At 51.3% G+C, this 57,671-nt stretch carries 46 protein-coding genes (2 of these 46 only partly in view); 26 read left to right on the top strand and 20 right to left on the bottom strand.

The window, feature by feature from the left end; translation table 11 throughout:
- Positions 1-282: the 3' portion of a sugar phosphate isomerase/epimerase family protein gene (locus tag ACO08I_RS02330; protein ID WP_421948351.1), read on the top strand. Its footprint begins 642 nt before the window's first position; 282 of the gene's 924 nt are visible here — the last part of the coding sequence; its start codon lies off the left edge, out of view; it ends in the stop codon at positions 280-282.
- Between the two features lie 7 nt (positions 283-289).
- Positions 290-1,672 carry a tagaturonate reductase gene (locus ACO08I_RS02325; protein WP_421948350.1) on the top strand — a complete coding sequence of 461 codons (1,383 nt, stop codon included), beginning with the start codon at positions 290-292 and terminating at the stop codon, positions 1,670-1,672.
- Here the strand turns inward: ACO08I_RS02325 and ACO08I_RS02320 are convergent.
- The 3 genes from ACO08I_RS02320 to ACO08I_RS02310 form a co-directional block, all read right to left on the bottom strand.
- Positions 1,669-2,640: a class I SAM-dependent methyltransferase gene (locus tag ACO08I_RS02320; RefSeq protein WP_421948349.1), complete on the bottom strand. Its 972-nt coding sequence runs from the start codon at positions 2,638-2,640 to the stop codon at positions 1,669-1,671. The genes ACO08I_RS02325 and ACO08I_RS02320 overlap by 4 nt on opposite strands.
- Entirely contained in the window at positions 2,640-4,295 is a 1,656-nt protein-coding gene (locus ACO08I_RS02315) for a SulP family inorganic anion transporter (protein ID WP_421948348.1), read from the bottom strand. The genes ACO08I_RS02320 and ACO08I_RS02315 overlap by 1 nt, the downstream gene beginning before the upstream one ends.
- A gap of 143 nt (positions 4,296-4,438) precedes the next feature.
- Complete coding sequence (locus ACO08I_RS02310) at positions 4,439-4,996, bottom strand: hypothetical protein (protein ID WP_421948347.1); 558 nt, start codon at positions 4,994-4,996, stop codon at positions 4,439-4,441.
- 180 nt (positions 4,997-5,176) lie between these two features.
- Between ACO08I_RS02310 and ACO08I_RS02305 the strand changes: the two genes are divergently transcribed.
- The 4 genes from ACO08I_RS02305 (at position 5,177) to ACO08I_RS02290 (ending at position 11,579) form a co-directional block, all read left to right on the top strand.
- Positions 5,177-5,530, top strand: a complete 354-nt coding sequence (locus ACO08I_RS02305) for a hypothetical protein (RefSeq protein WP_421948346.1) — start codon at positions 5,177-5,179, stop codon at positions 5,528-5,530.
- 255 nt (positions 5,531-5,785) lie between these two features.
- Positions 5,786-6,874 carry an efflux RND transporter periplasmic adaptor subunit gene (locus ACO08I_RS02300; protein ID WP_421948345.1) on the top strand — a complete coding sequence of 363 codons (1,089 nt, stop codon included), beginning with the start codon at positions 5,786-5,788 and terminating at the stop codon, positions 6,872-6,874.
- A 27-nt stretch (positions 6,875-6,901) separates the two neighbouring features.
- Positions 6,902-10,150 carry an efflux RND transporter permease subunit gene (locus ACO08I_RS02295; protein WP_282784959.1) on the top strand — a complete coding sequence of 1,083 codons (3,249 nt, stop codon included), beginning with the start codon at positions 6,902-6,904 and terminating at the stop codon, positions 10,148-10,150.
- A complete protein-coding gene (locus tag ACO08I_RS02290; RefSeq protein ID WP_421948344.1) occupies positions 10,140-11,579 on the top strand; it encodes a TolC family protein in 1,440 nt (479 codons plus the stop codon). The genes ACO08I_RS02295 and ACO08I_RS02290 overlap by 11 nt, the downstream gene beginning before the upstream one ends.
- Before the next feature lie 303 nt (positions 11,580-11,882).
- Here the strand turns inward: ACO08I_RS02290 and ACO08I_RS02285 are convergent, their stop codons facing one another.
- Complete coding sequence (locus ACO08I_RS02285; protein WP_152605207.1) at positions 11,883-12,644, bottom strand: sulfite exporter TauE/SafE family protein; 762 nt, start codon at positions 12,642-12,644, stop codon at positions 11,883-11,885.
- Between the two features lie 87 nt (positions 12,645-12,731).
- The gene (locus ACO08I_RS02280) at positions 12,732-13,718 is read right to left on the bottom strand and encodes a pyruvate dehydrogenase complex E1 component subunit beta (protein ID WP_421948343.1); all 987 of its coding nucleotides are present in this window, start codon (positions 13,716-13,718) and stop codon (positions 12,732-12,734) included.
- A 303-nt stretch (positions 13,719-14,021) separates the two neighbouring features.
- Here ACO08I_RS02280 and ACO08I_RS02275 point away from each other — a divergent pair, with 303 nt between their 5' ends.
- Genes ACO08I_RS02275 through mnmD form a run of 3 tightly spaced genes read left to right on the top strand, consistent with a single transcriptional unit; the run spans position 14,022 to position 15,241 of the window.
- Entirely contained in the window at positions 14,022-14,180 is a 159-nt protein-coding gene (locus ACO08I_RS02275; RefSeq protein WP_160213902.1) for a hypothetical protein, read from the top strand.
- A complete protein-coding gene (gene ytxJ / locus ACO08I_RS02270; RefSeq protein WP_202965287.1) occupies positions 14,181-14,528 on the top strand; it encodes a bacillithiol system redox-active protein YtxJ in 348 nt (115 codons plus the stop codon).
- A 35-nt stretch (positions 14,529-14,563) separates the two neighbouring features.
- Positions 14,564-15,241 carry a tRNA (5-methylaminomethyl-2-thiouridine)(34)-methyltransferase MnmD gene (gene mnmD, locus ACO08I_RS02265; RefSeq protein ID WP_421948342.1) on the top strand — a complete coding sequence of 226 codons (678 nt, stop codon included), beginning with the start codon at positions 14,564-14,566 and terminating at the stop codon, positions 15,239-15,241.
- On the opposite strand, the gene ACO08I_RS02260 is transcribed toward mnmD, so the two are convergent.
- Positions 15,228-15,800, bottom strand: a complete 573-nt coding sequence (locus ACO08I_RS02260) for a hypothetical protein (RefSeq protein WP_044226573.1) — start codon at positions 15,798-15,800, stop codon at positions 15,228-15,230. The two genes, mnmD and ACO08I_RS02260, sit on opposite strands and share 14 nt — an antisense overlap.
- Before the next feature lie 212 nt (positions 15,801-16,012).
- Between ACO08I_RS02260 and ribD the strand changes: the two genes are divergently transcribed.
- Together ribD and ACO08I_RS02250 are read left to right on the top strand one after the other, a co-directional pair.
- A complete protein-coding gene (gene ribD, locus ACO08I_RS02255; RefSeq protein WP_421948341.1) occupies positions 16,013-17,071 on the top strand; it encodes a bifunctional diaminohydroxyphosphoribosylaminopyrimidine deaminase/5-amino-6-(5-phosphoribosylamino)uracil reductase RibD in 1,059 nt (352 codons plus the stop codon).
- 99 nt (positions 17,072-17,170) lie between these two features.
- Positions 17,171-17,728, top strand: coding sequence for a thioredoxin family protein (locus ACO08I_RS02250; protein WP_282784950.1), 558 nt, complete (start codon positions 17,171-17,173; stop codon positions 17,726-17,728).
- A 21-nt stretch (positions 17,729-17,749) separates the two neighbouring features.
- On the opposite strand, the gene ACO08I_RS02245 is transcribed toward ACO08I_RS02250, so the two are convergent.
- Positions 17,750-19,297, bottom strand: coding sequence for a helicase HerA-like domain-containing protein (locus tag ACO08I_RS02245; RefSeq protein ID WP_421948340.1), 1,548 nt, complete (start codon positions 19,295-19,297; stop codon positions 17,750-17,752).
- A 5-nt stretch (positions 19,298-19,302) separates the two neighbouring features.
- Complete coding sequence (locus ACO08I_RS02240; RefSeq protein ID WP_421948339.1) at positions 19,303-20,187, bottom strand: DNA/RNA non-specific endonuclease; 885 nt, start codon at positions 20,185-20,187, stop codon at positions 19,303-19,305.
- A gap of 70 nt (positions 20,188-20,257) precedes the next feature.
- On the opposite strand from ACO08I_RS02240, the gene ACO08I_RS02235 reads away from it, so the two are divergent.
- Positions 20,258-21,778 (top strand): PAS domain-containing sensor histidine kinase, encoded by a 1,521-nt coding sequence (locus tag ACO08I_RS02235; protein WP_421948338.1) that lies wholly within the window; start codon positions 20,258-20,260, stop codon positions 21,776-21,778.
- Here ACO08I_RS02235 and ACO08I_RS02230 read toward each other — a convergent pair.
- The 5 genes from ACO08I_RS02230 to ACO08I_RS02210 all read right to left on the bottom strand — a co-directional run bounded on the left by ACO08I_RS02230 (position 21,726) and on the right by ACO08I_RS02210 (position 33,598).
- Positions 21,726-23,258 carry a S8 family serine peptidase gene (locus ACO08I_RS02230; protein WP_421948337.1) on the bottom strand — a complete coding sequence of 511 codons (1,533 nt, stop codon included), beginning with the start codon at positions 23,256-23,258 and terminating at the stop codon, positions 21,726-21,728. The two genes, ACO08I_RS02235 and ACO08I_RS02230, sit on opposite strands and share 53 nt — an antisense overlap.
- A 1,066-nt stretch (positions 23,259-24,324) precedes the next feature.
- Entirely contained in the window at positions 24,325-27,459 is a 3,135-nt protein-coding gene (locus tag ACO08I_RS02225; RefSeq protein WP_421949745.1) for a gliding motility-associated C-terminal domain-containing protein, read from the bottom strand.
- The gene (locus tag ACO08I_RS02220; protein ID WP_421948336.1) at positions 27,459-28,817 is read right to left on the bottom strand and encodes a T9SS type A sorting domain-containing protein; all 1,359 of its coding nucleotides are present in this window, start codon (positions 28,815-28,817) and stop codon (positions 27,459-27,461) included. The genes ACO08I_RS02225 and ACO08I_RS02220 overlap by 1 nt, the downstream gene beginning before the upstream one ends.
- Before the next feature lie 357 nt (positions 28,818-29,174).
- The gene (locus ACO08I_RS02215; RefSeq protein WP_421948335.1) at positions 29,175-29,564 is read right to left on the bottom strand and encodes a hypothetical protein; all 390 of its coding nucleotides are present in this window, start codon (positions 29,562-29,564) and stop codon (positions 29,175-29,177) included.
- Positions 29,564-33,598, bottom strand: a complete 4,035-nt coding sequence (locus ACO08I_RS02210; RefSeq protein WP_421948334.1) for a hypothetical protein — start codon at positions 33,596-33,598, stop codon at positions 29,564-29,566. Before ACO08I_RS02210 ends, ACO08I_RS02215 begins: the two co-directional genes overlap by 1 nt.
- A 761-nt stretch (positions 33,599-34,359) precedes the next feature.
- Between ACO08I_RS02210 and ACO08I_RS02205 the strand changes: the two genes are divergently transcribed.
- From ACO08I_RS02205 to ACO08I_RS02175, 7 genes are all read left to right on the top strand, one after another.
- On the top strand, positions 34,360-34,758 hold the full coding sequence (locus tag ACO08I_RS02205) for a DoxX family protein (RefSeq protein WP_421948333.1): 399 nt from the start codon (positions 34,360-34,362) through the stop codon (positions 34,756-34,758).
- Between the two features lie 10 nt (positions 34,759-34,768).
- Positions 34,769-35,857 carry an FAD:protein FMN transferase gene (locus tag ACO08I_RS02200; protein WP_421948332.1) on the top strand — a complete coding sequence of 363 codons (1,089 nt, stop codon included), beginning with the start codon at positions 34,769-34,771 and terminating at the stop codon, positions 35,855-35,857.
- Between the two features lie 8 nt (positions 35,858-35,865).
- A complete protein-coding gene (locus ACO08I_RS02195; RefSeq protein ID WP_421948331.1) occupies positions 35,866-36,678 on the top strand; it encodes an exonuclease domain-containing protein in 813 nt (270 codons plus the stop codon).
- Positions 36,665-37,528 (top strand): MbnP family protein, encoded by an 864-nt coding sequence (locus tag ACO08I_RS02190; protein ID WP_421948330.1) that lies wholly within the window; start codon positions 36,665-36,667, stop codon positions 37,526-37,528. The genes ACO08I_RS02195 and ACO08I_RS02190 overlap by 14 nt, the downstream gene beginning before the upstream one ends.
- A gap of 72 nt (positions 37,529-37,600) precedes the next feature.
- Entirely contained in the window at positions 37,601-38,380 is a 780-nt protein-coding gene (locus ACO08I_RS02185; RefSeq protein WP_421948329.1) for an MbnP family protein, read from the top strand.
- Positions 38,381-39,442 carry a cytochrome-c peroxidase gene (locus ACO08I_RS02180; RefSeq protein WP_421948328.1) on the top strand — a complete coding sequence of 354 codons (1,062 nt, stop codon included), beginning with the start codon at positions 38,381-38,383 and terminating at the stop codon, positions 39,440-39,442. It abuts the gene before it with no gap.
- Complete coding sequence (locus ACO08I_RS02175; protein ID WP_282781874.1) at positions 39,439-40,578, top strand: cytochrome-c peroxidase; 1,140 nt, start codon at positions 39,439-39,441, stop codon at positions 40,576-40,578. The genes ACO08I_RS02180 and ACO08I_RS02175 overlap by 4 nt, the downstream gene beginning before the upstream one ends.
- A gap of 333 nt (positions 40,579-40,911) precedes the next feature.
- Here ACO08I_RS02175 and ACO08I_RS02170 read toward each other — a convergent pair whose 3' ends face one another.
- The 3 genes from ACO08I_RS02170 to hemE form a co-directional block, all read right to left on the bottom strand.
- Complete coding sequence (locus ACO08I_RS02170; protein ID WP_421948327.1) at positions 40,912-41,244, bottom strand: cupin domain-containing protein; 333 nt, start codon at positions 41,242-41,244, stop codon at positions 40,912-40,914.
- Positions 41,231-42,109: an acetyl-CoA carboxylase, carboxyltransferase subunit beta gene (gene accD / locus ACO08I_RS02165; RefSeq protein WP_044226521.1), complete on the bottom strand. Its 879-nt coding sequence runs from the start codon at positions 42,107-42,109 to the stop codon at positions 41,231-41,233. Before accD ends, ACO08I_RS02170 begins: the two co-directional genes overlap by 14 nt.
- Positions 42,110-42,336: 227 nt before the next feature.
- Positions 42,337-43,368: a uroporphyrinogen decarboxylase gene (gene hemE, locus ACO08I_RS02160; RefSeq protein ID WP_421948326.1), complete on the bottom strand. Its 1,032-nt coding sequence runs from the start codon at positions 43,366-43,368 to the stop codon at positions 42,337-42,339.
- Positions 43,369-43,453: 85 nt separating this feature from the next.
- Between hemE and ACO08I_RS02155 the strand changes: the two genes are divergently transcribed.
- The 4 genes from ACO08I_RS02155 to ACO08I_RS02140 all read left to right on the top strand — a co-directional run bounded on the left by ACO08I_RS02155 (position 43,454) and on the right by ACO08I_RS02140 (position 49,670).
- Complete coding sequence (locus tag ACO08I_RS02155) at positions 43,454-44,884, top strand: dicarboxylate/amino acid:cation symporter (protein ID WP_421949744.1); 1,431 nt, start codon at positions 43,454-43,456, stop codon at positions 44,882-44,884.
- A gap of 12 nt (positions 44,885-44,896) precedes the next feature.
- The gene (locus ACO08I_RS02150) at positions 44,897-45,424 is read left to right on the top strand and encodes a hypothetical protein (protein ID WP_282781880.1); all 528 of its coding nucleotides are present in this window, start codon (positions 44,897-44,899) and stop codon (positions 45,422-45,424) included.
- A 112-nt stretch (positions 45,425-45,536) separates the two neighbouring features.
- Positions 45,537-46,880, top strand: a complete 1,344-nt coding sequence (locus ACO08I_RS02145; protein WP_421948325.1) for a TlpA disulfide reductase family protein — start codon at positions 45,537-45,539, stop codon at positions 46,878-46,880.
- 108 nt (positions 46,881-46,988) lie between these two features.
- The gene (locus ACO08I_RS02140) at positions 46,989-49,670 is read left to right on the top strand and encodes an SDR family NAD(P)-dependent oxidoreductase (protein ID WP_282781884.1); all 2,682 of its coding nucleotides are present in this window, start codon (positions 46,989-46,991) and stop codon (positions 49,668-49,670) included.
- A gap of 68 nt (positions 49,671-49,738) precedes the next feature.
- On the opposite strand, the gene ACO08I_RS02135 is transcribed toward ACO08I_RS02140, so the two are convergent.
- From ACO08I_RS02135 to lipB, 4 genes are all read right to left on the bottom strand, one after another.
- Positions 49,739-52,309 (bottom strand): VPS10 domain-containing protein, encoded by a 2,571-nt coding sequence (locus ACO08I_RS02135; protein ID WP_421948324.1) that lies wholly within the window; start codon positions 52,307-52,309, stop codon positions 49,739-49,741.
- A gap of 103 nt (positions 52,310-52,412) precedes the next feature.
- Positions 52,413-52,949, bottom strand: coding sequence for an acyl-CoA thioesterase (locus tag ACO08I_RS02130; RefSeq protein WP_282781888.1), 537 nt, complete (start codon positions 52,947-52,949; stop codon positions 52,413-52,415).
- Between the two features lie 4 nt (positions 52,950-52,953).
- Positions 52,954-53,376, bottom strand: a complete 423-nt coding sequence (locus tag ACO08I_RS02125) for a hypothetical protein (protein WP_238578331.1) — start codon at positions 53,374-53,376, stop codon at positions 52,954-52,956.
- Positions 53,377-53,415: 39 nt separating this feature from the next.
- Positions 53,416-54,168: a lipoyl(octanoyl) transferase LipB gene (lipB, locus tag ACO08I_RS02120; protein WP_421948323.1), complete on the bottom strand. Its 753-nt coding sequence runs from the start codon at positions 54,166-54,168 to the stop codon at positions 53,416-53,418.
- Between the two features lie 192 nt (positions 54,169-54,360).
- On the opposite strand from lipB, the gene ACO08I_RS02115 reads away from it, so the two are divergent.
- From ACO08I_RS02115 to ACO08I_RS02105, 3 genes are all read left to right on the top strand, one after another.
- Positions 54,361-55,704 carry a serine hydrolase domain-containing protein gene (locus ACO08I_RS02115; protein ID WP_421948322.1) on the top strand — a complete coding sequence of 448 codons (1,344 nt, stop codon included), beginning with the start codon at positions 54,361-54,363 and terminating at the stop codon, positions 55,702-55,704.
- 54 nt (positions 55,705-55,758) lie between these two features.
- Positions 55,759-56,835: a redoxin family protein gene (locus ACO08I_RS02110; protein WP_421948321.1), complete on the top strand. Its 1,077-nt coding sequence runs from the start codon at positions 55,759-55,761 to the stop codon at positions 56,833-56,835.
- 95 nt (positions 56,836-56,930) lie between these two features.
- Positions 56,931-57,671, top strand: partial view of a PD40 domain-containing protein gene (locus ACO08I_RS02105; RefSeq protein WP_044226501.1) — the 5' portion only. 375 nt of this gene lie beyond the right edge of the window; only the first 741 of its 1,116 coding nucleotides appear in the window; it begins with the start codon at positions 56,931-56,933; the stop codon falls past the right edge of the window.

The raw sequence follows: 57,671 nt of genomic DNA, 5'->3' as shown, positions 1-57,671 counted from the left end.
TGGGTAGTAACCGGTGGTGCGGATCCAATAGAATATTTGGAGAAATACCCCGGCCGCTTTAAGCTGTCTCACGTCAAAGACCGGATGAAGGATGTGCCTGCTGAAGAGCGCGCGGCTTCCTGCGTCCTTGGCAACGGCACTATCGATTATCCAAAAATTTTGGATGTCGCTGAGAAGCAAGGCATGGCTTATTACATCGTAGAACAGGAACGCTACGATGAGTGTGCACCGATAGATTGCGCCAAAGCGGATGCAGACTACCTGAAGGCAATAAAAATCTAAACGCTGAATGAAGCTATTGAGCAGAACTGTGGTGGGCCGGGAAGCGGCCCACCCTATTCGTGTCCTTCAATTTGGAGGCGGTAATTTTCTGCGCGCTTTCGCAGACTACCTCATTCAAATCCTGAACGAGGAGACGGCTTTTGATGGTGGTGTAGCTTTGGTGAAACCTACGGCTCGTGGTGACTACGCAAGCCTCCGGCAACAAGACGGGCTCTTTCATGTACTGACCCAAGGCATACAAGAAGGGCAACCGGTCCGGGAGATCAAACGGGTGGAATGCATACAGCAAATCATACACCCGTACCAAAACTGGGCAGCTTATATGTCTTCTGCTACCCTGCCTGAAGTTCGCTTCGTGCTTTCCAACACTACTGAAGCCGGCATTACCTTCCGCGAAGAACCTATGCCCACAGGTGCTCCAGCTAAAGAATTCCCCGGCAAACTCACCCAATGGCTGTTCCATCGCTTCCAGCACTTCGAAGGCGCAGAGGACAAAGGATTGATCTTCCTGCCCTGCGAATTAATTGAGCAAAACGGACAGGAACTAAAGCATTGTATCCTGAAGTACGCCAGGCACTGGAACCTTGGCGAGCCCTTTGAGTCCTGGATTGTAACCCACAACATTTTCTGCAATACCCTCGTGGACCGGATCGTCCCGGGCGCACCGGCTAATGCAGCAGATATCTGGGCGGAAACCGGATGGGAAGACCGCGAATTGGTCACCGCCGAGCCCTACCTCCTTTGGGCTATAGAAGCTCCTGAGCAGGTGAAGCGGGAACTCCCCTTTGACCACACCCGGCAAAATGTTGTCTTCACGGATGATTTGGACCGCTTCCGCACGCTCAAAGTCAGGTTGCTGAACGGCGCGCATACCGCTATGGTGCCTATAGGCCTGACAAACGGTGTACAGACTGTGCGTGAATTTGTAGAGCATCCACAATGGGGCGCCTGGCTTACCGATTTGCTTCAACAAGAAATCGCCCCTACCCTGCCGTTTGGCATTCAGGAAACAAAGAATTACATTGTGGCCATCCTTGACCGCTTCCGAAACCCCTATATTCATCACAAATTATCAGACATCGCGCTGAACAGCACTTCCAAATTCAGGGTCAGATTACTGCCAACTGCCATAGCCTATCATCAAAAAATGAATACATTGCCTGAGCATATTGCCCAGTCGCTGGCAGCGCTTATCCTGTTGTACAAAGGCGATATTGCGGGTTTGCCCAGAGACAGCGAAGAGACCGTCAACTTCTTTGAGGCGTGCTGGGCATTGGAAACACCGGATTTTATAGTGAATAAAGTATTGTCTAACAAAGGTTTATGGGGAGAGGATATCCGGTTCTTATCAGCAAGCGTACACCAATATTTACGGTCGATGCAGGACTAATTTTTCCGGTAAACGCCGTAGATAAAGTCGCTTTTATGGTCTTCCAGATAGGCATCTTCCGCAGCAAAAATTCGTTGCAGTACCCGTTCTGATTCCGGATGAGTATCAACAAAATGGTGCGCAATATCCTTTAGCACAAGCATCAGCAGGTTGCCCCCGTAAGGGCGTTCTTCCACCACCTCAAAATGCCGGTGCAGAGCCGGGATAATTGATTCTGAATCAACGCACTCTGAAGGGTCTGCCAGGATCATCCGCCAAAGCCCCGGTCCGGAAACCCACCGCTTAAGTATATCAGTTTTGAAGCGGCGGCGGTAAGCCTCCGGGATGAGCTGCAGCGCTTCATTGATCGCCCGGATTTGAGCCTTAGGATACTGCAACCGGTTGGGGCCTGCGTACTCGTTTATCAAAACGAGCCCGCCCTGCTTTAAGGTGGTTGGCACTTTGGTCTGTAAGAGGTCTTCTACTGCTTCAAAGTGATGAAGTGAGGCGTGAAAGAACACCACATCGTAGGTTTCCTCAGGCCAATCCATTTTATACAGGTCCACTTCCCGGAATTCCATATTGGCAAGCCCAAGCTCCCGGGCTTTGGCTGCTGCCGCCTTTAGCAAATTGCCGGCAATGTCCACACAAACCACCTGACTGAAGTGCGGGCTTTGAGCAAATACCATTTCGTGGCTGCAAATCCCTGATCCTATAGAAAGCATGCGCAGCCCTGTCTTCCCGTTTAGGTGCTGCTGCATAAAATAAGGCTCATAGGGCAATTCCGGCTGCCCTGTAATAAGGCTATTCCAGCGTTGCCGGACGGCAGGGACAATCCACCAATTGGCCGCCTGCAGCCCTAAATCATCAAAGGCACTGCGCGTACGGTCCTGGGCTGCCCAGGAAAACTTGGAAGCTAAAAAGGCCAGCCCCCGCTGATGTAGCTTGGAGTAGGCTTCTGAAAAATCGTCGGTAGTGATATACGGCATTAAGAAAGCGTCATTTCGGCTTTCAGGGTATTTACACACTCTTGAAAGCTGTTGAAAAACTGATCTTCTTCGAGGACATCCGGAAGGAGCTGTACCCGCGCAAAACTCTCTTTGATCAGGTCATTAGCTCCTGTGATATAAACAGTAATCCCGCGCTTTTGCCAATCGGTGATAACATCTTCCAGTGTGACCATCCCGCTTTGGTCCATAAATGGCACCCTTTCCATCCTTATGATGACTGCATCCACCCCTTTTATGTCGTGGCAGTGTTCGCGGTACCGGTTGGCAAACCCAAAAAACATCGGGCCGTCGAAAGACTGCACATAAATCCGCTCAGCAAGCTCCTCCGGCATCGCCTGACTTTCACCCATAAAATCCTGAAGCGTTTTTGACTCCTGTGAGGAAGTCAGGGAGCGGCTCATTTTATTCATAAAGAAAATTGAAGAAGCCACAAACCCTATTGCAACGGCATTGAGCAGGTTATCGAAGAGGGTCACGAGAAGGACAATGGCCCAGGTCGCTGCATCCGATTTCGGAATCCGGAAGAACATTTTGATTCCCTTGGTGTCTATGATACTCGCTCCAACAGTGACCAATATACCGCCCAGTACACTCATAGGAATATAGCGCACGTAATCCGCAGTAGTAAGCACAATCAACAGCAATATAACCCCCTTTAGCAGGCCCGATCGCTTGGTTTGGGCACCGGCATTAATATTGGTGACTGTGCCCATTGTGGCGCCAGCCCCGGGCAATCCTCCGAATGCAGCAGACAGGAAGTTTCCTGCCCCCTGCCCGATTATTGTCCAGCGGCTGTTGTGCTTGGTTTTGGTCAGGTTGTCCGCGACCACTGAAGTCAGCAGGGAGTCAATGACGCCCAGCCCACCCAGCATGACCGCCGGCGTGATGATGTACTGCAGGTCTCCAACTTCCAGTTCCAGCAGCCGGTTGAGCTGAAGAGCGGGCAGTTGGGTCGGTATTTCACCAATAACGGGCACATCCAATTTTAGCCCAAGAGCTAAAACCGTACAGGCAATAAGCGACACCAGTATGGAAGGTACCCGCCGGGTAAGCTTGGGAAAAAGGTAAACGATAGCGATGGAAAGCAGGCCCAGCCCAATGGCCTGTGTATTCACCATCTCTACCCCACCCAGACTGGTCATAATAGTTAAAAATCCGCCCGGATTATCCAGGCCAAGGATGGGGAAGATCTGCGCCGCAATGATGATCAACCCGATACCCGCCATAAACCCCGATAAGACCGGATAAGGCATGAACTTCACAAAGCGGCCAAAATCGAAAATACCAAACAGCAACTCCAGCAGGGCAGCAAGGAGAAAAGTCGCAATAATGAGCGGTACAGCGTTGCTCAAATCGCCACCGGATTGCACCAGGCCGGTAGTAACCACTGTGGCAGCCACCACAGTCATAGGACCGGTCGGATCGGAGATCAGCGTGTTCGTGCCTCCAAAAATACCGGCAACAATAGCCAGGATAATGGCGGTGTACAAGCCTGCTTCCGGACCAAGCCCGGACTGCACACCGAAGGCCAGTGCCATAGGCAATGCGATGATGGCAGCCAGGAATGCTCCCGATAGGTCACCTTTAAGGGAAGGGGCAGGCGGCCGTTTTCTAAACAAAGGTCTGAATGGCATGCTGGTCTGAAGTGTTTTATTGATGGCAGTTCCTGCACTTCAATATGCACCGGTAAAAGTAGACCATTGCACCAGAAAGACCAAATGCCACGAAAAAATCGCTGCCTAATTGCTTTTCTAAGCTTAAAAGCGGGGCTCCTTTTTTAGAATCGTTTTCCTACGCCTAAGCCAAACGTGAAGGTGGTAAAAGCGTCAGCTCGCATATCGTAGAATATAGTAGGATACAGGTCCCAGTGGTGCTCGAGCTCCAGTTCGTATTCCACACCGATCCGGAATAACATAAACTGTTCGGTAATGTCAAACTCCAGTCCCGGGCCGATAACAAAAACAATCCCGGAATTAAGGTGATATAACAAATCTAAAGTTGTCACAATTGGAAAACGGCGCTCTGTGAATTCATTGTTTTCCCGTTCCACGATGAAAGTCTCCAGTTCAATATCGTTGTGCAAGCCCACTCCCCAACGGTTATTGAACCAATACTCCAAATCCACACCGTAGGAAGGAATGGCAATCCTGCCGCCATCCGAAAGGCCCGGAATAAAAGTATGGCTGATAAATGAGGCAAACCGGAAATGGGGCTCATCAGAATACGCCCTGGGCTCGGTATGGAGCGCCGTATTGGCTTCATGGTGCTGTGCCTGAACGTTTTGGGCAAGCAAAACAGTTACTGCTACTGCAAGCATAATTCGTGTTACCGTCATGTCTAATTGCTTTTTGACAAAGCAAAGGAAAACAGCCTTAAGGTTAAGTGAAATGAATCACATGGAGCGCAAAAGGCGACTAAAGGATGGCGGGATTTTGGGCAAAAAGGTAAAAAACTCAATAATCGAATTGTTTTTTGTCACAAATTGATCTAGCTTTGTCGCGTTAAAATATTTCAAATGAATCTGTTTCATTTTTGTTTCCTGGTCTTGCTTAGCCTGTCCCAGTCTCTTGGGGCAGACACCAAGCCTGTTGCCACAGTTGCAGGAATACAGATTGCCGCCTCGGCAGACGATGAATATGCAGCTACAGCTTCTGCCTCCGATTGGCTCGCTGTAGTTCCCTTCTTTTCGGAGTCTGTAGAGGAAAAAGACGAAGAAACGCATACCGGCGATGTCGCTGATGTCGCTATCTTCTCTCTGAGCAAACGTGAACCTTCATCAGCGTTCACCAATTTATTGCTCTCCGAAAGCACCTTAGCTTTTTCCCTCTCCACTCCCCTTTTCATTCTATTTCAGGTATTTCGAAATTAGGCCGATCAACGGCTATGGCCCACATTGTGCAGGTGCTCCCAAGGCTCCGGTATGGTTTGATGCGTGCATTTGCCCATTAAGCCAGGAGCTTTTATGGCCTATTTCAAACATTGTTTGAAATGGAAACAGACAGGCGTACCTGCTATCGATCTGTCGCTGTAGTCAACATACCCGCTTTTGCTTAGAAAATTGAGCCGCCCTCCGGATGGAAGATGCGGGTGGCGATGTATTTCCACAATTATAAGTTTGAAAATCATGAATACAAAGATTGTTTTCCTGTGCCTGCTTGTTACGGTAATAGCCCTAAGCAGCTGTGAACATGAAACGCATAAGAAACACGAGATAGGGACACTCGAAGTGACTAACCCTATGAAAAAGGACACCCTCTACTACAAAAACTACGTCAGCCAGATTCATGCTTATCAGCATATAGAACTCCGGGCCCTGGAGAAGGGGTACCTTCAGAAAATCCTAGTTGATGAAGGGCAGTACGTGCAAAAGGGGCAACTGCTCTTTCAGATTCAGCCCACTATTTATCAGGCCGAGATGCAAAAGGCGCAGGCAGAAGTTGGAAGGGCAGCCATTGAGTTTCAAAATACAAAGGTGCTGGCCGATAGCAATATCGTTTCTAAAAATGAATTGGCGCTGGCAAACGCCAATCTTCAAAGAGCCCGGGCTGACTCCGCTCTTATGCAGGCTCATCTCAACTTTACCGAGGTTCGTGCGCCCTTTAGTGGCATTATCGGGCAGTTTGAAGATGTGCGCCTGGGCAGTTTGCTGGATGAAGGTGAATTACTGACTACACTTTCTGACAACAGCAAAATGTGGGTCTACTTCAACGTTCCCGAAGCAACCTACCTCGATTATATGAAGCAGGTCAAATCCTCCACTCCCGCTTCACTAAAACTGAAACTGGCCAACAACGAACTGTTCGAACACGAAGGCATGGTTACCGCGATTGAATCTGACTTCAATAATGCAACCGGTACTATCCCATTCCGGGCGACCTTCCAAAATCCGGACAGATTGCTGCGGCACGGGCAAACCGGAAATATCCTGTGGTCGGTGGAGCTCAGTGAAGTCGTTATTATCCCGCAGAAAGCCACCTTTGAAATTCTGGATAAAAAGTACGTCTTCCTGGTCAGTCAGGATGGTCATGTCAGCTCACAGGAAATCAAGGTCGGTGCGGAATTAAATCACCTTTATGTCGTGAAAGATGGCCTGAGCCTGGACGATCAGATCCTTATTGAAGGGTTGCGGAAAGTGCAGAACGGTGACCATATCGAGTACGAAAAGAAAGCTGCTGCAAAGGTATTTGCTGAACTGGAGCTGCACGCGGAGTAAATAAACTGAGGTCAAAAGTATACAACCATGTTTCAAAATATATTGAAGAGGCCCGTATTGGCCATTGTATTATCGGTAACGATAGTTTTTGTGGGGCTGCTCTCGATTTTCCAGCTCCCCATTTCACAATTCCCATCTATTGCGCCTACAACAGTCAATATCTTTGTCGCCTATCCGGGGTCAAGTGCGGATGTGCTGACCAAGTCCACGCTTATCCCACTGGAGACGGCAATTAATGGTGTACAAGGCATGCGGTACATCGCCTCGGATGCGACGAGCGCTGGTGAGGGGACCATCCGCATCGTATTTGAGCCCGGCACCGACCCCAATCAGGCGGTAGTCCGTGTCAAAACACGGGTAGACCAGGTGATGCCTAACCTGCCGCCCCTGGTACAGCGGGAAGGGGTTATCATCACCCCTATTCAGCCCAGTATGTTGCTGTATGTCAACCTCTACAGCGACAAAGGCAGCAACATTGACGAAAAATTCCTGTACAATTATGCCTATACCAAGGTCATCCCGGAACTTCAGCGGATAAAAGGGATTGCCCGGGCCAATATTCTGGGCTCCCGGAAATACGCCATGCGGGTGTGGCTCAAACCCGACCGGATGCGCGCCTACAAAATATCAGCAGAGGAAGTCCTGAAAGCCATGGAGGAACAAAGCCTGATTGCCCGGCCTGGCCGGCTGGGACGCAGTTCGGGCAAAGCAGCGCAATCGCTGGAATATGTGCTCACTTACCCTGGCCGCTACAACACCCCTGAACAGTACGAAGAGATCATCGTCAAAAGTACGGAAGAGGGTGAGCAGATAAAACTTAAAAACATTGCTGAGGTAGAACTGGGCAGTGAGTTTTTTGATATCTACTCCAACCTGGACGGCAAGCCCTCTTCTTCCATCGTACTTAAGCAGACACTGGGGAGCAACGGTAGCGATGTAATTGAAGAGGTCAAAGCCAAAATAGCTGAACTGGAAAAGGAGTTCCCTGCCGGTATCAAATACCAGTATAGCTATGATGTATCCAGGTTTTTGGACGCCTCTATCGAGCAGGTCATACATACCATACGCGATGCTTTCTTCTTGGTAGCACTTGTGGTATTTATTTTTCTGGGCGACTGGCGCTCCACCCTCATTCCTATTCTTGCTGTGCCGGTCTCCCTCATTGGGGCCTTCTTCTTTATCAACCTTGCGGGCATGTCCGTTAACCTTATTACACTTTTTGCCCTTGTCCTGGCCATTGGGGTGGTCGTGGATGATGCCATCGTGGTAGTGGAGGCCGTGCATGCTAAAATGGAGGAAGACCCTTCGCTCTCTCCTTACAAGGCTACACAAAAAGCAATGGGGGAACTAACCGGCGCCATTATTGCTATCACCCTCGTTATGGCATCGGTATTCCTGCCGATTGTCTTTATGACGGGGCCGGTAGGGGTTTTCTACCGGCAATTCGCCATCACGATGGCAAGCTCTATCGTAATCTCTGGTCTTGTGGCCCTTACCTTAACGCCCGTCCTCTGTGCCATTATCCTCAAAAACAACCATGGCAAGCGAAAGAATTCACTGTTTGACCGCTTTATCAATGGCTTCAACCGTTTGTTTGACAAAGGTACAGGCTTCTACGTCCGCGTGCTCAACAAGGTAGTCGCCAGGCGGTTGGTCACCTTTGGCGTGCTGGCCCTGTTCATTGCCGGTATTGTTTATGAAAACAAAATCCTCCCTGCCGGCTTTGTCCCCAATGAGGATCAGGGGACTATCTATGCGATTATACAAACCCCTCCGGGCTCCACACTGGAAATAACCAATGAGGTGGCCCGTAAACTTCAGGCTATTGCTGAAGAAGTTGACGGAATTGAATCCGTAACCTCACTGGCTGGGTACGAAATCATGACGGAAGGCCGGGGCTCCAACGCCGGCACCTGCCTTATCAACCTCGAACCCTGGTCAAAGCGGGACAAGAACGTCCATGAAATTATGGAGGAACTCGAAGAGGAGACAAAGGACCTCGGCGCTATTATCGAGTACTTTGAGCCACCGGCAGTACCTGGATTTGGCTCCTCCGGGGGCTTTTCCTTCCGCTTGCTGGACAAAACCAACTCCACTGATTATCAGGAGTTTGATGAGATCAATCAAAACTTCCTCAAAGCGTTGAAAGAGCGGGAGGAACTCTCTGGTTTATTCACCTTTTATGCGGCCAATTATCCGCAGTATGAACTGGAGATCGACAATCAGGCAGCTATGCAGAAGGGCGTGTCTATTGGCGCTGCTATGGAAAACCTTAATATTCTGATTGGCAGTACCTACGAGCAGGGATTTATCCGGTTTGGGCGTTTCTTCAAAGTCTATACGCAGGCTGCACCGGAATACCGCCGCTACCCCTCCGATATGGAGGAATGGTTTGTGAAAAATGAAGCCGGAGAAATGGTCCCCTACTCTGCTTTCATGAAGCTCAAAAAAACCCAGGGCCCCAACGAGATCACACGCTACAACCTTTACAACTCCGCTGCAATCAGGGGGCTGCCCTCTGCCGGATTTACCACAGGTGACGCCATTAAAGCCATCTCAGAAGTGGCCGAGCAAACCCTGCCCCGGGGTTATGATATTGCATGGGAAGGATTATCCTATGATGAAGCCAGCCGGGGGAATGAAGCTTTGTATATCTTTCTGGTGGTCATTTTCTTCGTCTACCTGGTCCTGGCAGCGCAGTACGAGAGCTTTGTGCTTCCGCTTGCCGTCCTGCTTTCCCTGCCTGTTGGAATCTTTGGCACCTTTTTTATGCTCAAAGCGATGGGGCTGGCCAATGACGTCTACGCACAGATCGGTATGATCATGCTCGTAGGCCTGTTGGGCAAAAACGCCGTACTGATAGTAGAATTTGCAGTACAGAAGCACAACGAAGGCGCTTCCATTTTTGATGCTGCTGTGGAAGGAGCTAAAGCTCGCTTCCGCCCCATTCTCATGACCTCTTTTGCCTTTATCGCCGGATTGATACCACTCGTGCTTGCGCATGGTGCTGGCGCGGTAGGCAACCGCACTATTGGTGCTGCCTCCCTTGGAGGAATGTTCTTCGGTACCATCTTTGGGGTCCTGATAATCCCGGGGCTTTACTTCGCTTTTGCCAAACTGGTGGAAGGAAGAGATCTGATCCGCGACGAGGCGCACTCTTCTCTTTCAGAGGAGTACATGGAGGCGCATTCTCAGGCTTCGCTTTTGAAGAAGCTGACCAAACTGGATGTCTTGCTGAAGGCACGGAACCGAAAAAACAATAAAAATGACAACTAACAATATCTTTTACAGAATCGCCACATTTTTGGTGCTGGCCAGCATTGCATGGAGTTGCAATGTACCAGAAAAGGTACTTCTGCCAGTGAGCCAAACGCTTCCTGATCAATACGAGCCGTTGCTTGCTACAGATAGCACGAATATTGCCACCATAAGTTGGCGGGCTTACTTTGACGACCCCAATCTGATTGCTCTTATTGACTCGGCATTGCAAAACAATCAGGAACTGAATATCCTGCTACAGGAAATTCAGGTCAGTCAGAATGAGGTACTGGAAAGAGAAGGGGAATACCTTCCTTTTGTCCGCCTTGGAGCCGGCATAGGTGCGGAAAAACCCGGGCGTTATACCAGAGCCGGCGCGGTGGAAGAGCAATTGGATATTGAGCCTGAAAAAGCATTCCCGGAACCGCTCGGTGACTTTCAGCTGGGCGCTGTGGCTACATGGGAAGTGGATATTTGGCGAAAGCTGCGCAACGCAAAGGATGCAGCTCAATTGCGCTACCTTGCTGCTACTGAAGGGCGTAATTTCCTGGTTACCAATCTCGTTGCGGAGATATCGGAGACCTATTATGAACTACTAGCCCTGGATAATCTGCTCAAAATCATTAACGACAACCTGTTACTACAGCAGGATGCACTTAGTAAGGTGAAGCTCCAAAAGGAAAACGCCCGCGCCACCCAGCTTGCTGTTAACCGGTTCGAAGCACAGCTACTCAATACCCGGAACTTGCAGTACGCTATTAAGCAGCAGATAACGGAAGCTGAAAACCGGATTAACTTTCTGGCAGGGCGTTACCCTTCTGAGGTGGCCAGGAACCCCCGGTCCTTTATGGATATGCCGCTCGACAGTATTCAGGCAGGTGTCCCCGCTGAGTTACTGGCAAACCGGCCGGATATCCGTCAGGCAGAATATGAGCTGGCGGCAGCAAATCTGGATATTGATGTAGCCCGGGCCGACTTCTACCCCAGATTGGACATTACTGCCGGGCTCGGCTTTCAGGCTTTCAATCCCAAGTTTCTGGCCAGCCCGGAGTCTGTCGTTTTTAACCTGGCTGGAGACCTCATGGCGCCTCTGATTAACAAGAAAGCCATTCAGGCGAGGTACAATATGGCAACGGCGAAACAGATTCAAGCCGTTTATGCCTATGAACAAACCGTCCTGTCGGCCTACACCGACTTGCTGAATCAGCTTAACAAGCTTAACAATTATTCCAAAAGTTTCGATACCAAAACGGCTGAAGTGGACATTCTGAACAAATCAGTAAGCATTGCGAACAGCTTGTACCGCAATGCCCGTGCTGACTATGTGGAAGTACTCCTTACTCAGGAGGAAGTATTGGATGCTAAAATGGAATTGATGGAGACAAGACTGGAACAGCTGCAGGCTAAAGTGGCTATTTACCGCACTTTGGGCGGTGGCTGGCGTTAAATGAACTGCTTGTCTTAAAGAACAGCCTTAACCAAATCACGGAGTGCGTCATTCCCGGTAAAGGGAGTGACGCCTCTTTTTTTAGGCGTTAGCAGTCAATACCGGGAAGTCTAAAATGATTTTAAATCTTAACGCGTTCCTTAAGGTAAGCATGGACACGCGGCAAATTCAACTTTACAAACTGCTGTACTTTCTTGGAGCGGGTCAGCAGGACCGCAAGGATGATACTTGTAATCATGGGATTATTCAAAGGATGTTCATGGAAACAACTATAGAACGCCGACGACACCCGAAATGTTGCTACTACCACCCCAGCAAAAGCTTTAAGGAAATTATAAAAGTCATCACGATTACAAAGTAGCGAAAAGCCAGCTCCGGGATTCGCTTGACAATTAAGATGCCAACAAACACGCCCAGCACAATGGCAGGCAGCGCCAAAAGGTTGGCCCGAAAACTGTGCCAGGTGATGGTGCCCCACACGAAAACATGAAAGGGGAACTTGAAAAGATTGATGATCATAAAGAACCAGGCCGTAGTGCCGATGTAGTTGTTCTTAGGTATCCGGGTGGACAGCAGGTAAACAGCCATCACCGGCCCGGCGGCATTCCCAATCATGGTGGTGAACCCGCCCAGCCCGCCGAATACACCCGCAACGTATTTATTGCTGGCCATGAAAGAGGAAAAACTCGTACGTTCCTGCAAAATCAGCAGCACCAGGCTCCCGATGATAATAACGGCGATCATATCTGTAAATACCGCATCATTTACGTAGTAGCCTACCCCGATTGCAATAAGGACGCCCACTACGGCCATGGGCAACAACCGTTTGATATAGTGCCACTCGGCATGCCGGTTGTAGTAGCTGACCGCAAATACATCGGCCATGGAAAGCATGGGGAGGACGAGCCCCACAGAGGCTTTACCTCCGAAAGCAGCCGCCATCATGGGCACAATAAACATACCCAGCCCTTTAATGCCTGCTTTGGCCATACCAATCAGCAAAGCGGCAATAAATAGCACCATCCACTGATCGGAATCGAACTGCTGCCAGATCTCACTCATCATTTTCACTTTGGAATATACCTTAAACAACAAGCCGGTCGCTTCCCGTCAGGGAAAACAACCGGCTTGGTTTTTTCGTGCCGCGAGGGCTTATGCGTTGATGTAAAGGACTTCTTTGGCGGCCTTTACGATCTTATCGGCATTAGGCAGATAGGCTTCTACCAGTGTGGGCGCGTAAGGCAGAGAGGTGTCTGCTGCGTTCACCCGGGTCACCGGTGCGTCGAGGTAGTCGAAGGCATACTTTTGGATTTCGTAGGCGATTTCTGCTGAAACACCGGCAAATGGCCAGCTTTCGTCAATCACGACCAGGCGGTTGGTCTTTTTAACGGACTCCACAATCGTAGCGTGATCAAGCGGGCGGATGGTCCGCAGGTCAATCACTTCCGCAGAAATGCCTTCCCCTTCCAGTGCTTTGGCGGCTTCGAGTGTGGGCAGCAGCATTTTGTTGAAAGTCACCAGCGTAATATCGTAACCTTCACGGTGCACTCTGGCCTTGCCGATCGGGATGAGATACTCTTCCTCCGGCACTTCGCCTTCGTAACCATATAGCATCTCAGATTCCATCATACATACCGGATCGTTATCACGGATAGCAGACTTCAACAGCCCCTTGGCATCAGCAGGGTCAACACAGGAAATGACTTTCAGCCCTGGGACATTGGCCATCCAGCTCTCGAAAGTTTGGGAGTGCTGCTGCGCCAACTGACCGGCACTGCCTGATGGGCCACGGAAAACGATGGGGCATTTGAACTGACCGGCAGACTGAGAAAGGGTCTTGGCGGCGTTATTCACAATCTGATCGAAAGCCAGGACTGCAAAGTTCCAGGTCATGAATTCAACGATGGGGCGCAGCCCGTTCATAGCTGCACCAACGCCAATACCTGCAAAACCCAGTTCGGCAATCGGCGTATCAATAACCCGCTTAGGGCCAAACTCGTCCAACATGCCTTTACTGACTTTATAGGCACCATTATATTCGGCTACCTCCTCTCCCATCAGGAAGACAGTCTCGTCTCTGCGCATCTCTTCAGACATCGCTTCGTTGAGTGCGTCACGTAATGCCAGTGTTTTTGCCATTTTTATGTTTTAATTGAGTGATTTTGTGTGTTGTTAATCCGGGCTAATGTTCAGGCATCATCCCATCGGTCCGGCAAAAATAAGCAATCTGACGAAACTGCAAAAAACAGCTGCAACATCTCAGAATTACCCCACTTTAACAATTATACCGCAGGCTTGTTCTCTTAAAGAATCGGATAACCTGACACAGGTAAGGCTAATAAGCTAAGAAATTCTTAATTTTGCGGGCGTTGGAATAATAGCAATCTTTGCTTTTCCGTTCCATCCCATGAATATTAAAAATCAATCGGAAAACAAGAAGCCATGAAAAAAATCGTCAAAAACACCGCCTTTGCAATTGTTGCCATTTCGGCTCTATCTTCCTGTAACCGCGGATACGGATGCCCAAATAATTTTTCCTTGAACGATGCCCTCTCTACGGTTGTTGATACGGTTATTACCGTTATCAACTACATAGGATAAATGAGCAAAATCAATTGGTTGCAATTGCAATCCCGCAGCCAGATCGAGGAAATTATTGAGCATTCAAAGTCTGTCCCCTGCCTGATCTTTAAGCACAGCACGCGCTGTTCGATAAGTTCGCTTGCGCAAAACCGCCTGAGCAAAGGCTGGTCTTTGGCTGATAATGATGTTCTGCCCTATCATCTCGATCTGATCGCCCACCGAGATTTGTCCAATGCCGTAGCGGAGCAATTCGGCGTCAGGCATGAGTCCCCACAGGTCCTTTTAATAAAGGATGGCAGGTGTGTCTACGATGCCTCCCATCTGGGCATTAGCGCTACCGATATTGCATCACAGGTTGGAGCCTGATTCGACTTTGAGTATTAAAATTGCGTTGCAAGGCTATGGAAGAGTTATCAATTATTAAGACACAGGACGGCTCCGACTCTATCTTTTCCGAACGGTTCGGCGTTTCTTACCACTCCAGGTACGGGGCTATACAGGAATCCCGCCACGTTTTTTTGCAATCCGGGTTATACCCCAGGCTGCAGGCGCTGAAACAGGTCGCCGTGCTGGAAGCCGGGTTGGGAACCGGTCTTAATGCCCTGCTAACCTGCCTTGAGGCGGAAAAAGTGCAAAAGCATATTCGTTACGTAGCGCTGGAAGCCTTTCCACTCAGCACAGCTCAGGCAGACACCCTAAACTACGCAGGCCATCTCGGAGAAGCCGCCGCCACTATACTCCACCAAATCCATCATTCTGAATGGGGCCAACCAGTGGACATCAGTCCTTGGTTTACATTCGAAAAGCGCCGGATCGCTTTTGAGAATTTTGAAGAAGCCGCCGCCTTTGACGTTGTCTACTTCGACGCCTTTGCACCCAATGCCCAACCGGAGCTCTGGGAAGCAGAAGTGCTGGGGCGCATGTACCGCGCACTTAGGGAAGATGGCGTTTTTGTGACATATTGCGCTAAGGGAGCCGTCAAACGCTGCCTGAAAAGCCTTGGGTTCACTATCGAAGCACTGCCCGGCCCTCCGGGTAAGCGGGAAATGACAAGAGGGCTAAAAGTTACTCCGGCGTAGCATCATCGGTACGTTCCCGGTTACGTTTGGGCTTTATGATATTTATCTTGCCCTCTTCGCCGTATAATTCCTTTGATTTTTTGTTGTAAGCCAGTGCAGCTTCTTCGGCCGTATCGAACATGCCAATATGTACCGATTTCCGGTTGATGGAAATGACCGCCCGGAACCGGTTATTCTCCTGATAGACGCCGGTGTAGCCGGCTTTGCTGCTTGTCTTGCGCTTACGGCTGGCCACACTCCTGGAACGGTATTGAATATTGGCCAGCCTGCAATCGAGCTTATTGCCATTTTTGGTGCCTACCAGATTAGATGTGGAGGTTTTTTCGTGAACCAGAAATCGCTCCGCGATGAGTTTATGGAGGTAAATGGTTTCCGTTTTATACTTCCCGTCTGCCTTTTTCCAGGTTTTCTGGAAGACCGCGCAACCACTTGAGTGCTTTCTCAGGTTATTGATGAAGTTGACCTTAACCAGGTAAGTGTCCGTGGTCAGGTATTCATAGACTTGAGCATCAACTAACACCGAGTCATCTGAGTTTTTCAGTTTGACTTTGTACAGCAAAACAGATGGTTTTTTGGCCTACAAGTGCACGTCATTTTGGGAAAAATGCGAGCGTGCAAATATAGTTTTAGTAATCAGGGAGTTTCCAAAAGGTTTGAGACCAACCTTTACGTCCTCTAAAATAAAGCAATTCTCCAAAAACTAAAAAGCCAAAGCCGGATTAATTCCTCTAAATACAGGATATCCTTACTTTTGGCGAAAAATCAGCCTTCATGGACCACCGCGATGAGCATTTTATGCAGCGTTGCTTTGATTTGGCCCGGCTTGGAGCGGGCTCCACCTCCCCTAATCCAATGGTTGGGGCGGTAATCGTGCATGAGGGGCGGATTATCGGAGAAGGCTATCACCGGGCATACGGCGAAGCTCATGCCGAAGTCAATGCCGTTAAAAGCGTCGCACCGGCTGACCGGTCTTTACTCCGGGAATCGACCCTCTATGTTTCTCTCGAACCCTGCAATATCCACCGCAATACCCCCCCCTGTACCCTGCTGATCCTGCAGGAAGGTATCCCAAGGGTGGTCGTGTCAAGTGTAGACCAAACCCCCGGTGTCAATGGCAGCGGGCTGGACCGGTTGCGCAAAGCAGGCGTAGAAGTGAAGACCGGTGTGCTTCAGGAACAGGGAGAGCGCCTCAGTCAGGCGCGGAATACTTTCGTTACGGAGTACCGCCCCTACATACAGCTCAAGTATGCCCAATCTGTCAATGGTATCTTTGCACCGGAGGACAATAAGCAGCTTTGGCTGACCCACCCCTACACCAAACGCCTCGTCCACAAATGGCGCAGTGAGGCTTCCGCCATCCTTGTAGGTGCCAATACGGCATTAGCGGACAACCCGCAGCTCAGTAACCGGTTGTACTACGGGCGCTCGCCTGTGCGGGTGCTAATCGATCGGAAAGGTAATCTCCCCTCCAACCTCCGCATTTTTACCGATGGCGCCCCTACCCTGCTCTTCCGGGCGCAGGGCCTGCCTGAAATAGCGAATTTGCCAGAAACGGTGCAATGTATTGAGATACCGGGAACAGCAGCCTCCATCCCCTTTCTGTTGCGTCAACTCCATGATCTGAAACTGAGTACACTTATGGTGGAAGGAGGTATTCAGACCCTGCAAGCCTTTATTGATCAGGGGCTGTGGGATGAAGCCCTCGTTCTGACGGCGGTATCCTATTTGTCATCAGGGCGGCGGGCACCGAACCTGCCCATCGGGCCCGTTTCCACTTATCAGCTTGGAAGTGATAAGGTAAGCCTGTTTTATCGCCCGCCAATTCGTTAAACTTCCTTTAAAGGCCCGGGCTGTCGACATAAGAACCGGGCAATTTTTGTTTGTTTGTTGTGAAGTTTATCACGGGTAAACGCCAAATTATTGACATCTATGAGTAAGTATCGGAGCATTATTGTCTTCTTCCTGGCCTTCGCTGCCATGAGTTTTGCACCGCAGCAGGCTGCTGCACCGGGCGATAAGGTCAGGTGGATGCGCTGGGAGGAGGCTGTTTCGCATCTTGAACAGCAAGACAAAAAGGTCCTGCTGCATATTTATACCGATTGGTGCACCTGGTGCAAAAGAATGGATACCATCACATTCAATGCTGCTCCGATTGCGTCTTATATCAACGACCAATTCTATCCGGTGCGCCTCAATGCGGAGCGCAAAGCAAGTATTGAGTATAAAGACAATACCTATGAGTTCGTGGAAAATGGCAAACGGGGCTACCATCAGTTCGCGGCGGAGCTGTTGCGTGGCCGAATGAGCTTTCCCTCTGTGGTATTCATGGATGAGCAGGGGGAAGTCATTCAATCTATTGTTGGCTACAAATCTCCGGAAGAATTCGAGCGTATCCTCACCTACTTTGCAGAGGACTACTACAAGGAAACCCCATGGTCGGCCTTTAAACGCGACTACGCGCCTAAGCTGATCAAAAAGGAGGATTAACTACGATATTCTAATCCGGCGCTACCGGCGCTTTTTAACCCCCAATACCCCAAGTATCCCTCGTGTTAGTTCCCTTGCAACCGTCCGCCCAATCTGCCGCGTAGTCGGGCTGTTCAGGATTTTCTCAAACATGCTTTTCTGCGCCCGGCGCGTGGAAGTGCCTGCGGCTTTCTTTTGCTGCGATTTCAGCTCTTCCTGCCGCTCTTCTGTCTGGGCGGCTTTGATTTTCGCGGTCAGGATTTCATGGGCAGACTCCCGGTCTATTTCCTCGTTATACTTATCAGCAATTCGTGATTTCCGGATGATGCTGTCGATTTCTTTTTCGGTCAGTACATCCATCCGGGACTGTGGTGCACGCAGCAGGGTGTGTGCCAATGGCGTAGGGATGCCCTTTTCGTTCAGAGCAGTGACCAGGGCTTCTCCAATCCCCAGCTTGGTCACAACCTCTGCCACATCGTAGTAATCTGACTCCGGATAATTCTGAGCGGCAAGCTTGATGGCTTTGCGGTCCTTTGCGGTAAAGGCGCGCAGGGCATGCTGTACTTTCAAGCCCAGCTGTCCGAGTACGTCATCCGGAATATCAGCAGGGTTTTGGGTAACAAAGAACAAACCAACACCTTTGGAGCGGATAAGCTTGACCATGACCTCGATTTGGTCCAGGAGCGCATCTGATGCTTCCTCAAAGACCAGGTGGGCTTCATCAATGAAAAGCACAAGCTTCGGGCGGTCCATATCCCCTTCTTCCGGGAAAGTAGCATAGATTTCTGCCAGGATCTGCAGCATAAAGGTGGAGAACAGCTTCGGGCGGTCCTGTATGTCTGTCAGGCGGAGCACAGAGACCATGCCTTTGCCTTCTTCATCGATGCGGCAAAGGTCTTCCACATCAAAGGAGCGCTCTCCGAAGAACCGGTCTGCCCCCTGCTGTTCCAACTCCACGATGCGCCGCATAATCGCACCAACGGAGGCCGTGGAAATCAGCCCGTAGAGGGACTCCATTTCATCCTTGCCCTCGTTGGTGGAATACTGAAGCAGCTTTTTAAAATCTTCCAGGTCCACCAGCGGCATTTGGTTGTCATCGCAGTATTTGAAAAGGACAGCGGTGATGCCACTTTGGGTGTCGTTCAGCCCCAGGATTTTAGAGAATAACACGGGGCCAAACTCATGTACCGTAGCCCGCAGGCGCAGCCCTTTTTCTTCTGAAAGCGAGAGGAATTCCACCGGGCTCTGACCGGGCTCAAATGGGAATCCGATCTGCGCATGGCGATCGTCAATTTTGGGGTGCCCGCCGCTGGGTACGGCAATGCCTGACAAGTCGCCCTTGATGTCCATGAGCAATGAAGGTACACCTTCAGCCGATAGCTGTTCCGCAATAATCTGCAGGGTTTTGGTCTTGCCTGAGCCCGTAGCGCCCGCAATCAGGCCGTGCCGGTTGAGGGTTTCCAGAGGTACGCGGACCAGAGCGTTGGTCAGGCATTCCCCATCCAGCATGGCACCGCCCAGGGTGATGCTCGCCCCCTCAAAAGTGTAGCCTTCTTCTATAACTTGTCGGAATTGATCTTGCTTTGACATATTGCTTATCGGTTGTTCCAGTTTTCGATTCGTTTTCTGAATTTGTCTTTGTCCAGCGGCCACAGGTCAATGTCCGCTTTGGCTTCCAGTTCTGTTTCCACCTCCTCCGGCAGGAAACCGGCAAAGAAGTCCAGCCCGGTCATCGCCTCCACTTCATCTACCGTTGCCACAAATTTATACAATGGCTCGTAGGAAATGGTATTCGGGAGCACAAATCCGATAGCTTTAAGCTGTGGCTCCTCAAGATCAAGCAGCACTTTGAAGTATCCGCCGGGGATGGTGACCTCGTTGTTGCCAATAACGCCCTTCGGCTCCATGTCCAGTAAGGGGCCCGTCACCACGTACAATTCGCCTGCATCTTTGGCCCACTCCCGGGTCAGTTCCTCGAGCTCCCGCCATATACCGCCATTGAACTGACGGGCCTGAGGAGAAATATTGCTCATCAGAAAGGTTTCAGACATAGCCAGCTTGCTGTAAGCCCGGTCCGCTGCCGGTATCAAGTGTCCGCGGTCATAACCGGAATGCCGGTAGTCATTGGGGTGAGCAGAGCCGGTAGCGATGGCAGGGTCAGGCCGGAAGTCGTCTGTGCGTTCCACGTAGGGTTCGCGAAGGGTAGCGCCGGAAAGCTTGTAGGCCACCCACTCCGCCTGTTCGTGCGCCTCATTGTAAGATAAGGCATAAGTGGTTTGCTCCACCACGACTCCCCTACCGCCTTTTGGCAAAAAGTAGGATAGCTCAGGGTCCGCAGAGCTGGTTTCAAAATGCTCTCCGGTGAATAAGTTGAAGATAAAGAACAGCCCGGCAATCAGCGCACTGAAAATCCCTACCTTAGCCACCATGCCGGTGCTACCCTTGCCACGGCGCTGATGATTGCTCCTGAACTTTGCCATGTTTTGTTTTTTATTCCAAAAGTAGTAGTTTCAGGAATTATTATGTCCTGGTTCCCTGAAAAATGTCCTAATGCCGCTGATTAACATTTTAAAACGCTCAAGCGATCTTGTCGCGAGCTTTGACAAACGCTACCGGATTATTCATTGGAACAACAGCATAGAAGAGCATACCGGTATTTCCAGAGCAGAGGCTTTAGGAAAGTCGATTTACGATATCCTGCCGGGGCTGAAGGAACATTTGGGCTCCATAATAGAAAAGCAGGTTTTCGAAGAAAAAACAGAGGTAGAATACCTGCATGATTTAAAACTTCAGCTGATTAATGGGGTCATGCTTCATGCTTCCGCAGCCGTTTTCCCCTATCATTACATTGGTCAGACCTCTGCCTCGGAAATAACAGGTGGTGTCCTGCTTCTTTATCCTTTTGAAAAAAGTGCGCCTTACCCACCGAAACTTTCTAAGCTGCTCCTGTCGATCCCCTACTATTCCAGTGAAGCCATAATCATCACTGAAGCCAGCCCTTTGGATGTACCCAAGGGCCCCTCTATTGTTTATGTCAACCGGGCCTTTACAGAAATGACGGGTTATGAAGAGTACGAAGTACTGGGCAAGACTCCAAGAATGCTGCAGGGTCCCAAAACAGACCGTGCCGAGCTCGATCGTATCAAAAAAGCGCTTAAGGAAAAAGTAGCCGTACAGGCAGAACTCCAAAATTACCATAAAGACGGCTCTTGCTATTGGGTTGGGATCAATATCGTGCCCGTAAAAAATGAGGCAGGCTGGACCACTCATTTCATTGGGGTGCAGCGGGATATTACCGATAAAATTGAATCCCGCCGAAACCTGGAAAAAACCGTCGAGGAGCGGACCCACCGCTTGCGTCAGGCAGTGGAGGACCTCGAAGCCTTTGCCTACAGTGCTTCCCACGATTTAAAACAGCCCCTGCGCTCTGTGACTTCCCATCTTGGGCTGCTCAAACGGAAAGCTAAAGGAAAAATCGATGCCGAACTGCTGACCTATATTGACGAAGCAGTGGACGGCGCCCGCCGGATGTACGGGCTGTTGGAAGGCGTACTGCAATATTCACGGATTACTGCCGTAGAGGATGAGTACGAAATGGTAGACCTTCAACAGCTGTTTGCCCGAAAGATCAAAGAGCTGCAACAGGCCTACCCTCAGCAGCGCGTCGAGGTGGAACTTCCGGAACAGCCCTTACCGGTTGTGGAAGGCTATGAGGTCCATTTGGAACAGGTCGTGCAAAACCTGCTTAGCAATGCAGTAAAATACTGTGATGCGGCTGTCGCCAAAATTCAGATAGCGGCAGGTACGGCAGAGGGAAAGCACTGCATTTCCATTACCGACAACGGCCCCGGTATCCCGGAAGAGGACCGGCGGAAAATATTCAACCTCTTTAGCCGCAACCACGAGCTTGTGGAAGGCACTGGCATCGGGCTCGCCATCTGCAAAAGGATTCTGCAACGGCACGGCGGCACCATTGCTATCGCACCTTACGAAAAAGAAAAAGGCGCCACATTCACCTTCACCCTCCCGAAGCCGAAAGCACCTGTTCCACAGCCTTCGCAGGCTGAATAAGCTTACCGGTCTGATCCGTCTGCTGAGTGGATTTTCCCGTTTTGTTTAGGATTTGATACGCCTGATCTGTGGTCAGCCCGGGCTTGAAGCTTTTCATTAACCCGATCAGCCCCGCTACGTAAGGCGTTGCCATGGAAGTCCCGTTATACGTGTCGTACTGATTGCCGGGAATGGTGGAGTAAATACCTACACCGGGTGCAGCAATACCGCGTTTCAGATCGGTTACGTAGTTGGAAAATACCGCTTTGCGGAGCTCATTGTCCACTGCGCTTACGCTAATCACGCCGTCCACCGCTGCCGGCACGTAATTTTTAGCATTCCGGTTAGCATTGCCAGCTGCCGCCACAACGATGGCCCCCTTGTCATTGGCATACTTCACGGCTTTGCGGTAAGCCCGTTCCTTGCTTTGATTGGACAAGCCGCCCAAAGACATGGAAATAACGTCCGCCCCGGCATCCGCAGCCTTGATCATGCCATTGATGATGCTTTTTTGTGTCCCCATCCCGGAGGCATTCAGCACCTTAATGCTCGTCACCTGTACGTAGGAAGCGCCCGGCGAAAAGGAAGCAATGCCGATGCCGTTGTTGGTCACAGCCGCTGCAATGCCTGCACAGTGGGTGCCGTGCCCTCTTGGGTCATTATCGTCCGTTGAATTCAGTGATTTGTAATTCGCGGATAAGTCTTCATGATTGGCATCAACCCCCGTATCCAAAATGGCGATGAGCGCGGTTTTTGCAGGTTTGCCAGATTGCTGCCGCAAAAGCCGGTACAAGTCATTGACCGCCATCGCCTCAAACCCCCACAATTCCGAAATGCCAGGGTCGTTGACGCCGAATTTTTTATTCACCCCCGGCAGCTTCTCACCCGTTACCGGGCTGATGCTGATGCGCTCGTTAGGTTCCACCCAGTCTACCTCAGGCACCGCGCGCAGGTCATTCAGGATGTCCTCCAGGTCGGCCAGATGGCTTTCCGGTATATTGACGACCAGGTAGTCATCCAGTTCTGTGAGATCAGCTTCGCCAACCTCAAAAGCAGTGGCAAAAGTCAAATCGTACTTATAAGCCGGCGTGCTCAGCACATCCTGATCTGCCCCTTCCGCCAGTTCCAGCAGCAACTCCCCATCCGGGTCATAGCTTACCGGCGCGGCTTCCAGTGTGCGCAGGCTACCGCTCATCTGAGCCGGCACAAACCATGCCAGGAAGACCGTAGAAGCCAGTGCTGCCCCCATGAACCAAAGCCGCTTGTGGGTAGCCAATTGAAAAACAGTACCCAACAGCCCCAGTACCAGCAAGTCCCGGAACAACACCCACAGCTTTACCCCGAACTTCACATCAGCGGTAAAGACCACCAGCGCATAACTGAGAAAGAGGCCAAAGAAAATCCGCTGCAGCCAGCGCTCCCGCTCTTCGTCCGAGCGGTATAAAAACCAGAGGGCAAGGCTTGCAGTCGTAGCAATATATAAGGTTGGGTACAACATCATTTCGGCTTTGAGTCAAATTATGAACGAACGATCTAAGCTACCTATTTTCTGTGTGGTGGGCAAAAGAATCCGACGAAAGGGGGTGATGGGCAGGTGGAAGGCCCAATCTTGGCTGAGGGTGGCACGGAGGATGCGGAGCTGAGGTTGAGGTTGAGGCTAAGGTTGAGGTTGAGCGCCCAAGCGCCGCCCGCAACGCAGCGACAGCTTACTGTCGCCTCCAGGCCCCACGAGCCATGTTCGCCAGGATGAAGACCGGCACCGCTCGCCCAACGCCGGGGGCACTCCCCGACCGCCGAAGTCTCGACGAAGGAGGTCCTTCCCCCGGCGTTCTAACTCAAGCACGCCCGGCGAAAGGACCGACTTCCCATAATTTATCCAGACGGACAGGTCCATACGGATGTATACTGGCGTTTTAAACTACATCGGACAGCGAGTGCGCCGGGCGAGGCTGCTACTCCGACCGGCAACGCCCGCAACCAGAACACCCCCCGCCCGAGAAAGCCAAAGGCGACGGCGGGAAAACACCACAATACCAAAATCTTTGCAAGGTTGAGGTTGGTCCCGGCGCAGCCCCAGCGAGGATGAGTTTGAGCACCAGCCTGCGTCCTCCAAAGGCAACGGCCGCTTTGCGACCGCCCCTCGGCGACCCACCGACCGGCACCGCTCAATATCCAAGACTGAACCAACGGCACTGCTCGCCTCCAGGCAGGAGACCGTCTACGGTCGGGCAAAGAAGCCATTGCCTGGTCCTCAACCTCAACCTAGCCTCGGCTGCCCAAAGACCAACCTCATCCTCGCATCGCCCGGGAAAGGCTAAGGTTAAGTTTTCCGACTACCCATAATTTGCCCGTATGGGCGGGCCAGTCCATTCGGACAGGTCCATACGGATGCATATTGGCGCCAAAGCTGCGTCGGACGGAGAAGCACCAGCCTGCGTCCTCCAAAGGCAACGGCCGCTTTGCGGTCGCCTCCCGGCGACCTACCGACCGGCACCGCTCGCCACTTTTACATTTCCGAAGGCCCGTATGGGTTGCATTTCGCGTTTTACAGTTTTACATTTCCTCCCCTACTGCACCAACAAAACCTCCCCCCCAATCTCCACCTCCCGCCCATCCAGCAACAGCAGGCGCAGGCGGCAAAGGTAAACGCCCGAAGGCGCCGCCTCCCCCTTATGCGTGCCGTCCCAGCCTCCTGAGCCGGGAGCAAAGTTTTGCGCCTCATAGACCAGCCCGCCCCAGCGGTTGTAGGCCTGCATCAGGAGGACCTCTGCGACGCCCGTGCCGGCATAGACCGTCAGCAGGTCATTGCGGCCATCGCCGTTGGGCGAAAAGGCATTGGGCAGGTAGGCCGGCGCAGCCGCATCCACGAAAATGGTGGTACGGGCAGTGGCGGTGCACCCCAGGCTGTCCGTCAGGGTGGCGGTGTAGGCCGTGGTGACCGGCGGCTGAGCCAGGGGCACCGGGCAATCGGTGCAGGACAAGCCCGTGGGCGGGTCCCAGGCGATGTCAAAGCTAGTGGCATTTGTAGCAGCCGACAGCCGCACTTCCTGCCCCAGGCGGATGCTCGTATCGGCGGGCAGGATCAACTGCAGGGACGTGGCTGCCGGCAGGGCCGCCTGACGGGCGCGGGCGCAGCCGCTGCCATCGGCTACCGTAATCGTATAAGGCTGTGCAGACAGGTTGGAAAAGACCGGGCCGGGCTGTACCGGGCCATCATTGAGCTGATAGCTGTAAGGCGGCGCACCGCCCCAGATGCTGTCCACCCGCAACTGACCGGCCCCGGGCTCCGGGCAGCCGGTATAGCCCAACGTAAAGGTGAAGTCTATACTGTTTTCCGAAAGGCTCAGGCTGTCGGAAGCGGTGCAGCCATTGGCATCGGTGAGGGTGACGGCGTAGGTGCCGGGGGCCGTGGTGCTCAGTGCAGGCCCTGCGGTGCCATCACTCCAAATGAAGGTGCCGCTGCCATTGCCCGTAAGCGTTGCGCTGCCGCCGTTGCAGAGGCTGCCCGACTGACTGATGGACAAAGCCGGCTCCGGATGAAGGCCCAGTTCCAGCACCACCACACTGTCGCAAGGCTGCCCGTCGCTGATCGTATCCCGGTAGGTGCCGGGCACGGTGAGCAACTGCCCGCCGAAGGCGTAGGCCCCACCGGGGCAGATATCCGCCTGAAGGCTCCCCTCCCGCCGCTCGTAGCGCAGCTCCAGGCAGTGGGTGCTGTCGCAGCCGTACTGGGAGAGGTAGGTGAGGCAGAGGGCGGTGTCGGTGGTGAGGGTTTGGCCTTGCCATTCCAGGGCATCGCCCGGGCAAAGCGCGAAGGCTTCAGCAAAGCGGAAGGTATCCCGAAAGACGAGGCTGGTGCAGTGTATGGAATCACAGCCAAATGAAGAAATGCTATTGTCGCAGCGCACAGTATCTGTGGTGTATACCTGCCCCTCATAGGCCAGCTCGCCTCCGGCACAGGCCGTAAGCGTATCAAAAGTGAAAAGCGTGTCCGCACCGGCGAGTGTATAGGCAGTGGCCGCCAGGCAGCCCAGGCTGTCCTCTACCTGCAAGGTATAAGTGCCTGCGCCTACGTTTTCGAGTACCGGCCCGGAAAAAGCCCCCTCCCATTCGTAGGTATAGGGCGCGGTACCACCCATGGCGCTGCCTTCCAGCAAGCCGCTTTCACCGCAGACGAAGTCCGAAGCGGCATTAATCTGCGCCCAAAGGCTATCGTTTTCCGGGACCAGAAGCGTATCTGCCGAGGTGCAGCCCCGGGCATCGCTCAGGGTGTAGGCATAGGCGCCCGTGGCAAGGCCCGCCCGTGATGCGCCGCTGCCGCCGTCCGACCACGCGTAGGCGTAAGGGGCCTCCCCATTGGAAGCGGACAGGGCAAGCATGCCATCGCTCTGCCCAAAGCAGGCCGGGGAAACCTCAGCATCTACCTCCAGGAAGTCATCGTCCAGCTGTAGGTAGACATAAGAGGGGCTGCCCCGGTAGATGGAGGCATGCACGATGATTTCGACCGTACGGGGCCCGTAGGTGGGCGCAGGGGCTTCGTTATAGTACGCCAGGGCGCTCAGGGCGGCCTCCAGCGCTGCGAAAGTTGCCCCGTTGCTCTGCAGGGTGAGCACGGTGCCCCCATTGCCAGCTACGGTAACCGGTGCCGCCGGGCTGCCCTGCAGGTACTCCTGACCGGAGTCCAATATACCGGACAACCGCAACGTGATAGAATCTATAGGGATTTGCCCGTACACCTGCAGGTCCGTATCTGACAACGGGATGGGGCCACGGCAGGAAGGCGCCGGCGCAAAGTCCAGCCCGGCGCTGCTGCTGTCGTCAATGTCCAGGTCTGCGTAGAGGTCACAGGGGGGCGTGATGACTTCCTCAGGCAGGGCGGTGCCTGTGATGAAATAGCCTATGGTGCAGACCGGGCTGAGGGAATAGTCATTAAAGTCCAGCACATGCAGCACTGACGGGCCAAAATCATCCCCAATGTGCTCAAAAGCATAAGTGACGATGCTGTCGCAGGCAAAAGGGTAAGTTGACATCGACTCTATGCGCCCCACACTGTCCGGGAAGCTGTGCAGCAGCTCGCTCTGCTCCGGGTCGGTGCGGTTGATGCGGACCAGGTCATTCTCCGTAGTCGTCATATATAGCTCCCCTTCCCGCAGCGTCATGCTCCGGGCCTGCCCGACAAAAGGAGGGAACGGGCCAATATCCCACTCCGTGCCGTCCATTGGGCTGTAAGCCTTTAGAGCATGGTCGCCGCTGTAGACAATGGAGTCCAGGCCGGATGCCAGGGCGTGGATGGAGGAGTCAACTCCCCAGTCTACATTTGTCCCTCCGAGAGGCTGTAATTCCCAATCGCCACCTAAAGCATACATGAAAGTGAAAGTCTCTGAGTAAGTAAGAAAAGGAAATAGTTTATACCCAGTGGAAAATGCATAAATATTGGTATTTTGATTAGGAGTTGCCGCTGAGGTGATTTGTGCTGTAGTAGTTACAACAGGTAACTCATTGCAAACCTCCAAGTCCATATAAAACAATTGAGTGTTAAATGACTGCGTCTGAGCAAGCGAGCCCCCCCTATAAGTAAACACCCTAAACTCCGGCACCTGCCCTGCCCCATTGCTCAGGGCAGTGAGCAGCAGGAGGCAGGGCAGCAGGGCTTTGCGAGGGTATTGAAAAAGCAAACGAAACCGGTACGAGAGGAGGTACATCAAGGCTGGTACATGATTTTTTCAGTGTAATAATTGCCCAGCTCATCAGTGACGATGACCTGATAAAGCCCGGGCGTAAGGCCAAGGGCAGCAGTGCTGACCTGAACAGGGGTATACCCCCGGATAAATTCATGGCGCTCCGTATGCACCACCTGCCCCAGCAAATTTACTAAATTGACCTGAGCATTCCCGGCATAGGAAGCCGTAAGTTTGATGGTCAACTGCTGGCTGAAGGGGTTCGGGAAAACGGAGGGGTGAATAATCGAGCTGCCATTAGCCGACTCCGGGCAGGACGCATCAGTTGATAACACATTAAATTCCAGCCCGAATTCTTCAGCCTGCAGCTGAAAAGGCCCGGCAGGATATTCGCAGCCATTCTCACTGATCACCGTCGCTGTGTAGGTGCCGGCCGCTGCGCCCTGCAATGGATTGCCAGTACTGCCATTGCTCCAGCTTACAGTATAATTGACCTGAGGAGGGAGTAGTTGAGTAATCTCCAACTCAATCTGCCCATTGCTGCTTGCCGGGCAGGAAGGAGGGCTTAGCGTAGCGGTGATTTGAGGCTGAGGTTCATTTTCAATATTAAAAGAGAAATTAAGTTCACACCCGCCCGCATCTGTTATGAAAAATTCCTCATAGGGACCGGGGGCAAGGTTATTTAGTGCAAACTGGCCGGGCCCTTGTCCCAAAGGCTGCGTGCCCAGCTGATATGTATAAGGAGGTTGCCCGCCTGATACACTAATAGCAATGCTGCCAGTAGCCTGCCCATCGCAAGCGGCAGTCTGACTGGTGGTTGTGGCCTGTAAATCCTGCAAGCCCTCTACTTCCACCATAGGTGAAGAAAACCGGCACCCTGCTTCGCTGATGGCGACCATATAGTAGCTGCCGGCAGCAGCATCCTCTAATGTCAGCCCCTCATCAGGCAGCAAATCGCCTGCTTCATTGTACCACTCGTAGCTGATGTAGGTATCTGGCCCGATAATTTCTTCAAGGGTTATCTGCCCGGGGCAGGTAGGTGATGCGGGGGTGGTGTTGAATTGGAAGGTGGGGCCGGGGCAGGCCTCTAATACCACACTATACGTAAAAGAACAAGCATAAGCATTATAAACCTCAAGCGTATACTCGCCTGCCAGCACAATATCGTCAGGCTCTTTTGCTGTGGAGGTATAGCCATTAGGGCTCGACCACTCATAGGTGAATGGCCCGGCATTGCCCTCAGCCGTGACTGAAAAAGGCTGCTGTGGGGTGCCTTCGCAGAAGCAATCGCCTGGTTCGAGATTGAGATCAATCCCTATCTGTGCCTGCAGCGCACTGAGCAGGGTTACAAAGAGGACGGTAGTAATCGTGTATTTCATCATACTCGTTTTTGGGCAAAAGAATGGCTGTGACGCACCAAAACAACTTGGCGGGCCGCTCCCTTGCGGTAGGTTGAAATGTTTATGTTTTGGGCAACGCTGGCTTTAAATGGCTAACGCTGCGAAACTCTTTATCTGTTTTTCGACTTTGAGACCGTACAGCTGAAGTATTACTTGGACTGTTGGCTCTGATAAGCTGCCATAGTAGTACCTGCGACTTGATTTCATATGTATAATCGGTTTTGTGTAACTTGCGTCACCTGAAACATTATATAGTTTGTATCCGTTTTTGTACACAAAAGGAGCTCAGGAAACAGTTAGCTTTTATTTTGACATACTTTTACTCTCTGGCTTGACTAATTATTCTTCTTCTGACTTATCGATTATATCAAAAAGTAAAGAATAATACTCTTGATCCTTTTTTACATAATCAAGAAAATGCTCCCTTTCCTTTAATGTCCATTCTTTTAAGATTCCTTTTAACTCTATTCTTAGATTATCTGTACCTTCTTGCAAAAGATATATTGCAGGAATCCATGAGTGTTTGATTGAACCAACAACAGTTTCCAGTCGAGCATCTGCATTTAAAATTTGCTCAAACAGTTTTAATTTTATTGCATGGTTAGTATTTGCCCTTCTTGCCATTAATGCATACAAATGCATTTTTGCAAATCGCTTGGGATTTTCAAATTCCTGTAAAAGTAGCTGATCGCTAATTTCAGACTGTTTAGTGTTTGGATCTAATAACATTAGAGATTTAATAATTGATCAATTAAATCCTGAGTTGATGGATCAAAGGATCCCCCAGGTGGTAAAATTCTGTTCGCAATTAAGTCAACTTCTTCAACAAAATTATCCTTTAAAATTTGAACAGCATTAGGTTGACCTGCATCAATCATCGCCTCTATTTCAATTTTATATGCATTAAACTCTGAAGTTACTCTCCAGTTTGGATCAGCTAATTGTGGCAAACCTAAATATCCTTGAGCTTGATCATCTAAGAAATGCCTATACTCGTGTCTCATTGCAGTTATTGATGCATCTGGTTCCATATGAATTCTACCAGCTTGACCTGGTCTCAACCCAGGTTCATATGCTAAGTCATCTGGTGTTGTCCATTTAAAACTTCCTCCTGCTGATTCAACGTCACTTATAATTTGATCCCATTCGTCAGCGTGAGAAATTCTGCCTGGACCCCAAACGTCTTTTACAGGATCTGAAATAGAATTAAATGTATTTCTTAAATCATCCCATTCGTCAACTTGACTTGGGTTGGCTTTAAAATAAGCTTCACTACCAGGATATCTATCTAAATCATCACTTAGTCTATTTAAAGTTGGCATATCTGTTCGAAGAGAATTAACAACAGCATCATCTGCGCCCTTAAGTATATCCCACGCTTCAACCCCATTACTACTATTAACAAAAAAGTCAATTAGATCATCCGAGGCAGACACAGCGCCACTTGAAAAACTTGCCACCACATCGTGGGTGATGTCTTTAAAAAGAAGAGTGATATCGTCATCCGCCAAATTTTCCCGTGCTGCTTTTCTCCAGACTTTGTAAAAATTGTCATTGCCTTCTTCCGCAATCTTTAGCAAAATCCCTTTATGTTCACTTGAGGCCAGGGAAAGGGTATATATCCAATTCCAGCAGCGGGAAGCCTCAGTAGGGGACATACCAACTGCTCTCATTTTTTCTAACTCCTTTACCGCGTCAATTGCCTTAAGAGCGGATGCATTGCCAGTGACCACCTTGAATAAAGCGACAAAGGTGTTTACCTTCTTACCCTGTGCTGTAAGTAGTATTTTGTCCCCTATCCGAAAAGCCGCTACAAAGGATAAGCCTACCGATGCAGCTGATATTGCAGCTTCCCCGTAGTTTTCTTCTGCCGAATACCAGATGAAGTTAATACCGTCAGCTAAATCTCCAAGGCCAGGAATAAGCCCTACTACATCTAAGGCGGTATGCCCATTCTCAATCAATACTTCTACTAAAGCGCTCAGGAAATCAAGCATTTCAGGCCGGTCTGGATCATCATAAGAAGACCATGACCCATCACAATTGTACCTGTAATAATTATACCCATCACCGCTAGGATCGGCAATGCCATACAGGTATGAAATTTCATCATCTCCTTGCCCCTTCACAGAGAACAGCCATCCGTCAGACATGCCACTTGGGTGCAAATGGGGATTTAAGTTGACCGAAAGCGGATCATTGAAAGAGGCATGAGAAATATCACTCTGGCATAAGTATATACCATAGGGGCCTTGTTCGCCTTCCTGAAAAATGTAAGGCTGTACCCCAGTAAACTCCGAAACAAGCGCTCCACTACCGATAGCAGCATTATCTATATCTACCGGGTCAAATGAATAGCTTTTAAAAGTGACGCTAATATGAGCTTCCGGGCAATCTAAACGCTGACGAGTACCAAAGCTCGCTTTCACTGGGCTGGTTCCCAAATTAGCTGTTTCAAATTCATACACCCCTCCGGGGTCAAGCTGGTTTTTATAACCAATAAACCTGTAATCCCCCTGGCACTTTTTACCTTTTGCGACAAACCGCCCCCGGACTCCATTTGGCTCGTTTAAAGTAAAGGCGACTAAAGCCTCATTGTCAATCTGTGTTTCAAATTTTTTGGACAAGCCAAAGCTTAATCTAGCCCCAGAAGGCACCCACACTGGCAAGCCCGAAGGGGAAACCCCGACTACAGGGTTACTATGATTGCAAGGCCCAGGCGGTATGGGCAAAAGGACATCCGTAGAAGGCAGCAATGCAGGCAAGAGATTATCGACCTGTGCGGAGTTATCCGGGATACTGTCAAAACTTACCAAAGTAGTCTCATTGAACAGAATGTCTACCATCTGCTCACTTTTAGAAGCGTAGCCATAAAGATCAGAATCGTTGGCCACTGTGCCCAGAAGACTGCTCATGTACGCCTCATAGCTTTCCGTCTGCACGTCCTCACCACTATTGACACGGATAAGCAAACAATCTTCTTCTCCCGGAAAGTCAATAAAATGTAACCATACACCTGCATCCGCACTCTCAAAAGCGGTAGCATTTGACTCGAAGAAAGCCCCTCCCTCACAAACGTTACTTTCCTTAGTAATTAGCCCTTGCAAGTTATCACCACATACTTCTACCTCTGCTAAAAACTGATCTAAGGTACAGGCGATATCAGTTACCGTTTCTCCAACACCGCTGAAGGAAAACGCGATACCGTCTGTGCGGTCATCAACATATGTATCGCAGTTACTGCTCCGCAAGCCAACCACATCCTCATCTACCGTGACGCCTATACAAATGAAGCCCTCCTGTTTCAAAGCATCTGCTTGCGAAGCCGGGTCGCTAGCGTCGCCAATGGTGATGGTGCCCCTAGCAATACAACCGTCTGCTCCAGTCACTTCTACAGTGTACTCCCCAGCAGCGTCAACCAGGACATCGGAACTGTTCGCCGCGGCAATGAGTACCCCATTGAGGTACCAGCGGTAGGTATCCTCGTCATTGGGCGCAACACTCAGGGTCGTAGACTGCCCATCACATACGATAAGGTCGGAGGCGGTGATTTCCACTGAACTGTACGTTACCTCCACTAAGGCATCGTCCTGCCCAACAAACTCTCCTTCTGAGGTAGTGACGTATACAAAATAGGCAGTACTGCTTGTTGGTGTCGCCACAGGCATTGCCGAGCGAGGGTCATCCAAGCCATCTGCTGGCACCCATGCATAACAATACTCCACCCCATCCACTGGGTGAGGCTCAGGCAGACAACCTGTGCCCAGCTGAACGCTCTTTCCATCGCAAATGATGTGGTCCGGCCCGGCGACACTAGTACACGGCGGCTCCACCACCACCCCAAAGCTCATCACTTCCTCACCATTTCCATCCGTGAGCTGGAACGTGTATGTACCAGCTACAGCCTCTGCGCTTGGCGACAGCTCGAAGCACACATTGTCAGTACTTCCTGCCGGGAAGGTCAGCGGCATAGTTGTGAAATCACTAAAGTGCGGGGAGCCATCCCCATCAATACTAAGCGCTAACGCCATATCCTCTGCTGGCGCGCTGTCAGGCGACAGGCATAGCATGAATGGGGTGCCGGGCTTGGCCTCTATGCCGCCTGTTATTGGGTTGCCATCATTATCTGTAAGAGACAAACTGGGCATTGGAGCTTCTTGCAGGGCTTCGACCATGAAATTATCCAGCCGGGCAAATACATCGGGGAGATTCACCCCACCATGCTCCGCAACCACCCAGTAGTTGCCATCAGCCGCTACAGCAAACGTATTGCTTTCCATGGTTGCACCAGGATCATTATAGTCAATATCAGCAAGCGGAATACTCTGTGATATGACTGTAACTTGTTGGAGGTTCGACGCCGGTGCATACGCAAAATTAACCGCCTGCCCGGCTCTGTTCACCTTCCCATTTAGGGATACCCGGTAGTCCACACCTGCCAGGAGGGAAACGCGCATGGCAATCCGGTCCTGAGCACTAAAGCTGCTTGTGAACGCGCAAAGGTCATTGAAATTTCCAGAAGCACCATTATTCCCCAAAGTAAATCCCACGGCATTAAAACCCTGCACGCCGCTCAAATTCGGGTTGAATGAAGGGTTTGAGAAGTCAACAATCCGCACCGTATCCCAGCTTTGAGCGGAGGTGAGGAAGGGCACCATAAGTAAGGCAGCCAACAGGACCAGTTGCCCCAGCCGCTTACTGAAAAACGTATCGGGAAATACCGTGAAGGATGTACAGGAATGAGTAGCACGATGTTTTTGCATCTTAAATCTAAATTTTGATGCCCGAACAGAGATTACACACCCGGGCAAAGGGGTTATTTCTCCCGGCGGTACTCGTTGCCGGAAGCTGTGAAAACGAATATTATGTCAGGTATGCACCAACTTGTGCATACAGGGACACATGAACAGCCCAGCCCTTACGGAGGACCGTATCTGGACCTTGTATATCGGGATTGCCGCAAAGGCGCCCTATCTAACCTACCACCTGACAAATCCCACATTGGTGCAAACCAATTCCAAGACAAACCAATCAAGTTTAAAGATTAGAGCCAGTTGAAACACAGGCACTTTCAAACGCTATGGCCAAAGCAGCAATCTGCTGCCTGTGAAACAGACAACCTTACCTCATTTGAAAGACCAAACGTTCATACACCTTTCATCAGGCATAGCATGGTGCCAGACTGATAAAGGGAGTAATGCCTTTCCCATAAATTGTTCCCCAGATTGAAAATGTGCAATACTTAAGCGCTTGCGCGAACATGTCTTTTTTGTACAGGATGCAGAAGCATCAACTGCTTCTGTGATTTTATGTAGCTTACTAACAATGGTAAATTTACCCCCCCCCCCCCGGAGATTCCAAAATTTTTGAGTATTTTTTTAAAAAAAAACATTGCACTCTCTCTTAACTTCTGTAGACGCCAGAAAAGCCCAAAGAAAAGAAGCCCCGGGCATTTTCCCGCTACACACTCCATTATTAATCCCAGCTTGACTACCTTTGCCGCCAACGCAAACCTGACCTGTTTATGACGCACACCCGGTATCACGACGTTGTTCTATTGCTCCTCCGCCTTATGTTTGGGCTCAGCATGGCCTATGCGCACGGCTGGCCTAAGCTGCAAAGGCTTACAGGGGGCGAAGAAGTGAAGTTCCTCGATTTCCTGGGCCTGGGGCCGGAAATTTCACTTGGGCTGGCGGTTTTTGCCGAACTGTTCTGCGCACTGTTGCTTGCCGTGGGGCTATTCACCCGGCTGGCGACCCTACCGCTGATCATTACCATGTTTGTGGCGGTCTTTGTGGCGCATTGGGGCGACCCCTATTCTGATATGGAAGGCGGGCTGTTGTTTTTGGTGCCCTATGTTTGTATTTTACTGGCAGGCCCCGGTTGGTATTCAATTGATGCTCAAATCAGAAAGTCAGCTTAACCAAGTTACCATGAAAACGCTTCTGCACTTTATTTTCCTGGCGCTTCTGACCGGACTCCTCAGCGGTTGCGGCAGCCCCTCCGGCAATGCCATTTCCAGCGATTACCAGATTCTGGAAGGGGAAACGATGGGGACCTACTACCGGGTTACTTTCGACAATCCCGGCATTGAGGAGGTGCAACCGAAAATAGACTCCATACTGCGGCAACTCAACCTGGAGGTGTCGACCTATATTCCGCAGTCTACAATTTCAAGGTTCAACCGGGCGGATAGCTTGTTCAATCTGAACACCAATCCGGTGGACGGTGCTGCAGATACCTACCCGAATGACCACTTTATCCGGAATTTCAAGGCAGCTCTTGAAGTGTACCACGAAACGGAGGGGTACTTCGATGCCACCGTCATGCCCCTGGTCAATTACTGGGGCTTTGGCTATACGGAAAAACGGAAGGTGGCACAGGTGGATAGCCTGATGGTCGATTCCCTGCTGCAGTATGTAGGCATGGAAAAGGTGGAACTGCAGCGCTTCGACGATACCGATCTACTGATCAAAGCCTTTCCTGGGGTTAAGCTGGACTTTAGCGCGGTAGCCAAGGGCTATGGTGTGGACCTGGTGGGCCAGCTGCTTTCCGACCTTGGGGTGCAACATTTCCTGGTAGACATCGGGGGAGAAGCCCTGGCCAAAGGGAAAAGCCCCAGAGGGGACATTTGGAACCTCGGCATCAATGTGCCCAAAGAAGGGGCTGCGGTGGATGAAATACAGACCACCGTGCCTCTGAAGGACCGGGCCCTGGCCACTTCCGGCAATTACCGGAACTACTACGAGGTGGAAGGGCAAAAATACAGCCACACCATCAATGCCAAAACCGGCTATCCGGAGCGCAATACCCTGCTGAGCGCTTCCGTTTTTGCAGACGACTGTATGACCGCCGATGCCTACGCCACCGCCTTCATGACCATGGGCATTGAAAAAGCAAAGCCGATGGCAGAATCCCTGGCGGGCATAGAGGCGTATTTTATCTATGGCTTACCGGACGGCGGCATGGCCGTGACCTATACGCAGGGGCTTAAAGAACTTTTTCAATCAAACGACGAATAACCATTATTATGGACTTCAACCTGGACCGGGACTTGATTTTTTTTGATTTAGAAGCTACTGGGCTTAGTGTGGTCAGAGACCGGATTATACAAATCGCGATGGTCAAATACCCCAAAAAGGGCGGCGAGCCTCAGGAACTGAGCATGCTCATCAACCCGGGCATCCCGATCAGCGAAGAAGCGATGGAAGTCCACGGGATCACCCCAAAGGATGTCGCCAACAAGCCTACCTTTCAGCAGGTGGCGGAGGAGATTTACAACTTCATCGGCAATGCCGACCTGGCGGGTTACAACTCCAACCGCTTCGACATTCCCATGCTGATGGAGGAGTTTGACCGCGTGGGGATTGAATTCAGTATCAACAACCGCCGGACCATCGATGTGCAGCGCATTTTCTACAAAATGGAGCCCCGTAACCTTAAGGCTGCCGTGCGCTTTTACTGCAACAAAGAGATGGAAAATGCCCACGACGCCCTCGCCGATGTCTACGCGACTATTGACGTCTTCAAAGGGCAGCTGGAAAAATACAGGGGCGTGGACTACGAAGACGACGATGGCAACATCACCCCCACCCCGGTGACCAACGATATGCAGGTGGTGCACGATTTCACCAACGATTTGCGTTATGTGGATGCGACGCAGAAAATGAAGTATGATGTTGACGGCTCTATTGTGTTCAGTTTCGGTAAATACAATGGCAAGCCGGTCGGCGAGACGCTGTCCAAAGACAAACAGTATTTCAACTGGATCCTCAACAAGGAATTCAGCTCGCAGGTGAAGCAAATTGTGAAGAGATTGGTACGTGAATATGAGAATCAGTAGAATTATTGCAGGTATAATATTGCTCCTGACGCTATGGAGCGGCTGCTACGAGCCTCAGGACGGGTGCCTCGACCTGGAGGCCGTTAACTACAATTTTGCGGCCGATAACAATGCGCCGGAGGATTGTGAATACCCGGAGGTGAGGGTGCAGTTCACCCACGTCTACAGCACGCCGGATACCGTTTATAATTTCCGGTTGCGCGACAGCGTCTATCTGGATGAAGCCGGCAACCCCTTCACGGTGAATGCGTTCGAGTTTTTTATATCCGGTTTTGAACTGCAGCGTACCGATGGGGCCTACCTAAATATAGAGGAAGAGCTTGATGTATACCTGTTCGACAACGATGGTAATGTCGTGCTGCAAATGGTGCCTGACAATTTCGGCTTCGTCCGGGCAGGCAACAGCAGCAGCATAAGCCTGGGCACCCTGCGGGAGGCCGCCGATCTGCAAAGTCTACGGTTTTTTGTGGGTGTGAATGGGCAGGCCAACGTCGCCATTGCCGATTCCATCCCGCTTAGCCACCCGCTTGGGCTGACCGACAGCCTGCTCTACTTTAACCGGGACTCGGGTTATGTGTACCAATTCATCGAGCTCTTCCGGGACACCACTGCGGCCGATACCATCCCTGAGCAGCTCCGCATCGGCACTTTTGCCAATCTTCAGCAGGTGCAGTTGCCCGTAGGTGGGGAGAAAATTCCCGGCTTCAACCTCAAAGTTGTGATACAGATCGATTACAGCAAGTGGCTGGCGGGCATCAATGTAGCGACAGATTCCAATGCCGAATTGCAACAAATAATTGTCGGCAATACAGCAGAGGCCTTTTCTTTACAGGAAATTGTACTGGAATAGCGTTGAAAAGGACAACAGCTTTTGTGGTAAACCTGTTATGTTTACAGCTAAAATCAATTAGAAGCTGAATTTATGAAGCAAATACTATCCCTTTTTGCGCTTGCCGTTGCCGTCTTTGTGGCTGGCTGTGGCAACTCTGATGACAACGGTGGACCCGCCACCACAGAGCTTACCCTCCTGGCTACGGGCACCTACGGAGACGACCCGCTCGTGATGTTTGAGCGGACCTATGAGTACGAAGACAATATGGCGCTGCAGATGCAACTGCTGCAGACTTACCTTTCTGACATCGCGCTGGTCTACGAAGAAGACGGTGTCGAAAAAGAAGAATTGCTGACCGATATTGCGTTGGTCAGCTTTGGCAATGTCTTCACGGACGAAGATGCCGCTGAAGGCGTGGAAGTTGTTAAGATGGAAGTGCCCGTCCGAAACTACACGGGGTTAAAAATCGGGCTCGGTGTTTCTCCCGAGCTTAATGCCACTATTCCACCTGACTACGACCTGACGCACCCGCTGTCTCAGAACTACTGGGAAGATGCCTCCAGCTATATCTTTTTCAAAGTAGAAGGCAATGCAGATTTGGATGCCGATGGGCAGTTCCAGGATAAGCTCACCTACCATGTCGGGGGTGACAACAACTACAGCACGGTCCAATTTACCGGAGCAATTGACCTGGAAAAAGGAACGCCGAAGACCCTCGCTCTAAATATCGACCTTCAGAAAATTCTCATCAAAGGAGACGGGACGTACTGGGATTTCCGGGAAGGGCAGTTTGCGCATTCCACCACTTCTCCGGCTGCTGTTTTCATGGGTGAGAATTTCCCGAATGCAGTCCGCCTCGAAACCCGGTAAATGACAAAACGCCCCTGGCATATGATCGGGGCAGCTTTACTGTTGTTCAGTCTGCCTCAATGTACCACTGATCCGGCTGCTTCAGTGAGGGAGGCTCCTTTGCAGGGGCCAGCCCACTTTGTACAGTTGGTGGAGGATACAGCGAACCCGTACAGCCCGGAAAAAGCAGCGCTGGGGCAAATGCTGTTTTTCGACCCTGTCCTTTCCAAAGATTCCAGCCTTTCCTGTAGCAGCTGCCACCTGCCGGAGCGAGCCTTCACAGATGGCAAAGCGATCGCAGTGGGCGTTGACAACCGCGAAGGCACCCGCAATGCACCGTCCCTGGTCAATCTGGCCTGGATTACCGAAGGGTTGTTCTGGGATGGCCGCTCCCCCACCCTTGAGGAACAAGCCGTGCATCCGGTCATTAATCCCAATGAACTGGGCAGCGACTGGGTTACGGTGTTGTCCCGTTTGGAAGCGCATCCGGACTATCCGGGCTATTTTGAGAAGGCGTTTGGAACAGGCATCGCACAGCAGACAGTTGTCCATGCCCTGGCCCATTTTCAGCGAAGCCTTATGAGCAGCGAAAGCAAGTACGACAGCGTGATGCGGGGGGAAGCAGCTTACACGGATTTGGAGTTGCATGGCAAGCATATCTTTTTTGATTCTTCAGAAGACCTGCCGGATGGCGAATGCGGCCATTGCCATACGCCACCTCTGTTCACCGATCAGACCTATATGAATAATGGTGTGCAACAGGAGCTGGCTCCTTATCATTATCCGGATGCCGGGCGGGGTGCCGTAACGGGCGTAAAATATGACAACGGCCGCTTCAGAGTACCCAGCCTGCGTAACATTACCCTTACGGCGCCCTACATGCACGATGGGCGCTTTGCCACCCTTGAGGAAGTCATTGAGCACTACAACAGCGGAGGGCACCCTGGGCTTAATGTAGACCCAAAAATCAGAAAATTACATTTCAGTGACGAGGACAAGCGGGCTTTAATCGCTTTCCTGGGAACCCTTACCGATACTTCGTTTGTTCGTAAATTATCCGATCAAAAAGCTTTGCTACAATGAAAATACCTGCGCTACCCCTTTTTCTTGCTCTCCTCACCCTGACCCTTTTCAGTGCCTGTCAGGAAGATAACACCGGTGATCCTACCGTATGCGATAACTGCCCACAGGAAGAACCAATACTGGCGGATTACGACCCGACGGATTATTCCTTCGACTATTTGCCCGATCATTTCCCCAATCCTATCCTTCCGCCGGACAACCCGATGACGGAAGAGGGCATTGCACTGGGCCGCATGCTGTTTTATGATCCCATCCTTTCACGAGACAGCACGATTTCCTGTGGCAGCTGTCACTTTCAGGAGTTGAGCTTTACGGATGGCGTAGCGGTGAGCACGGGTATTGACGGTCAGTTGGGCGTACGGTCTTCTATGCCTTTGGTGAACCTCGCCTTCAACCCACGGGGCTTTTTCTGGGATGGCCGTTCCGCCACGCTGGAAGAACAGGCCCTGGTACCTATCGAAGACCACCGGGAGATGGACGAGTCCTGGGACGTAGTGGAAGAGAAACTTCGGAACCACCCGGATTATCCGGCAAAATTCCGGGAAGCTTTTGGCATTGAGTACGCGAGTGAAATCGACCGGGATTTAGCCGTAAAAGCGATCGCTCAGTTTGAGCGGACGATGGTCAGCTATCAGTCTCGCTTTGATCAGGTGGTATGGGCACAGCAGGGCTGGCCTACCGAGGAAGAGCAAATGGGGCGTGACCTGTTCTTTGTAGAGCAAGCGTTACCTACACAGGAGCACCCGGGCTGCTCGCACTGCCACGGTAGTGCCCTTTTTACAGAAAACAACTTCTTCAACAATGGTATCTCTGATGTGGAGGACCTCGAAAGCTTTCCGGACAAGGGCTTCGGAGAGGTGACTGGAAATATTTACGACAACGGCAAGTTCCGGGCGCCAACGCTGCGCAATATCGCGCTCACCGCACCCTACATGCACGATGGGCGCTTTGCCACACTTGAGGAGGTACTGGACTCTTACGCAGCTGGCGGGCACGGTATCGCCAACGAAGACCCAAACATCCAACCCTTCGCCCTGAGCGACGAACAGAAGCAAGCTATGATCGCCTTCCTGAATATGCTGACAGATACGAGCTTTGTGAATAATCCGGCGTTTAGTAATCCGTTTGGGGAGTAGTTGACGGTAGTATGAGGTGGACGCCTGGGTAATCCACGATGCACATTCCGCACCTACGGCGCGGGGAAAGCGGCTGTAGATTGGAGGTTTTACCCACATATAGTCCCTAACGGGACTTCAAGGGTTAACTACACGTTCGCCTGAGCAAAAAAGCGCACTGACCGTAGCTCCCACTACCCTTCGGTATGACAAAACGCTAACAGCGCGATGCCCCATTAGGGGCAAAATATGGGTAACCCCAAGACATCACACTAGTTCCGCGCCATTAGGTGCGGAATGTGAGTCAGGACAAGTATAAAATCAAAAAGAAAATAGCACAACCCCAGCCCAAGCCTACTTATAGTCCTCCCGCACCGGGTGAAAAACATCAATCAGGTAACAATCCGTAAGCGCCTCCGCCGAATGTGGGGTGTTACCGGGAATCACCACAGCATCTCCGGCTTCACAGATCTTTGTTTTACCGTCCACGGTCATCGACAACTTCCCGGAGATCACGTTGGTAACCTGCTGATGCGGGTGCTGATGCTCAGGCAGGACACTCCCCTTTTGAGCCCGTACATGACCGATGGTCACCTCATCCGTATGAATAAGGCGCGCGGTGAAGCCAGGGACCAGCTCCTTTTCACGGATATCTTCCTTAAGCCGTAGGAAACTATTGCTGCTCATCTTCAGTAACCGGGTTAGCAGGTGGTTTTTCAAAGAAATACAGCAGGTCGGAAATCACCTCTTTCAAATCCTTGCGGTCCACGATGAAATCCAGGAAGCCATGCTCCAAAAGAAACTCCGAAGTTTGGAAGCCTTCCGGCAGCTCCTTTTTGATGGTTTCCTTGATGACCCTGGGGCCTGCAAAACCAATCAATGCTTCCGGCTCTGCAAAATTGATATCGCCAAGCATGGCAAAGGAAGCCGTTACCCCACCCGTGGTCGGGTCCGTCATCAAAGAGAAATAAGGTACTTTAGCCCTCGCCAGCTGGGTAAGCTTGGCTGAAGTCTTCGCCATTTGCATCAGCGAGAAAGCCGACTCCATCATACGGGCACCACCTGACTTGGAAATCATCAAAAAAGGAATGCGGTGCTCGATACAGTGGTCAATCGCAAGCGCGATCTTTTCCCCCACAACGGAGCCCATAGACCCGCCGATAAACTTGAAATCCATTGCCGCAATCACCAGGGAACGGCGGTTGACTTTTCCTTTAGCTACGGCTACAGCGTCTGTGAGACCGGTTTTGTCTTTAGCATCCTCCAACCGCTCGGTGTAGGGCTTGAGGTCAGTAAAGTTCAGGAAGTCCTTAGAGCGCAAATCTTCATAAAGCTCCTCGTACTGCCCATCGAAAATCAGGCCGAAGTAATCGTAGGAACGCAGACGGACATGGAAGTTGCAATGCGGGCATTTGAAGAAGTTGTCCTTCAATTCCTTAACGGTGGACGTTTCCTTGCAGCGCCGGCATTTGTACCACAGTCCTTCAGGGGTGTCCTTTTTATTTCGTGTGGCGGTTTGAATGCCATCTTTGAGTCGTTTAAACCAGCCCATTCAGTTGCTTTTTGGATGATGATTATTTTTCGCTGTAACAGCAACACAAAAGGTTTTCGGGGTCGCACCACTGTTGAGCAACGGTAAAAGCACCATGCCGCAAACAGGCAGTGTATTGATTCTCAGCGGTATACGATCATAAAAAGCCTGTTTATCCGGCTTTGCCTGTCGTAAAAACGCATCCAAAATAATGCGCACGGGGGCAAATCTAATAAAAAACCAGATACTTATTTGTACTGATAGGCCCGGACAGCGTTGACAAATGCCTTAACACCTTCAAGAGGCGTATCCGGATAAACGCCATGCCCCAGGTTAGCAATATGCCCCCTGCCATAGCGGTCCAGCATGGCTACAGCTGCCTTCGCCACTTCCTCGGGCGGCGCGTACAACTGACAAGGGTCCAGGTTGCCCTGCAATACTTTGTCAGGGCCTATCCATTCACGGGCAAGCTCAGGGGGCGTGTTCCAGTCCAGCCCAACTACCTGACAATCCACCTGCCCAAGGTCTTCGTAGACAAACCAGGCGCCCTTCGAAAATACAGTAACGGGAACATCGGTAATGGATTCTGCGATCACCTTTATATAAGGCAACGCAAACTCCCGGTACTGCGCCGGGCTAAGAATACCCGCCCAGGAGTCGAATACCTGCACGAGCTGCGCGCCGCTTTCGACCTTCAGTTTGAGGTAAGCAATGACGGTTTCCGAAATCTTCTCCAGCAACTGATGGGCGAGCTTTGGGTCTGTATAGAGTAGCTTCTTGGCTTTTGAAAACGTCTTGCTGCCACTGCCTTCCACCATATAAGCCAGCAGTGTCCAGGGCGCGCCCGAGAATCCGATGAGGGGCACCCGGCCGTCCAGTTGCTGCCGTGTGAGCGCCACGGCATCGTAAACGTACTGCAGTTCAGCCGCTGCGTCGGCACCGCTTGTCAGCTTTTGAACGTCCGCCTCGCTTTTGATCACTTCCGGGAAAAGCGGCCCGCGTTTCTCTACCATTTCATAGGTCAGCCCCATCGCCTCGGGGATAACCAGAATATCAGAAAAGATGATCGCAGCGTCCACATTTAGCTCATCTACCGGCTGAATGGTCACTTCGGCAGCAAGCTCCGGTGTTTCCACCAATTCTTTAAAGCCGGAAAGCCGGTTGCGGATGGCGCGGTACTGTGGCAGGATGCGCCCTGCCTGCCGCATTAGCCATACCGGCGGGCGTTCCACCGCCTCTCCACGGGCGGTTCTTAGAAAGAGGTCATTCTTTGTGCTCATGCGGCAAACTTAGCCAAATTTTTATTTTGCTTGCTATAAAATGTCTAATTTGGGGGCTTCAACTACCTGACCTTACACGATTATGATAAAAAATTTACCGCTGCACTGGAAAATCATCATCGGTCTTATTGCCGGTATCATTTACTCTCTCGTTTCCAGTTCACTGGGATGGAATAGTTTTACACAAAACTGGATTGACCCCTTTGGCACCATCTTTATCCGCTTGTTGAAATTTATCGCTGTACCACTTGTATTGTTTTCCATCATTGGCGGCGTCGCAGGGCTTCCTGACCCTGCAAAGCTGGGCAGAATGGGGGCAAAGACCCTGGTGGCCTATGTTGTTACCACGGTAGCAGCGGTTACCGTAGGTCTGGTGGTCGTCAACCTGTTCCAGCCAGGCGACTACATCGATGAAGGGCAGCGGGTCAAGAACCGGCTCAAGTACGAATTATGGGCAGAAAGCACCCCCGGTGGACGTATACTGGACGGAGAGCGCTACCTTTCCAAGCCAGAGTATGCGGATCTCGTTGCTGAGGCAGAAGCTGCCATGAAAACTGAAATGAGCGACGAAGGCGTAGAAGCCCGGATGAAAGCCGCTGAGCAATTTAAAGAAGCCGGCCCGCTGCAGTTTTTGGTGGACTTTGTGCCCGATAACATCTTCGCAGCACTGACCGATTCAGGCCGAATGCTGCAAGTTATCTTCTTTGGGATTTTCTTTGGCATTATGTTGTTGCTCATCCCTCAGGAAAAGGCACAACCGGTACGACAGCTAATAGATGGAGTCAATGAAGTCTTCCTCAAAATGGTGGAAGTGGTGATGGAAGCTGCACCGTTTTTCGTTTTTGCCCTCATGGCAGGGGTGATTTCCAAAATGGCCAGTACGCCGGCAGAGGTTATCGAAATCTTTAAAGGCCTGCTCAGTTATTCCGTAGCCGTACTGATCGGTCTTCTGTTTATGATCTTTATCTTTTACCCTCTGGTTGCTTCCTTCTTTGTGAAGAAATTATCCTACAGCGGTTTCTTCCGGCGAATTAGCCCGGCGCAATTTCTGGCTTTTTCAACGAGCTCCAGTGCGGCCACCCTGCCCGTGACGATGGAATGTGTCCGGGACAATATCGGGGTCTCCCAAAATGTCACCAACTTCGTGCTGCCTATCGGTGCAACTGTTAATATGGATGGCACGAGCCTTTACCAGGCTATTGCGGTGGTCTTTTTGGCGCAGATGCACCTGGTAGACCTTACCCTGGGGCAGCAACTGACGATCGTGCTCACCGCCACGCTGGCTTCCATAGGCTCAGCCGCAGTACCGAGTGCAGGGCTGGTTATGATGATCGTGGTGCTGCAGTCCGTAGGGCTTAACCCCGCATGGATTGCAATCATCTTTCCGGTGGACCGCATCCTGGATATGTGCCGGACGGTGGTAAATGTGACCGGAGATGCAACAGTTTCCACCCTGATTGCCCAAACGGAAGGCGAACTGGATGTGAAACGGCTGGAAGAACTTGAAACTGTATAATTCTAAATACCCATGGCTGAACAACAATTGCTTGGAATTGGCTCCCGGGTCAAGCACCCGGCTTACGGTGATGGCGTCGTCATCCGATTGCACAAAGTGGCCTACGATGTATGCTTCATGGTTTATGGCATCAAACAGGTCGGTAAGGAATACGATAAATGGGAAATCATTGATGCGGTCCCGGCTGAGGAAGGGGTCTCCTTCAATGAAATCGAAAAGTCCCTGATCAAAGTCCTGCGCAATTTTTCAGATTTACAGGAAATCACAGAGCTGGGCAACCGCTGGGAAGGCGGGAAACTCATACTGGAGCCGGGCGATCCGGCAAAAGCCAAGGAGATGCCCATCGAGAGTTTCTTCCATAAAATCGTGATGGTCCGCGACCGCTTGCGCGTAATGGAACAACGCATTAACAGCAGCAATCTGAACGATGAAGAAAAAGTCAATCTGCAGCAGTACGTCACCCGTATCTACGGCAGCCTGACCAGCTTCAATGTGCTGTTCAAGTACAAGGAAGACCATTTTAAAGGAACAAAATCCTAAATCGAAGGAAGCTTAAGGCAACAAAATGGAAAAATTCACATTTGAGCCTTGAAAATGTATCTTTTGACCGATTATGGAGTATAGTATTAGAACCCGCAAATCTGAATATTGCATGAACAACGCTTTCCGGCTCATCGCTGTGCTTTTGCTTGCCGCTTCGCTATTCCAGCAGACTGGCTGTATCGTTGTCGAAAACGAATTTTCGGCATTGCCTCCCGGCCCATGGCGTGGTGTACTGGAGTTGGAGCCCAATCTGGTAACCCCTAATCCCGATGGAGAGCCGCTGCCGGAAAAGCTCAACCTGGAATTCGAAGAAGTGACCAATGGCGAACTGCCCTTCAATTTTGAAGTCGTGTATACCAATGACACCGACTTCTACATCGAGCTGATCAACGGAGCGGAGCGGTTCCGGGTAGATGATATTACAATTGGGCTGGACCGGTCTACTGCAAAAGATACCATTGTGATCAATTTCCCGGTCTATGATTCCCGCATCGAAGCCATCTATGAAGAAGATGTCATGGAGGGCGAATGGATTGTCAACAACCGGGGCGAGGACTACCGTATCCCCTTTAAGGGCTATCACGGGAAAGGGCATCGTTTCACCACGCTGCGCAAAACGCCCAAAACGGACCTGAGCGGCAAGTGGGCAGTTACCTTTGGCGTGGAGGGTGGTGAAAGCGAGCAGTACCCCGCTGTTGCAGAGCTAAAGCAGGATGGGAATGCTTTGACCGGCACTTTTATGACCGAAACGGGCGATTACCGCTTTTTGGAAGGCAGTGTGCAGGCCGACAAAGTCTACCTCAGCTGTTTTGACGGGGCCCATGCCTTTATGTTTGAAGCACGGATCAGGGAAGACGGGAGCCTGCTGGGCTCCTTCCGCTCCGGTAAGCATTTCCAAACCCTTTGGACGGCCAAAAAAGACCCTGATGCAGCTCTGGCCGACCCCGACAGCCTGACCGGGCTCAAAGCAGGCTACTCCACTCTTGAATTTGCCTTCCCTACCCCTTCCGGCGACACCCTCCGGTTCCCGGATGCCCGGTATGAGGGCAAGGTGGTCATTGTACAATTGCTTGGGACCTGGTGCCCCAACTGCCGGGACGAAACGGAATTCCTGAAAGCATACCTGGAAAACCATCCGCAGGCTGACCTGGAGGTTATCGGCCTTGCTTTTGAACGCTACGAAGATCCGGAAAAGGCTATGGCGGCCATCCGGCGTTTTAAAGATCATCTCAATCCGGGGTACGAGATCGCACTCGCCGGGCCTGCTGACAAATTAGCAGCGGCAGCAGCACTACCGATGCTCTCCGAGGTCATTGCCTATCCCACGATGATTATCATCAACAAAAACGGAGAAGTAGAGCGTATACATACCGGTTTCAATGGCCCTGCTACCTCTGCCTATGTGGATTTCAGAAAAGAATTTAATACATTTATAGCTAGCCTGCTGGAGTGAGTAACAGAGAAAAATTGTATCATTTATTCCTGCCTGCCCGTGAAGCCACGGCCAGGCAGGCAGGTCCGTCAAACTGCTAAGCATAATACCCAAAAATCATCAACAATCATGAGTACGAATAGTATTGCACTGGCCTACTGCGCTGATAATGAGTCTACTGTTGCAGAAGTTCAGGAACATTTGTCTGCCTCTGCTTACACCTTTCACCATTATTCCTGCAACCGGTCAACGGATAACAACTTCCTAACTGATCAGTTGCTTGGGCAGTCAGACCCTATTTTGCTTTTCATTAGCGACAATTACCTCAAATCAGCTCAATGCATGAGCCGTGGGCTGAAGCTGCTGCAGGAAAAGCGGCATGATATTCTGCCGATCATCATTGACGGCATAACCGAAGATCCGGCTACAGGGCAGAAAAAAGCTGTACATACCGATTTTGAACGGGTGAGCGATATTATTCAGTATATCAACTACTGGCAGGACCAGTACCTGGACCTGCGGCGACAAAAGCGGCAGATGAACGAGCTGGATGAAGACCATTTCAATACGCACCTCAAGGTAATGCGGGAAGTGTCGAGTGAAGTGGGTGAATTCCTCCGCTTGCTCCGCAGTATGAACTACCTGATCTTACCTCAGTTCAAGGCTAATGCCTACCAGCAATTTTTCATTTTCACAGAAGACGAAGCCAGCTGGACTTCCTTCAAAACGGGCTTCAATCCTCCTGTTCCGCAGCCGGAACCCACCGCACCGGAGCCGGAAGCCCTTGAAGTGGAAATCGAAGCAGAGCCGGATCCCGACCCTGAAATCATCGCCAACATCCCGGGCATTGACAAACTCTACCCGGAACAAAGCGAAAGCAACGTCAGTCCGGAAATGGACGAACCTGTGGAGGATGTGCCTGCGGAGGCCCCTGAATCCAATGAGCAGGAAGACGAAGATATTGTCGCTGATACTCCTACTCCTGAACCGGAAACCGGGTTTAGCCCGGAAGATGAAGAGACAGAAACTCAATCCAAGGCTGCTGATATGGAAGATGGCTCGGAGTACTGGCAACAATCTGGTGAGCAGGATCATGAAGAAATCTTCGAGCCTGTGGCTGAAGAAACCAGTCCTGAGGAGGAAGTTTCAACCGAAATACAGAATCAGGACCGCATTGAGCGTGCCCTAAGCCTGCTCAACAACGGGCAGGTGGAGGATGGGCTGCAAACTATGGCTGATGCCATTGAGGCACAACCTGATAATGCCACCCTGCGCTACCATTATGCGTTGATGCTCGCCCGGTCCCGCAAGGATTACCATTCCGCCCGTGAAGAGCTGCTGCCGGTTATTGAGCTGGACCCGGAAAATACCGATGCCCTGTTTTTGCTTGGAGAACTGGAAGAGCTGGAGGGCGACTTTGAATCGGCCCGCAGCCATTATCTGATGCTGCTTGATGTGGATGAAGATTACCCAAATGTGTACTACCGTCTGGGCATGATTACTGCCGCTCACTTTGAAGAGGAGCGTGCCGAAGCGGCCAAATACTTCAGGAAAGCGGCGAAGCAGGACAGAAGCAACTACGATGCGCTGTACCAGTATGCACTACTCCTGAATGAAGCGCTTGGCAAGCCCGAGAAAGCAGTGAAGTATTTCAAAAAAACCCTGAAAGTCAATGCTTTCCACCCTTTTGCGTACTACGATATGGCACTGGTATACCATCAGCTGGGCGAATACCGGAAAGCAGCAGATGCTTACCAGAAAGCTATTCAGATCAATCCGGAACTAAAGACGGCTGAAAATGACGAAGCCTTTGCTATTGCCGCCGCTCAGGCAGAAGGGAATACACACGAAAAGCAAACCTCCACATCGGCTTCAGGTACCGTCAATATGAGCGCAATTGAAGCACTTAAGGACAGTATTGTACAACTCGAACAGTTGCTCCGGGAAAAAGAAGAAACGGTCAATGAATTAGAGGGGCAGCTCGCTGCCCGCCCGGCTACACCCCCGCCCCCACCCCGCCCAAAGGTCGATCAGACCGTCTTGATAACCGGCGCGACTTCCGGTATCGGCAAGGCAACAGCTTCGCTGTTTGCAGAAAAAGGCTATCGCGTAATTATCACCGGACGGCGCAGGGAACGCTTGGACCTCTTCCGCTCACAGCTTACGGAGCAATTTGAAGCAGAAGTAATGCCCCTGACTTTTGATGTACGCAGCGAGCAGGAATGTGAAGCCGCACTCCATCAACTGAGCGGGCAATGGGCAGAGATTGATATCCTTATCAATAATGCCGGGAAAGCTAAAGGGCTGGCTCCTGTGCATGAAGGGGAGCTCCGCCACTGGGAAGAGATGATCGATACGAACCTAAAGGGGCTGCTGTATATGACGCGCCTCGTGGCTCCGGGTATGGTCGCACGCGGCACAGGGCACATCATAAATGTCTGCTCAACGGCAGGTAAGGAAGCCTACCCCAACGGAAATGTCTACAACGCTACTAAGTTTGGTGTGGATGGCCTGACAAAAGCCATGCGTATGGACTTGCACAAGCACGGTGTGCGTGTAGGTATGGTGAGCCCTGCTCATGTGGAAGAAACGGAGTTTGCTCTCGTTCGCTTCGATGGGGACGAAAGCCGTGCCCGTATCTATGAGGACTTTAAGCCTCTGGCCAGCCATGATGTGGCAGAATCCATTTATTTCATCGTTACCCAGCCGGCACATGTCAATATTCTTGATGTGGTCCTGCAGGGTACGCAGCAAGCCAGCAGTACGATCATCGATCGTTCCGGCAGAGACCGGTATGAAGAAGAGGAGTAAACGCCTAAATAATTGGAAATGAGTTACAGGGCTTCGATGGTCATCATCGAAGCCCTGTCTGCTTCATACTATTGCTTCAGAAATTTGACCTGATGGATCTGTTGGTGCATTTTCACTTTTGCTACGTACCAGCCGGCAGGCCAGCTTTGAATGTCAATCTGATGAACAGCCCTACCCTGCTGCTGCCCTTTCATCAACTCTACCAGCTGCCCGCTAGCATTCAAAATAGCAATTTCATAGGCCCGCCCGGGATAAATATTTGAGAAAGAAAGGTTGACAAAGGCCGTGGCCGGATTCGGATGAGCTTCCAGTGCAGATTGAAGTTCCAGTTCATTAACCTGAACCACCGTGGTGTCTTCCATTTCCTGTTCAATAATCAGGGAGTCAAGCGGATAGGAAAGAATAGAGCGGGCAAATGTCCCCACCAGCAAGCGGTTGTTGATGCTGTCGTATTCCAGGTCGTACACCGGAACGAATGGAAGATCGGCCCCAAGCCTCTCCCACTGCATACCGGCATTCATAGTGCCATATACCCCTCCGTCAGTACCTGCGAAAAGGATAGAATCCTGATGACCCGGCAAAATGTATACGTCATTGACGGCCAAAGGCGGCAGGTCTCCGGAAATATCTTCCCAGGTTTGCCCGGCATCCGTGCTCCGGTGCAGGTGAGGGATGAAATCATTGTCCTTGTAGCCGGAATGAGCCGCATAAACGTAGTCTTCGAAATCAGGGGAGGGCTTCACACTCGTTACATAACGCTCCGGAAGCCCGGCGCTGATGTTGGCCCACTGCCCACCGGCATCATCAGAACGCCAGACGTTGGCGTCTACTGTGCCCACATACAATCGCCCTTCAACCACCGCCGACTCCTGAATGCTCGTAATAGCATGATAGCGGGGATGGAGCACCAATCCATCTGTCAAGTCTTCACTTATGGGGGCCCACTGCGGAACAACGCCAGCCGTACTTTGGTAAACCCTGAAGGTGCCGGTGTACATCACATCCGGATCGTGAGGACTGATGATGTAAGGCATATCCCAGTCCCGGCGGTCAGTAGGGATAATCCCTTCAGTGGCACTAAACCAGGACTGCCCTTCGTCAGAAGAGCCCACGATGTTCCCTCTTTGAGTCTCTGCGTAAATCACCTGCGGCAAATCCGGACGGAAAGCCGTCTGAAAGCCATCACCACCGTAAATGCGGGGCCATTCGAATTCGAGATTGGGCCCACCAGACGTTCCATTGTCCTGAGCCCCGCCGTACACCCAATCGGGCCGGTGAGGGTTCCAGGCTATCCGGTAGTACTGACTGGTGGGTATACGTTCCATATCTTCCCAATTAAAGGCGCTGTAATCCGAACGGTACAGCCCACCATCGGTAGCCAGCAGGATATTTTCCTGGCTGTCGAACACCAGGTCGTGCTTATCGGCATGGACTTCGTAGATAAACCAGGGAGGGGAAGCCATAGCCCAGTTTGCGCCACCATCCGGCGACCGCCACAAGTCTACGCCAAGCAGAAAGATATCGTCTTCGGAAACCGGGCTTACCCGGAGCTTGCCAAAGTACCAGCCAAAGCCTCCCAGAGCGTCTGTAGGCAAGCCATTCACCCCCAGGTTTTCAGTGATCTGGCTCCAGGTATCCCCTTCGTCTTCCGATTTATAAATGCCTTGCAATTGGCTATTCAGTCCTACGTACATGGCATAGATATTTTCGGGCGCGGCAGGGGTAACGGCCAGCCCCACTCGTCCGGTAGGTTCCATAGGGAGCCCTCCGGAGAGCATTTCCCAGGTCAGTCCGCCATCGGTAGACCGGAACACTTTTGCGCCAGGCCCGGTAACCAGGCTCTCGGTATTGCTCCGGATCCTGTCCCAGCCGCTGGCATAGAGCACCTCCGGATTGGCAGGATGGCGCACCAAATCAATGGCGCCCGCCTGATCACTGATGAACAAGGTTTGAGCCCACGTCGCCCCACCATCTATAGACTGATAGATACCGCGCTGAGTATTGCGTTCAAAAGGGAGCCCCATGGCTGCCACCGTTAGTATATCGGGTTGGTCTGGGTGGACCAGGATGCGGGGTAGGATCCGTTGCGCCTGAAGCCCAAGCTTTTCCCAGGTTTGCCCGCCGTCCTCGCTTCGGTAAAGCCCGTCCCCTATTCCCGGGTGGGAACTAATATTCGGATCGCCGGTAGCTACGTAAACGCGCTCGGGGTTACTGGGGTCTATTTCGATATCGCCAATGGCCAGGAAAGGTTGGTCATCAAAAATGGGAGCCCAGGAGGCTCCGTCATCGGTGGTCTTCCAAACGCCTCCTCTGGAAAAGCCAATATAAATGGTCCCATCATCCTGAGGGTGTACAGCAATAGTATTGATGCGGGCACCAAGATTCCCCGGGCCTCTGACCGTCCAGGGCTGATCGAAGCCGGGAAAAGCCCCCGACCGCAATTGCAGCGCTGCCCTGGCTTTGGAAAGGGCTTTTTCATACCCTTTAAGGTTGAAATGGTCATCCGGATAAGAGCGTTTAAGGAAGAAGTCCTCTGAGGGCTGATGCCTGGCGTCAAAGGAGGAAGGACCGGAGTCATTATCCTGCCCGCATCCCCACAAGCATAGGGATAGCGCGGCAAGAAAGAGCATGTTTTTCATACGGCAGATTGTTGTTACTGGAAAGGTACAGCATCTGCCGGGTAAAGTTGGTTGCGATGAGCTGAAAAAACCGTGTTTGGCACCATTCAGACAGAATGCAGGCCTACTGATGCCGTGGCATATCGTCAAAGAAAGAGCGGATTTCCGTGGATTGCTCTGGCTTCATCCGGCCACTTAGGATCAGGCGCACTTCCCGGCGGCGGGGCGCGCTGTCGTAGCGCTGCTGCTCAATCTCTGTAAGTGCCAGTACAGGCGGGACGGGTATGGGCTTGTGATCGTCATCAAGGCCAACAAAGGTATAATAGGCATGATTGCACCGCCGGGCATCTCCACCCTTAATATTGTTCGCGAAAACCTCCACGTAGACTTCCACAGAGGTACGGAACGCACGGGTGACAGAAGCCTCCAGTGTAACCACATCCCCAACCATAATGGGCTTTTGAAAAGATACATGGTCAACAGATGCCGTCACCACATGCGCTTCGCAATGCTTGCCCGAACAAATACCGGATACAATATCCATCCAGCGCAGGAGGTTCCCGCCCATAAGGTTGCCCATCGGATTGGTATCGTTAGGCATGACCATTTCCGTCATTACGGTACGGGATTCGCTTACCCGTTTGGCTTTGCGTTCGCTCATGCTATTATCGGATCATTACCCCTTTGAGGTTGATAAAGGGGATGGTGGTGAAGTTGTTCTCCTGAATGCTGCCTTTGACGAAGACGTACTTCTTGTCGTACATATGCCCTTTGTAGGTAAAGCTGATCCAGTATTCGTTAGTCAGGTCAAAGAGTTTGACCTGAATAGGCTCAATCTTTACGATCTGCAGTGGGCCGATTTCTTCAAAGAAATGGCGCAGCACGGTGGTTTTCATCTTCTCGCCGTCAAGCTCGCCGTAGCCACGGCTGTTGATCAGCACATTGGAGATCGGCTCCTCTTTTAGATTAATCAGGTAGCTGTCCCAAAGTTCTTCTTCTGTGGTTTGGGCTGCCCGAGGTGCCACAGCGATGGCTACGTCCTCCACTTTCAGGTTAGGAATATCTTTTATCATAGTTGGGTCGGTCATACCGTTATAGGATTTCATAGGATTCAGCAACTGGGGTTTTTAATGGGTTTTCGTTGTGGGCTGTTTCATTGCCCTGGCATCCACGTATTCGTATTCAAAGAGCTGTGCAAAGGTGGTTCTTAATTTTGTCTTGACTTCTTCAATATCCACCGTGTATCCCAACTCTGCTTCCATGGAAGTGACCGCTTTGTCATCATCGGCTATACCGCAGGGTATGATGTGCTCAAAGTGGCTAAGGTTGGTATTGACATTGAATGCGAAGCCATGCATCGTCACCCACCGCTTAAGATGGACACCGATCGCACAAATCTTTCGCTTAGGCTTTTGCGCTGTTGCCTCAAGCCAAACGCCGGTATACCCCTCCTCCCGCATACCGGTAATACCGTAAGATGCAAGGGTAAGGATTACGGCTTCCTCCAGGTAGCGGACATATTTGTGGATATCGGTAAAGAATTCATCCAGATCAAAAATAGGATAGCCAACTATCTGACCGGGACCATGGTAGGTGATATCCCCACCCCGGTTGATCTTAAAAAACTCAAAGCCCTGCGCCTTCAGGTCAGCTTCCGAAAGTAAAAGATGCTCCAGAGAACCGCTTTTGCCCAGGGTGTAGACCGGGGGATGCTCACAAAACAGCAGATAGTGTGACTGTGGAATCTCAGGCTTATCAGCTTTGCGCTGAGACCGGTTGTGGAGTTTGCGCCCGACAACTTCCTGCAAGCGCGCTTCCTGTAGGTCCCACGCTTCCTGATAGCGGATGCGCCCCAAGTCTTGAAATACAACTTTCTGCATGCTTTTCAAAATGTGCCGCAAAGGTAACGGGATTAGGGCATAAATCAAGTTTTTCCGGGCATTATTCTGATATTTAGTCCTTTAGCTGCCTATCTTTAAGCCTGAATTATCCATTGACCGGTCAGGGAATCCTTTGCCTTCTTCCCTTTTACATTTAACCTCTGACGCCTGCGGAGTGTAAAAAAGACACCTATGCCACATTTGAAAACCACTGCAATCTTTCTTTTCCTTTCGATTTCTATTGCCTGCTGTCAGGATGGCGGTCTCCATCAGCAGTTCCATCAAATAGCCAAAGGGTATCAGTCTGTATTTGGCTTTTCCGGCAATATCAAGGTGGTAAAAGACGACAAGGGGGTCTTCGAACAAAGCTATGGGCTGGCCAATCGAAGCTTCGGTATCGAAAATACGCCTCAGACTCGTTTTTCCATCAACTCCATTTCCAAAACCTTTACCGCGGCTGCGATATTGATGCTGGCCAGCGATCAGAAAATCGGCCTGCAGGTGCCCATCAGCGCTTACCTGCCTGAACTCAATGCCTCATGGAGAGATACCGTCACCGTGCACCACCTGTTATCTCACACCTCAGGTTTGCCCAGGGAGTCGGGCATTCAGGCCTGTGATGAGCTTTCCTTCATGGAGCAACTTAAACTGGTGGAAACCAAATCGCTGCTCTTTTCACCTGGCGAACGTTATGAATATTCGAACAGCGGGCTAATCCTGCTTGGTGCCATTCTGGAAAAAGTAAGCAACCGGTCCTATGAGGACTTCATACAACAGGAAATCATTGAACCGCTCGGGCTAACCAACACCGGCTGCTATCAGGGTAGGAATGTCGTGGACCATCAGGCGGTCCCCTACCGCTTCTCTGCCAATGGCCTGGAGACTGCTCAAAGGAGCAAGCACTTAGGGGATAATGCCGGAGGCGGGCTCTACTCAACTGCCGCAGACCTTTACAAGTTTGTGCTTGGGCTGGAGGCCTATAAGCTGCTACCGGAAACCTACACAGCGCTGTTGTTCCAGCCACATGCACAAAGCGGGGAAACAGACTTTGAGGGCTATGCCTGGAGCATTAAAAAATTCGGAGATGAAAAGATCCATTTTGCAGCGGGCAGCGGCTATGGTACCAAAAGTGTCATCATCCGGATGCCAAATACCGGCAGTTTTATCGGTATTACTTCTAATTGGGGCAACACGCCTGTTCTTCAATTGCTCAGAGACTTGTATCTTACCCTTATCGGAGCGGAGGTCGCCCCGCCCACAGAAAATGTACTGGCTAAGCCAAGAGATTACACTATACGGTTGGGCGACTACCAATTTGATCAGGGACAGCTGATCCGGCACATGGGTATGGACCGGTCAGTCATCCGGTTGCACGCCTTTGAAGGCAAATTGTTCCTAAACGACGAACTGCTGGCCGAAAAAGAAGGCACCCTGATGCTAACTTATACGAACGAGCTTCGTATACACTTTGAAGGCTCCAAAATGATCATCAACATCAATGGAAATATCATGGAGAGCCAAAAACTGCAAAAATGATTTATCCAGCCTTGAATATAGCAACAGCATCATCTGATAAAAACCACTGATAATATGCGAACCTATCTGCTTGCCACCTGCCTTTTTCTTTTCAGCTATCCGGTCCTTCTTGCGCAGCCTGCTCCTGATTTTAACATTACTGATAGTCAGGGCAACAGCCATCAGCTCTACGCGGATTACCTCGATCAGGGGAAAACGGTAGTGCTCAAGTTGTTCTTTACTTCCTGCCCGCCCTGTAATGCCATCGCCAGTGCCACAGAGCAACTCAATCAGGAGTGGGGCGGCGGCAGTAACGATGTTGTTTTTATCAGCCTGAGCATACTGGGCAATGACACAGACAACCAAGTCAATAATTACAAAGCCAACCATGGCATTACTTATCCCGGCGCAAGCCCGGCTGGCGGCAGCCTCGCCGCCACCGCTCCCTACCAAAATGGCACCTACGGCTTTTTTCTGGGCACCCCCACATTCGTGGTCATCGCTCCCGACGGCACCGTCGATTATGATCCAAGAGGGCCTAATCAGTCCGCCACCCTTATGGAAGTGGATGCTGCCATTGAGGCAACAGGTGCTCAGCGCCCCTTGGTTAGTCTGGCGAATAACGGAAGCGCTGTGGACCCCCAAAATGACGGGGTAGCTGGCATGTCGCTGGAGATTACAGAGTTGGACTCTATAGTAGCGCAGACCAACAGCACCGGCTCTTACAGCTTTAACCTGCAGGTCATGCCGGGACAATCCTACACCCTCCGGGCTACCAAAGATATTAACCCTACCAATGGGGTAAGCACCCTAGACCTGATCTTGCTGAGCCAGCATATCCTTGGTGTTCAGCCCATTACCGATCCCGAGCGCCTCCTCGCCGCAGATGCTAACCGTAGCGGAGGAGTCAGCCTCCTGGATCAAATCCGGATTCGCAAATTGATTTTGAGCATTGATAGTGACTTTGGAGAACAACCCTCCTGGATTGTTATTCCTGCAGATTATGACTTTCAAAATCCGGAAGACCCGTTTGATGAAGTGTATAACGGCAACCTCAACCATGCCATACTTACTCCAGGCAGCCTGCAGTCCCTGCAATGGAAAGCCATCAAAGTTGGCGATCTCAACCTGGACGCTAACCCCCGGGATTAAGTATAGGGATACTATGACCATTTGATGACGCATTGGCGATGAGGCTACATTTTGAGAATTCAGTCTGGCGAGTATCTTTGCAGGAAAAATTGAGCATGAAAATCCAACTCTTTGGACTCCTCGCTGTCTTGTTGCTGCTTTCCGCATGCGGAGGCGCCGGGTCCACTGATCAAACCACTCAGGACGAGGCGGGTACTTCCGAAAACGCTTCAGTTGCTGACACCCTGCGCTATGAGCAGGAAGCCAACCTGAAAAACCTCCGCCAACTCACCTTTGGCGGCGATAACGCTGAGGCTTACTTTAGCTTCGACAATTCCAAGCTTGTCTTTCAGGCAGCCAATGAGGCATGGGACGCCCCCTGCGACCAGATCTTCTACATGCCCCTAAGCGGCTATACCGGCGAGCGCCCTCCTATGCTCAGCACAGGCAAGGGCCGGACCACCTGTTCTTACTTCATGCCGGGCGATACCACCATTCTCTACGCCTCCACTCACCTTGGAGGAGATGAATGCCCGGAATCCCCTCCCGTTGTCAATGGCAAGTACGTTTGGCCGATTTACGAAAGCTATGACATCTTTGTGGCAGACCTTGAGGGCAATATCAAGCAGCAGCTCACGGATCATCCCGGCTACGACGCTGAAGCGACCCTGAGCCCGGATGGCTCCAAAATTGTCTTCACTTCTACCCGCTCGGGCGACCTGGAACTCTGGACAATAAACACAGATGGTTCTGAGCTGACACAGGTAACAGATGAACTAGGCTACGATGGTGGTGCATTCTTCTCTCCGGATGGGACCAAGCTCATCTTCCGGGCCTCCCGTCCAAAAACGGAAGAA

This window comes from Phaeodactylibacter xiamenensis, assembly GCF_965229835.1.
Classification (GTDB): domain Bacteria; phylum Bacteroidota; class Bacteroidia; order Chitinophagales; family Saprospiraceae; genus Phaeodactylibacter; species Phaeodactylibacter xiamenensis.
Note: the sequence above shows the minus strand (reverse complement) of the source record. Positions and strands in the feature narration are given on the sequence as shown.

Coding starts and splice junctions, on each gene's coding strand:
- hemE (WP_421948326.1), bottom strand. CDS start 43,368: ATGAGCACAAAGAATGACCTCTTTCTAAGAACCGCCCGTGGAGAGGCG.
- ACO08I_RS02175 (WP_282781874.1), top strand. CDS start 39,439: ATGAAAATACCTGCGCTACCCCTTTTTCTTGCTCTCCTCACCCTGACC.
- ACO08I_RS02295 (WP_282784959.1), top strand. CDS start 6,902: ATGTTTCAAAATATATTGAAGAGGCCCGTATTGGCCATTGTATTATCG.
- ytxJ (WP_202965287.1), top strand. CDS start 14,181: ATGAGCAAAATCAATTGGTTGCAATTGCAATCCCGCAGCCAGATCGAG.
- ACO08I_RS02195 (WP_421948331.1), top strand. CDS start 35,866: ATGGACTTCAACCTGGACCGGGACTTGATTTTTTTTGATTTAGAAGCT.
- ACO08I_RS02200 (WP_421948332.1), top strand. CDS start 34,769: ATGAAAACGCTTCTGCACTTTATTTTCCTGGCGCTTCTGACCGGACTC.
- ACO08I_RS02240 (WP_421948339.1), bottom strand. CDS start 20,187: ATGGCAAAGTTCAGGAGCAATCATCAGCGCCGTGGCAAGGGTAGCACC.
- ACO08I_RS02145 (WP_421948325.1), top strand. CDS start 45,537: ATGAACAACGCTTTCCGGCTCATCGCTGTGCTTTTGCTTGCCGCTTCG.
- ACO08I_RS02115 (WP_421948322.1), top strand. CDS start 54,361: ATGCCACATTTGAAAACCACTGCAATCTTTCTTTTCCTTTCGATTTCT.
- ACO08I_RS02230 (WP_421948337.1), bottom strand. CDS start 23,258: ATGATGTTGTACCCAACCTTATATATTGCTACGACTGCAAGCCTTGCC.
- ACO08I_RS02285 (WP_152605207.1), bottom strand. CDS start 12,644: ATGATGAGTGAGATCTGGCAGCAGTTCGATTCCGATCAGTGGATGGTG.
- ACO08I_RS02300 (WP_421948345.1), top strand. CDS start 5,786: ATGAATACAAAGATTGTTTTCCTGTGCCTGCTTGTTACGGTAATAGCC.
- ACO08I_RS02290 (WP_421948344.1), top strand. CDS start 10,140: ATGACAACTAACAATATCTTTTACAGAATCGCCACATTTTTGGTGCTG.
- ACO08I_RS02310 (WP_421948347.1), bottom strand. CDS start 4,996: ATGACGGTAACACGAATTATGCTTGCAGTAGCAGTAACTGTTTTGCTT.
- ACO08I_RS02185 (WP_421948329.1), top strand. CDS start 37,601: ATGAAGCAAATACTATCCCTTTTTGCGCTTGCCGTTGCCGTCTTTGTG.
- ACO08I_RS02140 (WP_282781884.1), top strand. CDS start 46,989: ATGAGTACGAATAGTATTGCACTGGCCTACTGCGCTGATAATGAGTCT.
- ACO08I_RS02205 (WP_421948333.1), top strand. CDS start 34,360: ATGACGCACACCCGGTATCACGACGTTGTTCTATTGCTCCTCCGCCTT.
- ACO08I_RS02170 (WP_421948327.1), bottom strand. CDS start 41,244: ATGAGCAGCAATAGTTTCCTACGGCTTAAGGAAGATATCCGTGAAAAG.
- ACO08I_RS02110 (WP_421948321.1), top strand. CDS start 55,759: ATGCGAACCTATCTGCTTGCCACCTGCCTTTTTCTTTTCAGCTATCCG.
- ACO08I_RS02320 (WP_421948349.1), bottom strand. CDS start 2,640: ATGCCGTATATCACTACCGACGATTTTTCAGAAGCCTACTCCAAGCTA.
- ribD (WP_421948341.1), top strand. CDS start 16,013: ATGGACCACCGCGATGAGCATTTTATGCAGCGTTGCTTTGATTTGGCC.
- ACO08I_RS02225 (WP_421949745.1), bottom strand. CDS start 27,459: ATGTACCTCCTCTCGTACCGGTTTCGTTTGCTTTTTCAATACCCTCGC.
- ACO08I_RS02325 (WP_421948350.1), top strand. CDS start 290: ATGAAGCTATTGAGCAGAACTGTGGTGGGCCGGGAAGCGGCCCACCCT.
- ACO08I_RS02245 (WP_421948340.1), bottom strand. CDS start 19,297: ATGTCAAAGCAAGATCAATTCCGACAAGTTATAGAAGAAGGCTACACT.
- ACO08I_RS02315 (WP_421948348.1), bottom strand. CDS start 4,295: ATGCCATTCAGACCTTTGTTTAGAAAACGGCCGCCTGCCCCTTCCCTT.
- ACO08I_RS02150 (WP_282781880.1), top strand. CDS start 44,897: ATGGCTGAACAACAATTGCTTGGAATTGGCTCCCGGGTCAAGCACCCG.
- ACO08I_RS02280 (WP_421948343.1), bottom strand. CDS start 13,718: ATGGCAAAAACACTGGCATTACGTGACGCACTCAACGAAGCGATGTCT.
- ACO08I_RS02275 (WP_160213902.1), top strand. CDS start 14,022: ATGAAAAAAATCGTCAAAAACACCGCCTTTGCAATTGTTGCCATTTCG.
- lipB (WP_421948323.1), bottom strand. CDS start 54,168: ATGCAGAAAGTTGTATTTCAAGACTTGGGGCGCATCCGCTATCAGGAA.
- ACO08I_RS02130 (WP_282781888.1), bottom strand. CDS start 52,949: ATGAGCGAACGCAAAGCCAAACGGGTAAGCGAATCCCGTACCGTAATG.
- ACO08I_RS02235 (WP_421948338.1), top strand. CDS start 20,258: ATGCCGCTGATTAACATTTTAAAACGCTCAAGCGATCTTGTCGCGAGC.
- ACO08I_RS02210 (WP_421948334.1), bottom strand. CDS start 33,598: ATGCAAAAACATCGTGCTACTCATTCCTGTACATCCTTCACGGTATTT.
- ACO08I_RS02215 (WP_421948335.1), bottom strand. CDS start 29,564: ATGTTATTAGATCCAAACACTAAACAGTCTGAAATTAGCGATCAGCTA.
- ACO08I_RS02250 (WP_282784950.1), top strand. CDS start 17,171: ATGAGTAAGTATCGGAGCATTATTGTCTTCTTCCTGGCCTTCGCTGCC.
- ACO08I_RS02125 (WP_238578331.1), bottom strand. CDS start 53,376: ATGACCGACCCAACTATGATAAAAGATATTCCTAACCTGAAAGTGGAG.
- ACO08I_RS02220 (WP_421948336.1), bottom strand. CDS start 28,817: ATGATGAAATACACGATTACTACCGTCCTCTTTGTAACCCTGCTCAGT.
- mnmD (WP_421948342.1), top strand. CDS start 14,564: ATGGAAGAGTTATCAATTATTAAGACACAGGACGGCTCCGACTCTATC.
- ACO08I_RS02180 (WP_421948328.1), top strand. CDS start 38,381: ATGACAAAACGCCCCTGGCATATGATCGGGGCAGCTTTACTGTTGTTC.
- ACO08I_RS02190 (WP_421948330.1), top strand. CDS start 36,665: ATGAGAATCAGTAGAATTATTGCAGGTATAATATTGCTCCTGACGCTA.
- ACO08I_RS02135 (WP_421948324.1), bottom strand. CDS start 52,309: ATGAAAAACATGCTCTTTCTTGCCGCGCTATCCCTATGCTTGTGGGGA.
- ACO08I_RS02305 (WP_421948346.1), top strand. CDS start 5,177: ATGAATCTGTTTCATTTTTGTTTCCTGGTCTTGCTTAGCCTGTCCCAG.
- accD (WP_044226521.1), bottom strand. CDS start 42,109: ATGGGCTGGTTTAAACGACTCAAAGATGGCATTCAAACCGCCACACGA.